Source organism: Enterobacter sp. CPE_E890, from assembly GCF_046521475.1.
GTDB classification, from domain to species: domain Bacteria; phylum Pseudomonadota; class Gammaproteobacteria; order Enterobacterales; family Enterobacteriaceae; genus Enterobacter; species Enterobacter adelaidei.
Map to the genome: position 1 here is coordinate 1 of NZ_JBKFZW010000003.1, position 54,573 is coordinate 54,573.

The 54,573-nt window shown below is 53.7% G+C and carries 59 protein-coding genes and 9 pseudogenes (1 of these 68 only partly in view); 16 read left to right on the top strand and 52 right to left on the bottom strand.

All coding sequences use genetic code 11. The features are described 5' to 3' along the window. From ACLHV9_RS25595 to ltrA, 28 genes and pseudogenes are all read right to left on the bottom strand, one after another. Positions 1 to 1,647: S8 family peptidase (locus ACLHV9_RS25595; protein ID WP_410397573.1), on the bottom strand; the 1,647-nt coding region annotated here is incomplete at its 3' end. Next, positions 1,625 to 2,665, bottom strand: a complete 1,041-nt coding sequence (locus tag ACLHV9_RS25600) for an AAA family ATPase (RefSeq protein WP_009310020.1) — start codon at positions 2,663 to 2,665, stop codon at positions 1,625 to 1,627. The genes ACLHV9_RS25600 and ACLHV9_RS25595, both read right to left, overlap by 23 nt. 169 nt (positions 2,666 to 2,834) lie before the next feature. Further along, a protein-coding gene (locus tag ACLHV9_RS25605) for an IS3 family transposase (RefSeq protein ID WP_369739023.1) occupies positions 2,835 to 4,210 on the bottom strand; the annotation gives its coding sequence in 2 pieces (ribosomal slippage) (positions 2,835 to 3,730 and positions 3,730 to 4,210; 1,377 coding nt in all). A 200-nt stretch (positions 4,211 to 4,410) separates the two neighbouring features. Beyond that, positions 4,411 to 4,785, bottom strand: a complete 375-nt coding sequence (locus ACLHV9_RS25610; protein ID WP_023280872.1) for a hypothetical protein — start codon at positions 4,783 to 4,785, stop codon at positions 4,411 to 4,413. A gap of 55 nt (positions 4,786 to 4,840) precedes the next feature. Beyond that, a complete protein-coding gene (locus ACLHV9_RS25615; RefSeq protein ID WP_001568059.1) occupies positions 4,841 to 5,167 on the bottom strand; it encodes a hypothetical protein in 327 nt (108 codons plus the stop codon). Next, positions 5,164 to 5,892, bottom strand: coding sequence for a plasmid SOS inhibition protein A (locus ACLHV9_RS25620; protein ID WP_001568058.1), 729 nt, complete (start codon positions 5,890 to 5,892; stop codon positions 5,164 to 5,166). The genes ACLHV9_RS25615 and ACLHV9_RS25620 overlap by 4 nt, the downstream gene beginning before the upstream one ends. Next, entirely contained in the window at positions 5,889 to 6,320 is a 432-nt protein-coding gene (gene psiB / locus ACLHV9_RS25625) for a conjugation system SOS inhibitor PsiB (RefSeq protein WP_020804497.1), read from the bottom strand. Before psiB ends, ACLHV9_RS25620 begins: the two co-directional genes overlap by 4 nt. A 44-nt stretch (positions 6,321 to 6,364) precedes the next feature. After that, on the bottom strand, positions 6,365 to 8,422 hold the full coding sequence (locus ACLHV9_RS25630) for a ParB/RepB/Spo0J family partition protein (protein WP_009310025.1): 2,058 nt from the start codon (positions 8,420 to 8,422) through the stop codon (positions 6,365 to 6,367). Positions 8,423 to 8,491: 69 nt separating this feature from the next. Continuing rightward, positions 8,492 to 8,740, bottom strand: a complete 249-nt coding sequence (locus ACLHV9_RS25635) for a DUF905 domain-containing protein (protein WP_009310026.1) — start codon at positions 8,738 to 8,740, stop codon at positions 8,492 to 8,494. A gap of 48 nt (positions 8,741 to 8,788) precedes the next feature. Continuing rightward, positions 8,789 to 9,331 carry a single-stranded DNA-binding protein gene (gene ssb, locus ACLHV9_RS25640; protein WP_020804498.1) on the bottom strand — a complete coding sequence of 181 codons (543 nt, stop codon included), beginning with the start codon at positions 9,329 to 9,331 and terminating at the stop codon, positions 8,789 to 8,791. A gap of 830 nt (positions 9,332 to 10,161) precedes the next feature. Beyond that, positions 10,162 to 10,725: a class I SAM-dependent methyltransferase gene (locus tag ACLHV9_RS25645; RefSeq protein WP_009310029.1), complete on the bottom strand. Its 564-nt coding sequence runs from the start codon at positions 10,723 to 10,725 to the stop codon at positions 10,162 to 10,164. A gap of 47 nt (positions 10,726 to 10,772) precedes the next feature. Then, a complete protein-coding gene (locus tag ACLHV9_RS25650; protein ID WP_009310030.1) occupies positions 10,773 to 12,128 on the bottom strand; it encodes a DUF3560 domain-containing protein in 1,356 nt (451 codons plus the stop codon). A gap of 51 nt (positions 12,129 to 12,179) precedes the next feature. Next, positions 12,180 to 12,410, bottom strand: a complete 231-nt coding sequence (locus ACLHV9_RS25655; protein ID WP_009310031.1) for a hypothetical protein — start codon at positions 12,408 to 12,410, stop codon at positions 12,180 to 12,182. A 91-nt stretch (positions 12,411 to 12,501) separates the two neighbouring features. Continuing rightward, positions 12,502 to 12,729, bottom strand: coding sequence for a hypothetical protein (locus ACLHV9_RS25660; RefSeq protein WP_001568050.1), 228 nt, complete (start codon positions 12,727 to 12,729; stop codon positions 12,502 to 12,504). Between the two features lie 679 nt (positions 12,730 to 13,408). After that, positions 13,409 to 13,729 (bottom strand): hypothetical protein, encoded by a 321-nt coding sequence (locus tag ACLHV9_RS25665; RefSeq protein WP_001568049.1) that lies wholly within the window; start codon positions 13,727 to 13,729, stop codon positions 13,409 to 13,411. A 34-nt stretch (positions 13,730 to 13,763) separates the two neighbouring features. Beyond that, positions 13,764 to 14,018, bottom strand: coding sequence for a DNA polymerase III subunit theta (locus tag ACLHV9_RS25670; protein WP_011977779.1), 255 nt, complete (start codon positions 14,016 to 14,018; stop codon positions 13,764 to 13,766). Positions 14,019 to 14,205: 187 nt separating this feature from the next. Continuing rightward, positions 14,206 to 14,397 (bottom strand): hypothetical protein, encoded by a 192-nt coding sequence (locus ACLHV9_RS25675; protein WP_023332910.1) that lies wholly within the window; start codon positions 14,395 to 14,397, stop codon positions 14,206 to 14,208. A gap of 42 nt (positions 14,398 to 14,439) precedes the next feature. Then, positions 14,440 to 14,946: an antirestriction protein ArdA gene (locus ACLHV9_RS25680; protein ID WP_023332911.1), complete on the bottom strand. Its 507-nt coding sequence runs from the start codon at positions 14,944 to 14,946 to the stop codon at positions 14,440 to 14,442. Between the two features lie 42 nt (positions 14,947 to 14,988). Further along, on the bottom strand, positions 14,989 to 15,417 hold the full coding sequence (locus ACLHV9_RS25685) for an antirestriction protein (RefSeq protein ID WP_001568045.1): 429 nt from the start codon (positions 15,415 to 15,417) through the stop codon (positions 14,989 to 14,991). Positions 15,418 to 16,097: 680 nt separating this feature from the next. Then, the gene (locus ACLHV9_RS25690) at positions 16,098 to 16,865 is read right to left on the bottom strand and encodes a hypothetical protein (protein WP_001568044.1); all 768 of its coding nucleotides are present in this window, start codon (positions 16,863 to 16,865) and stop codon (positions 16,098 to 16,100) included. A gap of 53 nt (positions 16,866 to 16,918) precedes the next feature. Then, positions 16,919 to 17,338 carry a DUF1380 domain-containing protein gene (locus tag ACLHV9_RS25695; RefSeq protein WP_001568043.1) on the bottom strand — a complete coding sequence of 140 codons (420 nt, stop codon included), beginning with the start codon at positions 17,336 to 17,338 and terminating at the stop codon, positions 16,919 to 16,921. A 9-nt stretch (positions 17,339 to 17,347) separates the two neighbouring features. Next, a complete protein-coding gene (locus tag ACLHV9_RS25700) occupies positions 17,348 to 17,569 on the bottom strand; it encodes a hypothetical protein (protein WP_001568042.1) in 222 nt (73 codons plus the stop codon). After that, positions 17,569 to 18,270, bottom strand: coding sequence for a DNA methylase (locus ACLHV9_RS25705; RefSeq protein WP_001568041.1), 702 nt, complete (start codon positions 18,268 to 18,270; stop codon positions 17,569 to 17,571). Before ACLHV9_RS25705 ends, ACLHV9_RS25700 begins: the two co-directional genes overlap by 1 nt. 71 nt (positions 18,271 to 18,341) lie before the next feature. Then, positions 18,342 to 18,511: pseudogene (locus ACLHV9_RS25710) on the bottom strand (hypothetical protein); the annotation flags it as partial. 195 nt (positions 18,512 to 18,706) lie between these two features. Further along, the gene (locus ACLHV9_RS25715) at positions 18,707 to 18,937 is read right to left on the bottom strand and encodes a hypothetical protein (RefSeq protein WP_040245863.1); all 231 of its coding nucleotides are present in this window, start codon (positions 18,935 to 18,937) and stop codon (positions 18,707 to 18,709) included. A gap of 60 nt (positions 18,938 to 18,997) precedes the next feature. Continuing rightward, entirely contained in the window at positions 18,998 to 19,669 is a 672-nt protein-coding gene (locus tag ACLHV9_RS25720; protein WP_020804632.1) for a plasmid partitioning/stability family protein, read from the bottom strand. Positions 19,670 to 19,671: 2 nt separating this feature from the next. Then, on the bottom strand, positions 19,672 to 20,643 hold the full coding sequence (gene parM, locus ACLHV9_RS25725) for a plasmid segregation protein ParM domain-containing protein (RefSeq protein ID WP_407221229.1): 972 nt from the start codon (positions 20,641 to 20,643) through the stop codon (positions 19,672 to 19,674). 248 nt (positions 20,644 to 20,891) lie between these two features. Next, complete coding sequence (ltrA, locus tag ACLHV9_RS25730; protein WP_023332914.1) at positions 20,892 to 22,379, bottom strand: group II intron reverse transcriptase/maturase; 1,488 nt, start codon at positions 22,377 to 22,379, stop codon at positions 20,892 to 20,894. Positions 22,380 to 22,785: 406 nt separating this feature from the next. Between ltrA and umuD the strand changes: the two genes are divergently transcribed. Both umuD and ACLHV9_RS25740 read left to right on the top strand, forming a co-directional pair. Next, a complete protein-coding gene (umuD, locus tag ACLHV9_RS25735; RefSeq protein WP_001568036.1) occupies positions 22,786 to 23,217 on the top strand; it encodes a translesion error-prone DNA polymerase V autoproteolytic subunit in 432 nt (143 codons plus the stop codon). Then, the gene (locus ACLHV9_RS25740; protein ID WP_023332915.1) at positions 23,217 to 24,488 is read left to right on the top strand and encodes a Y-family DNA polymerase; all 1,272 of its coding nucleotides are present in this window, start codon (positions 23,217 to 23,219) and stop codon (positions 24,486 to 24,488) included. Before umuD ends, ACLHV9_RS25740 begins: the two co-directional genes overlap by 1 nt. Positions 24,489 to 24,569: 81 nt before the next feature. On the opposite strand, the gene ACLHV9_RS25745 is transcribed toward ACLHV9_RS25740, so the two are convergent. Continuing rightward, positions 24,570 to 25,544, bottom strand: coding sequence for a ParB family protein (locus ACLHV9_RS25745; RefSeq protein WP_021312406.1), 975 nt, complete (start codon positions 25,542 to 25,544; stop codon positions 24,570 to 24,572). Then, positions 25,544 to 26,749 carry an AAA family ATPase gene (locus tag ACLHV9_RS25750; RefSeq protein ID WP_009484138.1) on the bottom strand — a complete coding sequence of 402 codons (1,206 nt, stop codon included), beginning with the start codon at positions 26,747 to 26,749 and terminating at the stop codon, positions 25,544 to 25,546. Before ACLHV9_RS25750 ends, ACLHV9_RS25745 begins: the two co-directional genes overlap by 1 nt. A 716-nt stretch (positions 26,750 to 27,465) precedes the next feature. Between ACLHV9_RS25750 and ACLHV9_RS25755 the strand changes: the two genes are divergently transcribed. After that, positions 27,466 to 27,753: a hypothetical protein gene (locus ACLHV9_RS25755; protein WP_410397575.1), complete on the top strand. Its 288-nt coding sequence runs from the start codon at positions 27,466 to 27,468 to the stop codon at positions 27,751 to 27,753. A 290-nt stretch (positions 27,754 to 28,043) separates the two neighbouring features. Here the strand turns inward: ACLHV9_RS25755 and repE are convergent. Then, a pseudogene (gene repE / locus ACLHV9_RS25760) lies at positions 28,044 to 28,797 on the bottom strand (replication initiation protein RepE). A gap of 630 nt (positions 28,798 to 29,427) precedes the next feature. On the opposite strand from repE, the gene ACLHV9_RS25765 reads away from it, so the two are divergent. Together ACLHV9_RS25765 and ACLHV9_RS25770 are read left to right on the top strand one after the other, a co-directional pair. Beyond that, positions 29,428 to 29,541 (top strand): hypothetical protein, encoded by a 114-nt coding sequence (locus ACLHV9_RS25765; RefSeq protein ID WP_014343462.1) that lies wholly within the window; start codon positions 29,428 to 29,430, stop codon positions 29,539 to 29,541. A 128-nt stretch (positions 29,542 to 29,669) separates the two neighbouring features. Next, the gene (locus ACLHV9_RS25770) at positions 29,670 to 29,927 is read left to right on the top strand and encodes a hypothetical protein (protein ID WP_000764642.1); all 258 of its coding nucleotides are present in this window, start codon (positions 29,670 to 29,672) and stop codon (positions 29,925 to 29,927) included. A 57-nt stretch (positions 29,928 to 29,984) separates the two neighbouring features. Here the strand turns inward: ACLHV9_RS25770 and ACLHV9_RS25775 are convergent, their stop codons facing one another. The 4 genes from ACLHV9_RS25775 to ccdA form a co-directional block, all read right to left on the bottom strand. Beyond that, positions 29,985 to 30,764: a site-specific integrase gene (locus ACLHV9_RS25775; RefSeq protein WP_001568028.1), complete on the bottom strand. Its 780-nt coding sequence runs from the start codon at positions 30,762 to 30,764 to the stop codon at positions 29,985 to 29,987. A gap of 183 nt (positions 30,765 to 30,947) precedes the next feature. Continuing rightward, complete coding sequence (locus ACLHV9_RS25780) at positions 30,948 to 31,952, bottom strand: hypothetical protein (protein ID WP_001568027.1); 1,005 nt, start codon at positions 31,950 to 31,952, stop codon at positions 30,948 to 30,950. 186 nt (positions 31,953 to 32,138) lie between these two features. After that, positions 32,139 to 32,444 (bottom strand): type II toxin-antitoxin system toxin CcdB, encoded by a 306-nt coding sequence (gene ccdB / locus ACLHV9_RS25785; RefSeq protein ID WP_013023785.1) that lies wholly within the window; start codon positions 32,442 to 32,444, stop codon positions 32,139 to 32,141. 1 nt (position 32,445) lies between these two features. Beyond that, on the bottom strand, positions 32,446 to 32,664 hold the full coding sequence (ccdA, locus tag ACLHV9_RS25790) for a type II toxin-antitoxin system antitoxin CcdA (protein WP_001568025.1): 219 nt from the start codon (positions 32,662 to 32,664) through the stop codon (positions 32,446 to 32,448). A 562-nt stretch (positions 32,665 to 33,226) separates the two neighbouring features. Here ccdA and ACLHV9_RS25795 point away from each other — a divergent pair. Continuing rightward, complete coding sequence (locus ACLHV9_RS25795; protein ID WP_021312480.1) at positions 33,227 to 34,213, top strand: hypothetical protein; 987 nt, start codon at positions 33,227 to 33,229, stop codon at positions 34,211 to 34,213. Positions 34,214 to 34,266: 53 nt separating this feature from the next. Here the strand turns inward: ACLHV9_RS25795 and ACLHV9_RS25800 are convergent, their stop codons facing one another. The 3 genes from ACLHV9_RS25800 to ACLHV9_RS25810 form a co-directional block, all read right to left on the bottom strand. Further along, positions 34,267 to 34,515, bottom strand: a complete 249-nt coding sequence (locus ACLHV9_RS25800; RefSeq protein ID WP_023332841.1) for a hypothetical protein — start codon at positions 34,513 to 34,515, stop codon at positions 34,267 to 34,269. A gap of 161 nt (positions 34,516 to 34,676) precedes the next feature. Further along, positions 34,677 to 35,453, bottom strand: a complete 777-nt coding sequence (locus tag ACLHV9_RS25805) for a hypothetical protein (RefSeq protein WP_407221228.1) — start codon at positions 35,451 to 35,453, stop codon at positions 34,677 to 34,679. Between the two features lie 12 nt (positions 35,454 to 35,465). After that, the gene (locus tag ACLHV9_RS25810; protein WP_021312477.1) at positions 35,466 to 35,966 is read right to left on the bottom strand and encodes a HEPN family nuclease; all 501 of its coding nucleotides are present in this window, start codon (positions 35,964 to 35,966) and stop codon (positions 35,466 to 35,468) included. Between the two features lie 275 nt (positions 35,967 to 36,241). Between ACLHV9_RS25810 and vapB the strand changes: the two genes are divergently transcribed. Together vapB and ACLHV9_RS25820 are read left to right on the top strand one after the other, a co-directional pair. Continuing rightward, positions 36,242 to 36,472 (top strand): type II toxin-antitoxin system VapB family antitoxin, encoded by a 231-nt coding sequence (vapB, locus tag ACLHV9_RS25815; protein WP_023293777.1) that lies wholly within the window; start codon positions 36,242 to 36,244, stop codon positions 36,470 to 36,472. Further along, entirely contained in the window at positions 36,469 to 36,885 is a 417-nt protein-coding gene (locus ACLHV9_RS25820) for a type II toxin-antitoxin system VapC family toxin (protein ID WP_000754567.1), read from the top strand. The genes vapB and ACLHV9_RS25820 overlap by 4 nt, the downstream gene beginning before the upstream one ends. Before the next feature lie 350 nt (positions 36,886 to 37,235). On the opposite strand, the gene ACLHV9_RS25825 is transcribed toward ACLHV9_RS25820, so the two are convergent. From ACLHV9_RS25825 to ACLHV9_RS25840, 4 genes and pseudogenes are all read right to left on the bottom strand, one after another. Next, positions 37,236 to 38,204 carry an IS5-like element IS903B family transposase gene (locus tag ACLHV9_RS25825; protein ID WP_200525919.1) on the bottom strand — a complete coding sequence of 323 codons (969 nt, stop codon included), beginning with the start codon at positions 38,202 to 38,204 and terminating at the stop codon, positions 37,236 to 37,238. Between the two features lie 33 nt (positions 38,205 to 38,237). Then, positions 38,238 to 38,375, bottom strand: a pseudogene (locus ACLHV9_RS25830) (sugar dehydrogenase); the annotation flags it as partial. 65 nt (positions 38,376 to 38,440) lie between these two features. After that, positions 38,441 to 39,142, bottom strand: a complete 702-nt coding sequence (locus ACLHV9_RS25835; protein ID WP_008502228.1) for a DsbA family oxidoreductase — start codon at positions 39,140 to 39,142, stop codon at positions 38,441 to 38,443. A gap of 65 nt (positions 39,143 to 39,207) precedes the next feature. After that, on the bottom strand, positions 39,208 to 40,314 hold the full coding sequence (locus tag ACLHV9_RS25840) for an alkene reductase (protein ID WP_006687059.1): 1,107 nt from the start codon (positions 40,312 to 40,314) through the stop codon (positions 39,208 to 39,210). A gap of 212 nt (positions 40,315 to 40,526) precedes the next feature. Here ACLHV9_RS25840 and ACLHV9_RS25845 point away from each other — a divergent pair, with 212 nt between their 5' ends. Further along, on the top strand, positions 40,527 to 40,856 hold the full coding sequence (locus ACLHV9_RS25845) for a thioredoxin family protein (RefSeq protein WP_008502229.1): 330 nt from the start codon (positions 40,527 to 40,529) through the stop codon (positions 40,854 to 40,856). Between the two features lie 29 nt (positions 40,857 to 40,885). Here the strand turns inward: ACLHV9_RS25845 and ACLHV9_RS25850 are convergent, their stop codons facing one another. The 4 genes from ACLHV9_RS25850 to ACLHV9_RS25865 form a co-directional block, all read right to left on the bottom strand. Further along, positions 40,886 to 41,224, bottom strand: a complete 339-nt coding sequence (locus ACLHV9_RS25850; RefSeq protein WP_000888080.1) for a carboxymuconolactone decarboxylase family protein — start codon at positions 41,222 to 41,224, stop codon at positions 40,886 to 40,888. A gap of 4 nt (positions 41,225 to 41,228) precedes the next feature. Next, a complete protein-coding gene (locus ACLHV9_RS25855) occupies positions 41,229 to 41,810 on the bottom strand; it encodes a TetR/AcrR family transcriptional regulator (RefSeq protein WP_023304048.1) in 582 nt (193 codons plus the stop codon). A 141-nt stretch (positions 41,811 to 41,951) separates the two neighbouring features. Beyond that, positions 41,952 to 42,509 carry an OsmC family protein gene (locus tag ACLHV9_RS25860; RefSeq protein ID WP_000108589.1) on the bottom strand — a complete coding sequence of 186 codons (558 nt, stop codon included), beginning with the start codon at positions 42,507 to 42,509 and terminating at the stop codon, positions 41,952 to 41,954. 184 nt (positions 42,510 to 42,693) lie between these two features. Next, on the bottom strand, positions 42,694 to 43,140 hold the full coding sequence (locus tag ACLHV9_RS25865) for a recombinase family protein (RefSeq protein ID WP_370464783.1): 447 nt from the start codon (positions 43,138 to 43,140) through the stop codon (positions 42,694 to 42,696). On the opposite strand from ACLHV9_RS25865, the pseudogene ACLHV9_RS25870 reads away from it, so the two are divergent. The 3 genes and pseudogenes from ACLHV9_RS25870 to ACLHV9_RS25880 all read left to right on the top strand — a co-directional run. Continuing rightward, positions 43,123 to 43,449, top strand: a pseudogene (locus ACLHV9_RS25870) (recombinase family protein); the annotation flags it as partial. The gene ACLHV9_RS25865 and the pseudogene ACLHV9_RS25870 overlap by 18 nt on opposite strands. Positions 43,450 to 43,639: 190 nt before the next feature. Beyond that, a complete protein-coding gene (locus ACLHV9_RS25875) occupies positions 43,640 to 43,795 on the top strand; it encodes a hypothetical protein (protein ID WP_000074143.1) in 156 nt (51 codons plus the stop codon). A gap of 48 nt (positions 43,796 to 43,843) precedes the next feature. Further along, positions 43,844 to 44,836 carry a hypothetical protein gene (locus tag ACLHV9_RS25880; protein ID WP_166791864.1) on the top strand — a complete coding sequence of 331 codons (993 nt, stop codon included), beginning with the start codon at positions 43,844 to 43,846 and terminating at the stop codon, positions 44,834 to 44,836. On the opposite strand, the gene ACLHV9_RS25885 is transcribed toward ACLHV9_RS25880, so the two are convergent. From ACLHV9_RS25885 to ACLHV9_RS25905, 5 genes and pseudogenes are all read right to left on the bottom strand, one after another. Beyond that, complete coding sequence (locus tag ACLHV9_RS25885) at positions 44,775 to 45,002, bottom strand: hypothetical protein (RefSeq protein WP_306292279.1); 228 nt, start codon at positions 45,000 to 45,002, stop codon at positions 44,775 to 44,777. The two genes, ACLHV9_RS25880 and ACLHV9_RS25885, sit on opposite strands and share 62 nt — an antisense overlap. Beyond that, positions 44,984 to 45,964 (bottom strand): annotated as a pseudogene (locus tag ACLHV9_RS25890) (IS5-like element ISKpn26 family transposase). Before ACLHV9_RS25890 ends, ACLHV9_RS25885 begins: the two are co-directional and overlap by 19 nt. A 40-nt stretch (positions 45,965 to 46,004) precedes the next feature. Next, positions 46,005 to 47,297: a DUF2254 domain-containing protein gene (locus tag ACLHV9_RS25895; RefSeq protein ID WP_023304011.1), complete on the bottom strand. Its 1,293-nt coding sequence runs from the start codon at positions 47,295 to 47,297 to the stop codon at positions 46,005 to 46,007. A gap of 63 nt (positions 47,298 to 47,360) precedes the next feature. Next, a pseudogene (locus ACLHV9_RS25900) lies at positions 47,361 to 48,053 on the bottom strand (BCCT family transporter); the annotation flags it as partial. 52 nt (positions 48,054 to 48,105) lie between these two features. Beyond that, the gene (locus ACLHV9_RS25905) at positions 48,106 to 48,810 is read right to left on the bottom strand and encodes an IS6-like element IS26 family transposase (RefSeq protein ID WP_001067855.1); all 705 of its coding nucleotides are present in this window, start codon (positions 48,808 to 48,810) and stop codon (positions 48,106 to 48,108) included. Positions 48,811 to 48,873: 63 nt separating this feature from the next. Between ACLHV9_RS25905 and ACLHV9_RS25910 the strand changes: the two are divergent. Continuing rightward, a pseudogene (locus ACLHV9_RS25910) lies at positions 48,874 to 49,352 on the top strand (recombinase family protein); the annotation flags it as partial. Between the two features lie 3 nt (positions 49,353 to 49,355). After that, a pseudogene (locus tag ACLHV9_RS25915) lies at positions 49,356 to 52,281 on the top strand (Tn3-like element TnAs1 family transposase). Here the strand turns inward: ACLHV9_RS25915 and ACLHV9_RS25920 are convergent. Then, on the bottom strand, positions 52,262 to 53,536 hold the full coding sequence (locus ACLHV9_RS25920; RefSeq protein ID WP_045892401.1) for an IS4-like element ISApu2 family transposase: 1,275 nt from the start codon (positions 53,534 to 53,536) through the stop codon (positions 52,262 to 52,264). The pseudogene ACLHV9_RS25915 and the gene ACLHV9_RS25920 sit on opposite strands and share 20 nt — an antisense overlap. 156 nt (positions 53,537 to 53,692) lie before the next feature. Here ACLHV9_RS25920 and ACLHV9_RS25925 point away from each other — a divergent pair, with 156 nt between their 5' ends. Together ACLHV9_RS25925 and ACLHV9_RS25930 are read left to right on the top strand one after the other, a co-directional pair. After that, positions 53,693 to 54,064 carry a hypothetical protein gene (locus ACLHV9_RS25925; RefSeq protein WP_206805996.1) on the top strand — a complete coding sequence of 124 codons (372 nt, stop codon included), beginning with the start codon at positions 53,693 to 53,695 and terminating at the stop codon, positions 54,062 to 54,064. A 317-nt stretch (positions 54,065 to 54,381) separates the two neighbouring features. Continuing rightward, positions 54,382 to 54,573, top strand: a pseudogene (locus ACLHV9_RS25930) (IS4 family transposase); its annotated part runs 642 nt beyond the window's last position; the annotation flags it as partial.

Below are 54,573 nucleotides of genomic sequence, written 5' to 3' on the forward strand. Positions count from 1 at the left end.
GGATGAAGCACTTGTTGTTAGTAATTCTAAACTCGCAAAGTTATCGACAAATTCTGTGTTAGCAGCTGCATTCCCCCCCTCAAAAACTACATCTGGCTTAAACGGCCAGACAGGTTCCCATCCCATTGAGGTAGTGGTGAAAGGACTTAATGCTCCTTGATCAGCAACCGGAATAAATTCAGGCTCATTTAACTCAACCTTGTCAGTAAATGCACCTACAGTTAATGCGTTCCATGACTGGCCCGGATCATGGATTTGATTAACTGAAAGACTGGCGGGATAGTTTCCCCAATGGTCGCGATCAACTATGTTCCCAGCGGAAAGAACAAACAACCGGGGAAAAGGGGTTTCTGCTAGCGCATCTACTGCCAGTGAATCGACCATTGATGACCAAGCTGAAGGGCGACCAAAGTCACGATAAGCAGTTGCTGTTACTGCTGAACTAAAAATACGTTTGCGCTGACCATTGAGAATTTCAGGACGTGTAACGGCTGAGCTGAACAGATATGCATGCTGTTTTGCGTCACCAACGTTGGCCCCATAATTTGGAGTAAGCTTAACTGACTCGAGTCGGTGTCCTACTTCTATTGCATCAGTAGAAGACAAAGCGTCAATCATATCGCCATAGATTGCAACTCCAGCCAACCCCGTACCATGGTTTGCGGTGTCATTGACTCCCCACGCGTCATTGACTGTATGCATGTCCTGCTGGTGCAAAACAGGTGCAAGCATAGCGTGCCCGCGATTAATGCCTGAATCCAACAAACAGATATAAGGTACATTGTCTTCGGGTGAAGGAACCTGGAGACGTCGCAGTGCATCATCCACCCAAAGCTGTTGTTCCAATGCTGGTAGTCCTTCGAAAAACTCAGCTGTATCTTTTGCACGCCGCAATTCTGCTACACAGTTTAAAACCAACCTAGCTTGAGAAAATTGGCTCTGAGAACCATACATCCAGGTTATGGTTCGCTCAGGAAAATCGACTTTGTGTTCGCTGACCTGGCATCCAGTCGCATGGCTTATTCGATGAAAATCAGTAACAACGGCATTTCTATTACCCCTCACTGGTAGCCATACTTCCCACCAAAATGCCTCATCCGGGTCAGATGGCAATAAACTCAAATCGTCTGTCCAAAGAGATTTAATTTCTGCAAGACGTATTGCTGATAATGTATTTATTAACGATTTATGGTCAGCGGAAACCCCGTCTGCGCGGCGTTTCTCAGTCAAATAATCCTGAATGTAATTTTCGAAATGCACTAGCTTTCCATCAGGCACAAATACATTTGCAGAGGTTATATCGCCCTCCTTATGTATACTTAAAACTTCTATGTGCTGATCTTTGTTCCGCCCCCTCTCATTACCCAAGCTTTCAAATGCTAATTCAACATCAGGTTGCCCAATAAACTCAATTTGCATTCCGAGACCGCTAATTAGCTCAAGGTTTTCTTGCCCTTCACGAATTTGGGCCGACATTTCCTTAACCTGCTGCAGTTGAGTTCTTAGGGCTACTCCATGTGCTTGTCGATCCCGCTCAGGTAGTAAGGTAGAGCCACCCCCACCAAGAGAATGTGCTGTATAGGGCTGTGCTGTAGAATTTTTTGGTAAAGAGAGATGAAGCCTTTTATCGTTGGTTTGTTCCGTCATGTTTTAACTTGTTTTTTTCGTTAAGTGATAACTTACTACTGATCAAACGACGCTCTTCTAAAGCCTGCTTTAATATGACAAGATCGACCTGCATGCGATCGCTCATGAGGGCATCTTTAATTGATTCATCGACAGCTCGACAAATTTCAGCATAGCTTAAACCAGCAACCTGTTTTTCTAATCCATTTTTACGGAAAGGCTTGGGCGCAAATGCTCCTAGTCGAGATTTTATTAAGTCGAGTGCCTGTTCTAACGTTGGCAAATGGTACTCAATAACATCATCAAAACGTCTGAACAACGCATAATCTAAAATTTCCGGATGATTAGTAGCAGCAATAATTATACTACTTGAGTTGTCTTGCTCGATCATCTGCAAAAAGCTATTGAGTACGCGGCGAATCTCACCTACATCATTTGTGAGGCTGCGTTGGGAGCCGATAGCATCAAACTCATCGAAAAAATAAACACCACGAATATCAGCAATAGCATCAAACACCTGCCGTAGCTTGGAAGCTGTCTCCCCCATAAACTTTGTAATCAGAGCATCAAAACGAACCTGAAACAAAGGAATACCAAGTTCACCAGCTAATGCTGATGCTGTTAAAGTTTTTCCCGTTCCAGGAGGACCGACTAACAAAACTTTTCGTCTTGGGGAAAGGCCATGCTCTTTGATTCGAGACATCATACGCTGTTCACGTATGAGCCGCTGCAGCTGAGAATGGGCAGAATGATCCAGAACAACATCGGCCAATCGGTATTCTGGCTGGCTAACAATCAATAAATTACCAAGATCTGTACGGTTTTTGGCCGCATTGGACAGGGGTACCAGCTTCCCACTTTTATCATTAGCCAGTTTTGCTTTTGCCTTGTCGAGAAGAGTTAAAAGCTCCTCAGCTAATCGTCCATGGCCCTGTTTCGCCTCATGCGCAGCAACCTGCATAGCCACTGAATAAAAGTGACCATCATCGCGACTAATGTGCGATTTGATAAGTGCCTTAAGTTGCTCTGCGCTAGCCACGTAAGTGATCCTGTTTTATGTGCCTGAAATTGACCTGCATATACATGAGAGTGTAGCAATTATGCATGGGCAGAGTAAACGAGTTCTATGTTTAACAGGTAGCTTAAGGTCGATTGGCATGAGTGAAAGCATGCAACAGCTTAAGGATCCCCCTACCAAGGTAGGTTCGTTAAGTCCTGACAGGGTGGGAACAGACCTTCAGGCGGTATTCAACCGGGCTCAGACCTTTTAATTTTATGCTAATTCGTTGATTATTATAATAGTGAATATAATCCGAAAGAGCTGTCTTTAGTTCCTCAATATTGTTGAATTTATTGAGATAAAAGCATTCAGACTTCAGTGTGCCAAAAAAGCATTCTGCACAGGCGTTGTCGAGGCAATTTCCCCTTCGTGACATACTTTGAACTACACCACTCGCTTTAAGCTGATACTGATACCAGCGGTGCCGGTACTGCCAGCCTTGGTCAGAATGGAGAATAGGCGTGCTCTTCTTGTCCAGTTTTGCAAACGCCTTGTCCAGCATCTCATCAATCATAGCCATTGCTGGACGCTCTGAGATACTGTAGGAAATCACTTCGTTATTAAAGAGATCGATAATCGGGGAGAGGTAGAGCTTTCGCCCATTGACGGCAAATTCGGTGACGTCAGTGACCCATTTTTCATTGGGTCGGGTTGCCTTGAAATTCCGCTTTAGAACATTATCAGCAGTTTCCCCCAGCGCACCTCGCCACGAGCTGTATCGCTTGACTTTAATAGCCGCTTTCAGGGAAAGCAGGTTCATCAGCCGCTGAACAACTTTATGGTTAATGCGGCCTGCCTCCTGCCGGAGTGCCAGCGTGACTCTGCGATAGCCATAACGACCACAGTTCTCGTTATATATCTCTATGATTCTGCTTTTAATCTCTTCATATTTATCCGAAGATTTAAGCGCTTTCAGGTGATAGTAAAAGGTGCTTCTTGGTATCTGAGCAATCTGCAAAAGCTGGTCGAACGGGTAGTGTTGCCTCAGTTCGTCGATAATCCTGACTCTGTCTCTTACCGAACTAAGGCTTTCAGCTTTTTTAGATAAAGTACCCGTAATTCAAGGGACCGAACTTTTCTTTCCAGCTCCTGAATATGTTTATCTTTCGAACGTTCCAATGCCACTTCAAGCGCAACAGGATCATCAATCATATGAAGTGCCCTTTTTTTGCCCACACGAAGAGAACGAAGCCCTTGCTCTCCATGTTCGCTGAACACCTTCATCCACTTCCCAACAGATGCCGCACCAGCAACGTTAAATTTCGCAGCTGCCTGCGTCTGGGAAATCTGCCCCGTCAGCACAGCCTTCACGGCTTCTACTCTGATTTCGGGATCGATTGAAACGCCCTTATCTCTGGGCTTCAGACCTTCTTCTCCATAAACATCATAGGCTGCAACCCATAATCTTACCTGGGTTCTGGGAACGTTAAAGCGAGCTGATGTTAAGCGATAGCCTTCATCAGTAGCTAAATAGTGCATAACCACTTCGAGGCGCTGTTCAAAGGTGTACTTACGTCTTGACATGGGACTCTCCAATTTGAGAGTCCAACTAAATGGGCGCAGTGCATGGGGTTAATGAAAATTAACTACGGGGCTTTCTGCTTTTTGCCACACAACACGGTAACAAACCACCTTCACGTCATGAGGCAAAAAGCCTCAAGCGCCACGTCGATTATACCGGGACGGTGCTATTTCTTACCAGGTATATCCACGCTTTATGCTGCTTAGCGCTTTAAATATCTAATGTATACCCATGCCGCAATCAAGACGCCCGTGCCCAGCGCAAGATTAGGTAAAATCACATCGTTTGCACTTGCATATATGGTATTAGGATCATGTTGCCCCCAGAATGCCAGCTTGTACCCGATGCCCCAGACAAAGAATATAATCCCGGCAATCAGAACGCCGAATTCTATAACGCCGAGCAGGATTCCATCTAACCAGTCAGGCGGATCACGCCATGTGATGACCGCAGCTATTAGTGTGCAGATGATTTGGCCTGCATAATAACCAGGGGAACCATACCATTCCGGAGCAACATGCTTCACGATCAACCAGAACAGCACGTTCATTAAGATAACGAGCAACCAGTACCTCATAGTTCTGCTTTCCTTGTATTTGGCCATCTGAGTTGTCAGACAGCATTGTACTTATTCATCGGGCGGACTTGCCATTGAAATACTCCGGACGCGCAGCCAGTTCACGCTCGATTAACTCGTCGGCAAACAAAGGGGCAACACGATGAATACGAGCCTGCATGTTGCGCCTTCTCACCGCAGCTTTCCGTTCATCGCTCCAGCGTTGGATCTGTTTCTGGCCGAGAAAATCCACGCATACAGCGTAACCTGAGCCAGCCACCCAGCGTGACATCACCTCTTCAGGTGCCGCCTGCCCTGCCTCCACGACAACGGAAATCAGTTCCCGTGGACCCGGGCAGGGCCTGTGCGGCAGTTTCCAGCGCAGAGAATAGCGCCACTTCATACACCACTCCGATCAGCCAGCTTATTTGGCACCTGCCAGCGTTCAGCAACACGAATATGTTCAGGTGTTTCCCGGACAATTAACGGAATTTCGTACATCACTGCATACAGCGGCTCACCGCTGATGCGAAGCCAGTCCAGTTCCTTCAGCGATGTGAATCGCGACTGCCAGCGCCAGAACGGTGCTGCAAGCTCTGCCGCGTCAAACTCGTCGCTCCACCGGGTGTACCAGGTGCAGACGGTTTCCGGTGACTGAAAATTCAGTTCTGTGACAGCCTGTCCCAGCAGGTTCTGACGCAGTAACCAGGACTGCTCGACCTGACGGGCTTCACGGCGCATTTTTCGGGTGAAGGCAAAGTCCTGACGTTTTAGCCTGCGTACTGTTCGGGTATGAAGGACTTCCGGAAAAAGTTCAGCCTGCACATCCATTGTCAGCGGCAGCGGACAGTATTCCCCGTGGCTGGAGATAAGCATATCCAGCGCCTCTTCCACCTGTTTCAGGCTGGAAAGGCGGTCTTTTGGATCACGGTGAAGGCCAGGAATACGGCGGGCAACGTCACTGTTAATCCGGCTACAGCCTGTCAGCAGGCGCAGGAATGTCCGGACGTGTGGCATCGATGGCAGACGTGCGCCGCGCTGGCGAGCCTCTTCCACCGTCATGATGGCCTGCAGCGCTGCCTGACGGGCTGGTTTCAGGGATACAAGAGCACTGGATGACGGGATCATTGTGCGCCCTCCTGTGACAGCGTGCTGATGATGCTGGCATACGAGTAGCCACCGGCGTCAAGACACTCGATGAGATCCAGAGTATGGGTGATGAGTTCAGGGTTGAATGCATCCATCACGCGAACGACAGAGAACGGCTGACCGTCACGGGTCACAAAGACCACTATCCAGCGAAGATTCAGCTCCCCCGGACTGCATACCGCCACATCAAAGTGACCATGAGAGGGGGTAAAACGGATCTGGACAGGAAAGAAGCCGCCAAATTCGCACCGGTATTCGGCATTCACGGACCAGCCGGACGGTGAGGTCAGATCGCGCATGACAGCGTGACTCAGCTCCCGGCGAAAGTCTTCACCGGCGGCGCGGTAGTCTTCCAGCTCATCAGAAGACATGGTTTTCAGGACATCCAGAGTCAGTAACGTTTTCATTTTCAGTCTCCTTATCGCCGCCCCGCAGGGCGGCGTCTCCGTTATCAGGCGGCGCAGGCCGGGTTGTTATGGTCGGTGACGTCGCCGGCATCAGCGTCGGTATCGTTCTGACTTGTTGCCAGACTGAGTTCAGACTTTGCGGCAGGCTGTTTCTGATTGTCAGCACTGGTCATCCATTCCGGAACCCAACGGATTTTTGAGAGGAAGTGCTCTGCATGTTCAGCGGCATCCTTTTTCTTCATCTTCGCGGCGTCCTGTGCTGCGCCAGCCAGTCCGGCCTGAGAGAGTGCCTGTACAATGTGTGGCAGCTTCATGTGCGAGAAAAGGTTATCAGCCGTCGGTTTCCACCAGTCACGAAGGTCAAACTGAATGGCGTTTTCCACCCCATCCAGCGAACTCTGGTGTTTACGACCAAATTCATCCTTGCCCTGTACACCATCTATGGAGCAGGCGGTGCAGAAAGCCATCAGTGCCATCAGGGTTGCGCCATCGAGCGTAAAGAAGGTGGTCATATCCTTTCGCCAGTTTTCCGGCAGCAGGGCTTCAAGACGTTCTTTTTCTGACTGGATGGCCTGAAACGCAACGCTGTTTTCACCGTCAGGTGCTTCACGGGTCAGCGCGTAATGCGACACACTCACGCTAATGCAGAACGGCTCTTTGACGGACGTTGTGGTATGGAAAACCGAGTTACACATTTTCCAGACCATCAGCGCGACGGCTTTCTGCGGCTGCTGCAACAGGGCCGCCTGAACCGCCAGTGTGCGTTCAGAAGAAAGGCGGGTCAGCAACGGGACACTGACGGCGTCCAGCGGATCGACTTTTTCAGGGGCCTGATCGGTGGATGCATCCTTCTCCTCCATTTTTTCATCGGCGCACAGCACCACACCGCGCTGTACTTTCACCTCCTGGCCAGTCCAGGAAACCACCACTCCGGCAGATTGCTTCATTTCATCCGTCCATGCCCGGTGTTTTGCCCGGTGCGCGATGGTCTGCTGTTCTTCCCAGACGGCTTCCAGAGCCCCGGCCACGACGTCATCATTCACGCCGGGGTTCTCGCCTTCATACTTAGCTTCCAGAGCTTCCAGCTCCGCAAGACGTTCTGATTCTGTCTCAGAATATTCAATCGGTGGAACAGACTGCAGACGCCAGATTTTAGTGTCCTTCCCGTAGTGAGAAATCGGGTCAAGACGACCATCACACCATGACCAGCCTTCCGCTTCGCGGAGGTGCTCCGCGATGTTCTGCAGTTTTTCCAGCAGGGCGGTATCGAGCGATGCACTTTTGACATAGCCGCCGTTTTCGCTGCTGAAGAGATCAACCCGGATTTCATCCGGACTGAATGCGGCCTCTCCCACAAAGCGGAATTTGTCGCCGTTTGTGGAAACCTCTTCTGAGGTAATGAGGTTACGGATCGAGGAAACTGATACTTCATTATTCCAGGACCGTTTGCGGGCGGATTCCAGCACTTCCACCTGGCGTTTCTGATCGCTTTCGAGCGCCAGTGCCTGGCAGTGTTCGGTGGTGATTTCATCCTTCGCCAGCGCCGCCAGAATTTCGGGAGCCAGTTCGGTCAGTTTCAACATGCGCTGAACATGACGCGTACCGAACCCCAGTAAATCGCCAATCTGCGCGGGGGTTTTCCCCTGCTCTGCCAGTGTGCGGAACCCGGCGATCTGTTCAGACGGATGCATTGCCATCTGCTGTTCGTTTTCTGCCATTGATGCCGCAACAGCCAGTTCATCAGGTACCTTTTTCACCATCACCTGATATCCGGCATCGATACGGTTTTCACTCTGCAGGAGCTGCAGCGCTTTCAGGCGACGACCACCGGCAGCCACACCACAGCGACCATCCGGGAGGTTATGCACGACCAGATTCTGCAACAGGCCAATGGCTTCAATGGAATCTGCCATTGAACAGACTTTCTCCGCCGGATAGGGAATGGTCCTGACGTTCAGGGGAGACTTCACCAGTGCCGTCACAGGGACATACTCGACCTGTGCGGCATCGAGAGCCACTTTAAGCGCCTCAGCTTCGGCAGACTTAAGCGTTTTTTTGCTGGTTTTCGGTGCAGTTTTTACCTTAGACTCTGTTGCAGACATAATTGATACCTCTTAGCTATTGATGAATGTCTGCCGGACAGCCCACCTGTCCGGCGTTCTTCTTACTGCTTACTTCGTTTTGCGTACTCCGTAGTCCCGGATGTAGCGGTTCATCATGTCCTCGCCGCCCGGTTCAAAATTCCAGACGCGCCAGATCATGCTGCCGTCATCCTGATGACGGACGACAAGGCGAAAATGGGTCCCCTGATCATCTTCAATCGCCACATTCTGATACTGCGCTGCGACAATCTGAGCCTGCTCGCGGGTAAACGTGCCATCCGGCAGGGATTCAAGCGGGGACAAAACGTTATGGTCCATGTGTTTCTCCTTTTCTGCCCCGCCTGAACGGGGCGTCTTCATCGTGGTTTAAAAGGGCGCGTCATCATCCATTGGTGGGAAATCATCCGGGAGTGGCTGAGGCGGTTGCTGAGACGGGGCGGCATCCTGACGGCCTTTCTTACCGCCCTTCGCTTTCGGGGATTTAGCTGCGGCCTGAGCAGATTGTGCCGGGGTGGCAGGATTCTGCGGCTGCGCGGCGCTCTCAGGCACTCCGGATTCACGGCGGCCGCCGAGCATCTGCAGGGTGCCGTTCTGCCCGACCAGCACCTCGGTGACGTAGCGCGTGACTCCGGCATCGTCCTGCCAGTTGCGGGTGCGCAGCTGGCCCTCGATGTAGACCTGTGCGCCTTTACGCAGGTATTCACCCGCCACTTCCGCGAGCTTGCCGAACATGACAACACGATGCCACTCGGTGTTTTCGCGCATCTCTCCCGTCTGCTTGTCACGCCATGTTTCAGACGTGGCCAGCGTCAGATTGACCACTGCGCCCCCGTTGGGCATGTAACGCACTTCCGGGTCCTGTCCCAGATGTCCAACCAGAATGACTTTGTTAACGCCACGTGCTGCCATGATGAATCTCCTTAATCCGTTGTTTTGCCTTTTAAAACCATCACCCGTTGAGTTGCCGGGGCCGCGGTTTTGACTTTGTGCGGGGACCTGCTGAACCTGCCCCCTGGATATAACCTTCACCCGTTTGAGAGCCGTTCGCCGCAAGGGCGTAAACGAGCACGGCCCGGTGCAGATGTCCGGGGGTGAGCGGGAAATTTTTTTCGGCCTAATGAAGCGGCAGCGGAATGGCCGGGAAAAATTTATTGCGAAAGGCCCTGCCGTCCCCTGGACAGCAAGACGGGTTGTGCTTGTCTCAGCCCCGGCGAATGGACTCAAACGGGTGATACGGGTACCAGGGGAAAGGAGCAGGCACCCGCCGCAACGACGAAGAGCGCGGGCGCGAAACGGCGTTGCCCCGCAGAGTGCCGGCAGTCCTTCGCCGGCACGGTGAAAGCGGCGCGACCGGGACGGTCGCAGCAAGCGCTGCCGTTGACCTTGACTTCAGACATCAGACACTAGCCGTCAGGCCCGAAACCGCTTGCGGGTTCGGCGGAGCTTACCGCGTCTTTTCGCGGTTAGCGGAGTGTGGCTCGACGACCGGACAGCGCAGCTGGCCGGGAGCCGAAGGTGTCCAGTGTGGGTATGTTTTTAAAGCCTTTAAGGGTTAAAAAGAGGCATCACAGCAGGGAGAAGAAGAGGAAGCAGACAGACAGCAGGCAGCAAACAGGGAAGACGCGGAAAGGAAATGCGGGCGGCGCGTCAGCGCGGCCCGGTTTTCCCGGCGCCGCAGGCGCGCGGTCTTTCGAGGCGCGGCCAGACGGGGACAGGTGCCCCGCCGGCTTAACGTGTCATCAGACGGTTATTCTGAGGATGGCGGTCGCTACCTGGGTATACGTGAATGTTCCCCGCGGCAACGGCTCCCAGACGTCCGCCAGGGACTCCAGCGCCTTTTGCTGACGCGGGCCGTCCAGACATATTCCAGTCAGAATCCCGCCAGGCTCAAGCAGAGTTAATGCCCGCCGGATATGCCGGATATCATCACCGCGATGAAACGGCGGATTCATGATGATTCGGGTATACCGGCGATCCGGATGATATTCGAGAAAATCCCCGCACCAGGTCCGGACCTCCGGGAAACGTGCCTGCAGGTGGCTGACTAACCCGGCGTGCAGCTCCACGGCGTCACACTTCGCCCGGGGGACTGTATCCCTGATCGCCTGCAGTATGGCGCCCGTTCCTGCGCTGGGTTCCAGAATGCGATCGGTTTCCCGGACATCAGCCAGCTCAACCAGCCGGCGACATTCCGGGGAGGGGGTGACAAAAAGCTGCGAGCTCCCCTGAATTTCAGCGACAGGGGCGCGCCCCTCCAGTTTGTCCCGCATCGCCTGAATACGGTGTTTAAGGTCATGATGCATGAATGTACTCCCTGACCTCCCCGGCAAGATGCCGGGGAGCCTTCCTGTTATTTTTTCGGAATTTCAACGGTTTTCATGTCTGTGATATACACATTCACGAGCGTACAACCGTGCGTCATGCACCGGCGCAAGCGATAGGCGCCGTGTGTTTCGGTTTCTGCAGCACCCCGCACGCCTTTATAATCAGCGGGTAATTTCGCCCACTCGGCCTTTGTCATTTCCCGGAACCCTTCCCCCGGATAGTTGACGATCGGTGGGCGCTTCGCCGCTTTCTTCGCGTTGCTGGCTTCCTCCGCTGTCGGGGCTTTGTAGTCCGTGATACGGTCGGGCGTGAGTTTCATCGTGCCGCTGTAGCCCAGAAAGCGATAACAGGGCGTTTCGACTGAACTCACCTCCCCCTGACTCCGGTTAACCCGGAGAATGGTTAACCATTCTCCCCGGCTCAGTACCTGCCCGCCTGGTTCAAATTCCTCTGTTCGGGTGACAACGCCACCGTTTTCATTAAGCATCGCGCGTTCGTAGGCCAGGCGGTTCTGGTAATGATTAACCCAGCGCTGTTGGTGGCTAATCGTGCGCTCATGACAGCGGATCGCAATATCCCGCGCCTGTTCAAAAGTAATGATCTCCTCAGACAGGGCAGAATGGAGAGACATCGAGCCCTCATACTGGCTTTTCTCTGCCGGGCGGGGGTATTTGTCGAGCGTGAAGCAGGCATGAATATGATCATAATTACTGACCAGTAACGCCATTTTCAGATCGAGCGTCTGCGCACGCCACATCGTCATATACTTTTCAGACCGGGCAATGTGCTTTTGGGACTTGCGTAATTCCGCCTCGATTTTTTTGATACGGCGGTAACGCACATCCGGACGCTCCTTGTATTTCGCGTGCCGCAGAGAGGCCTGCGCGCGCTGTTCCCAGTATTCGGCGCGCTCGAACAGCATCACCGCACGTTTCATGCCGTTCTCAATTTTCTGCGCATGCCGGCGCGCGCGGCGCTCGCTGTGGTGGCCTACCAGGATCGGCTGTCCCAGCGGGACAGCCGATGCCAGCGAATCAACATGCGCAAGCGCCTGCTCCGATTCAACCGCCCGCCGGTCACTGTAGTCACTGAACCGCCCGGCGCGCTGCTCCTGGCGATCAAACAGGGTGCTGTCCTCGTCCTCGATATCACCGGCGAGGGAAAGCAGGACATCCTCCCGCCCCGGCGTCCAGGCTGGCGCCACAAAGAGTTCCTGTTTGGGCGCCCAGCGAAAGCCTGCTTTGTTGATCAGGGAATACGTTTCTTCATCGAGCCGTAATGATGCGTAAAGTCGCAATTTATTATCATCGGGTGAATAGGTTGCCCGGTAAGTCTGGCTGACGGTATTTTCCGTCATGATCTGTGCGGTAGTCGGTGTCATTGTGTTTTCTCCTTCCTGCAGTTGCCGCCCCTCGCGGGGCGGCTCACCTCATCAGTTAAATGCGCGTTTCAGTTCCAGCGTGCGGAGTACCTGCCCGAGGGCGGTATTTTTCATCGCGGGGATGTGGACACCGCGCCCTTTGCGGTGACTTCTGGCGATATGACGCCCGAAAGCTCTGAGAGCGGGATCAATCTCAGGTGCGGTGATATCTGCGCGCAGAATGCGCGAATGACGACGGGGCTTTACAGCGCCTGCGGAAGGTGAAAAAATAGAAAAGATCATAAAGTTGACTCCTTATGGTAGTTAACGAAGCCGGAAAAACCGTTCGTGCGATTTTTACGGCGTGGGAGAAGCAGGGTTTACCCTGCTTTTTTCATATCTGCGGTTTGCTTCCCGCTTCTTCTTCCTCCTTCTTAAGCTGATCGGTAATGTCTTCCGGTTCGCCCAGAAACCAGCCTTTGACGGGTTCACAGCGTTCAATAAACGCTTTTATCGCCCGTTTTCCGGTCGTGGCCTGCACCCGGGTAAACATCGGCAGATTGCCGCTGGCATTGCTTCCCAGAAATGCGATCCGATACGTTCGCAATGAAGGATCCTGCATTTTTCTTTTTCCTGATTTTTAAAGAACATCACCCGTTGAGTTGCCGGGGCCGCGGTTTTGACTTTGTGCGGGGACCTGCTGAACCTGCCCCCTGGATATAACCTTCACCCGTTTGAGAGCCGTTCGCCGCAAGGGCGTAAACGAGCACGGCCCGGTGCAGATGTCCGGGGGTGAGCGGGAAATTTTTTTCGGCCTAATGAAGCGGCAGCGGAATGGCCGGGAAAAATTTATTGCGAAAGGCCCTGCCGTCCCCTGGACAGCAAGACGGGTTGTGCTTGTCTCAGCCCCGGCGAATGGACTCAAACGGGTGATACGGGTACCAGGGGAAAGGAGCAGGCACCCGCCGCAACGACGAAGAGCGCGGGCGCGAAACGGCGTTGCCCCGCAGAGTGCCGGCAGTCCTTCGCCGGCACGGTGAAAGCGGCGCGGCCGGGACGGTCGCAGCAAGCGCTGCCGTTGACCTTGACTTCAGACATCAGACACTAGCCGTCAGGCCCGAAACCGCGTAGCGGGTTCGGCGGAGCTTACCGCGTCTTTTCGCGGTTAGCGGAGTGTGGCTCGACGACTGAACCGCGCCAGCGGGTCAGGAGCCGAAGGTGGCCCCGGAGCAGATTGTGTGAAAGGAAAGTGAGGCAAAGCCAGAGGAAGAGCAGCAGCAAGATGAAGGGTACCGGTCAGGTCAGGACTGAGATTCGCCCTGCTCTTTTCTGTACTGTACAACGCAGTACCAGGCCGAAGCCAGGAAAGCAAAAACGGTGATCAACCCGCGTAATTCGTCACCCGGCTCTTTCCCCTTCAGCATCAGCGTTATGATGATGCCGGCAACGATAATCCACGCAATGCCACTCCAGAGGCGCAGCTTATCCGCCACGACATTAATCAGAACAAAAGCAACGGCCAGGATAGCCCCCCACAGAGCCGGAACAGGCTGAAACGGAATAAAAAACAGGTTAATACCGGTTAAAAGCGTCACGGCTGCAAACATCAGAGACATACGCATAAAATTTCCTCCCTGGACACACTGACGATAAGAATCACTTCTGCTGCTCATCTCCGGGTTTATTATATTCGGGCGCATTTGCGCGCGGCAGCTGCTGACTGTTCAGTCGATGTACGCGGAGCCGTTCATGGAAATATTCGCGCAGGTGTTCAGGCTGTTCCCGTTCAACAAGTTCCGGCACGACGGGCTTGTTCATGCGCTCCTGCCAGGCAACAGCAGCAGCCACCTTATCGACGGCAACTTTATCCTGCTCCTCCTTTGAAAAAGAGGCGATATTCCACTTTGACATATGCTTCACCGGTCTGCTTTACAGGAAGATATCCCTGATAATACGCGAATTCCGGGGCAACAGCGACTGACAACGGAGAGGAGAGTGCGCGGCGCCGGAGGCGCGGCGACGTCTCTCTCCGGCAGGCGCAGCCTGCCCGGGTTTTCGCGCGGCCGGAAGCGGCAGAGGTTCCCCCCTGCCCTGTGATTTATCGTGCCTTTCCCCCCTGAAGAATGAAATGGCCGCCAATATAGACGGCGCACTGACAGGTCATGTATTCGCAGATGTCATCCATCACCTGCGCAGTGGTCAGTTCCCGCTGACCGGCATCGCGGCGGCGGGCATTAATCAGGGCTTTGTACTGTAGCAGGATATCGCGGGTTTGTGGTGCAAGTTTCATGTGCTTTCTCCTTAACCGGCGGGCTTCCCCGCCGGATAGTCATCAGTTGCTGAATACAAAGCCTTCATGGAAGACATAGCCGCTGCTGAACAGATCCCGCGCGTAAGCCTCATAATCGAAATAGACGCGCAGGGATTCAGGCACCTCGTTTAACAGGCCGTGATCCTCCACAAAGCCATAAGCAAAATCCTCCTCGCTTTCAGCCTCGCCACAATACGCCTCATCAAAGGCGTCATAGTCGCACTCGCCGGTATAGCCCGCCCAGGCCACAAACGCGGCAGCGCGTCCTTCGTCCTGCGCCTGCCGGAATGCCTCGATAAACGCCCACTTAACAGAGGATTCAGAGGCAAACTGAGACGGGATCCCTTCCCAGTCCTGAAACATAAACTCGGGGTCATCCTCGGCGGCATGCAACGCCCGGCAGGCGTCATAAAATTCGTCTTCGTCGTCGAAGTCGGTTAAATCAAACCATTTGCCAAAAATACTGCCGCCGTTGTACTGGTGATATGTGCCCACGTAGACGGCCGGAACGGTTACTGATGAAGTCATTTTTGTCTCCCTGCGGGGCGGTGTAACCGCCCCGGTCGTTAATCAGTCCAGCGCGGCGTAAATAGCACTGCATTCGGGGTGAAAGGTGATGTGATTCCAGAGCTGGGCATCACGCAGCATATAAAGGCGAGTCAGCGCCGGGTTACTGCTGTCATGATGGGCCGCCAGACGGCGATTAATCGCCAGGCTGGTCAGAATAATGCCCGCCGCGTCGGCGCTGACAGTGCGATCAAACCAGTTTTCGCTACTGACCAGATGTACCCGGCCACAATCCGGCATCATGTAGCCGCCCCCCTCCGGCAGGCGAATAAAATGCCAGAAGCCGCCCTCATATTCGGGCATCCATTTTTTGGCCAGAGCGTACACCTGTAATTCCGCGAGCATGAAATCCGTGCCGAACAGGTACGGCATAAAAGACAGGCGGTCGGACTCCTCAACATTCAGGACCGGGCATGTATTCACATACTGCATGGATAAACCTCCGTAATCACATAGACTGCGGCACCGGGTTGTGCCGTGCCGACACGACAGCCCGGCGAAAAGCGGAAGATGCAGGGGCGACACCGGAGGCCGCAGCGCAGATATAGCGCGAAGCTGGTCTGGACGGTTTTCGAGCGAAACCTGAGCGAGAAAACGACGGGAAGAACGGCGAGCATCATAAAAAACCTGCGACCGGGCGAGGATGGCGGCGTCAGCGCACCCTTGCATCTGCAGCGGCCGGGCTAAAGTGAAGGCACGGCACTACCCGTCGCGATGCAGGAGGTTGAATACAGGGTTTCTCTCCCCCGTTTTTTGACCACCGGGAGAAAAGCGGAAGCAGATGTCGCAACGCGACAGACGCAGTAATAAGGCCACGGACCGGAGGGATGGGGCCGGGTGAAGCGGAGCCGGCGGCAACGGCAAGCCGGCGACTGCCTTATCCGGGGATGGCGGCGCCAGCGAACTCCAGCCTCTGCGGCTGCCGGGCTAAAGTGAAGGCACGGCACAGCCAGCACACGGCACGGCGATAACAGAGGGTTGTGTTCACCCAAAAGGCCCGGAAACCGGGCCGGGTGGACGCGGAGCCGGCACGGCGACATCCTTATCGCACCACACCTCCTGTGCCGGCAGGCTGACAAGGGAGGGTCCCCCTCCCCTGACGCTCCGGGCTGTCACTCCTGAGTTCTGCTGGCGCGGGCCTCTCTCACCATTTCCCTTAAAACCCGGCGATCAAACCAGCGCCGGACCGGAGTGTCCGTAAAACGCAGCTGATCAGCGATAACCCCTGCGCTCCTGATAGTTTCCTCCCGCTCGTTAACCAGGGTGAGCAGGACCGGGCAGAATCGCGCATCGCGAATAAGAATGGCATCGAGGACCTGATCCAGCCTGTCGGTTTCGTCTTCGTCCAGGCAGTTATCATGATCATACTCCACGGCCAGCAAGCGCCAGTCACCGATCCGCCTGTCCATCAGACGGGGAGTGACGGACGGCGTCAGCGCGGCGGCGATGCGCTTCGTATCCCGGTGGACGATTTCCGATATCTGCGTGAGGGAGGCTTTCAGGAAGGCCAGCAGATCGTCACATTCCGCCGCTGTCAGCCACTCCTGAGCGTAAGGCAGGCGGATAACCTGACAGTCAGCCAGCCGCTCCGGATGCGGATATGCCTGCACCGGAAAGAGATGCAGACGAGCCGGGGTTCCCGCCAGCCGCCGGGCGCTGGCGAGCAACAACGCTGCCCGGCCATACGTCAGCGGCTGACAAAGCTGTTCCGTAAGCGTGAGGATTTCCACGCCACTGAGAGAGCCGCAGGCGGCAAGCCAGCCGGGTACGGTTTCGGGGGCGACGGGCGCCATATCAACAGTGTCGGGCCAGCCAGCCTGGCGCAGCATCCGGTCGCCGTGACGCAGAATAAGCGTGTTAAGGGTTTCTTTTTTCATCATTATCGTCTCTGTCCGGGTTATATCACCCCGCCGCGTGGCGGGGCGATCTGCTGTCAGCTTTTCAGTAATGCCCGCACTTTTGCTGTATCCGCCAGGCGGCGCATTACGCTTTCCGGCACCGGGAGATTGCGATCCCGTGCGGTCCATTCCCTGTCCCACAATGCCTGTTCGGCGGTAATCAGCAGGGTTTCAAGCAGGTCAACCGGCACAGTCACCCTCTGCCCGTTCTCTTTCACCTGGTCTATCAGTGCCATCACCAGGCCGGCTGACACGCCCGACTCAAGCCGTTGTTCTTCCGGTATAGTGTCCATGCGTTCCAGTACTGCCCTTACGTCATGTTCTGAAAAGGAATATTCCATCCCGTCAGCCAGTGCTTCAATATCCGCCGGGGTCCAGATAATCAGGTTCAGCGGGGTTTCTGCGGGATATTGCTCATTCAGCATCCTGCAAAGATCTTCACGGGTTCCGTACATGTTCTCTCCTCAATCCAGAAAGCTTTCATCGAGCATCAGTGCAATATTGAACGCCTCATCCATCAGGACGCTGAGACGTCGCAGACTGATACCGGCAAGCCGTTCCGCCAGTCCGTCGTACCGGTAGTGGTACGTGTCTTCCAGCACTTTCAGGGTGGTTTTCAGGTCGCAAAGATTGTTCGCCAGCCCGGCCATATCGCGGCGCAGGGCTTCGTGTCCGTCGTAATTCATTACGCGGCCTCCGGAAGCCATTCATCGTTCGCCGCCGGGGTATTTACGGCCCGGTGCATGGCGGCCAGTCGTTCGGTTCCGGCCCGGTGGTACTGCGCCAGCATTTCGATGCCGATATAGCGGCGTCCGGCACGGTATGCAGCGACGCAGGTCGAACCGCTTCCGGCAAACGGGTCGAGAACAATCGCGCCCGGAGCGCTGAATGACTCAATCAGCGGCTGTAGCGCCTCCACTGGTTTCTGCGTCGGATGCAGGGTATTACCGGTATACGGGAAGGGCAGCACATCCGGCAGCGGTTTAAGGGGCGGCACGGGGCGGCCTTTGGCAAGGACATAAGCCCCTTCATGGCAGTAGTCCACAAATCCGCGTCGGGCCCTGGCGTTACGACGGTTGGAGGCATAGTTTTTGGTGAACACAAGCTGGCCCACGGCATAGAATCCTGCCGCCTTCCACGCGGCCATAAAGCGGTCCACACGGTTCCAGCCGTAGAAGCTCACCATCAGCGCGTCTTTTTTAAGGACGCGGTACATCTCCAGCGTGGCCGGTTGCAGCCATTCGTCCGTCACATCCCCGGCAATCTGTCTGCCCTGACGGTCCTTAAAACCGACGAGGTAAGGCGGATCGGTCACAATAAGGTCCACGGCACGGTCGGGGAATCCGCGCATCACATCAATACAGTTCCCGAGAATGAATCTGGACATGGCAGCACTCCTGTAGTCTGAGGGGGCAGGAGGCATCACCGCGATACCGTTCCCTGCCGCACGCTGCCTGTTCATCGCGTCCGGTCACGGGTCAGGCCGACCGTGGAATACCGCAGCCGTCCGTCTTTTGGACGGCAAGGATATGCCGCGAAAGCGGCTTGAAGGGCGTTCCTTAAAAAGGCGAGGGACTGGCGTACACTCTCAACGACGCCGGGCCGGAGCGGAAAAACCGCCCGTCCCGTACCAGACCGGACGCGAGACACTGGCAGCGGGCGGCAGGCTTGCGTTAACTCCAGGCGAACGGGGAATTACCGGCATACCTGTCCACAAATCCGGGGCTTAAGATTGTGGATAACCTGAAGGCAAACGACGGAGAAGCGCGGGAGAACAGACGCCACCACGCCTGTTCTTTTTTTGAACAACCGGAAAGTTTGTATCAGCTGTTCAGGGATTTATCCCCGGCCAGGGACAGGCCAATATAGACGCCAGCCCCCCAGATGACCTGCGACAAAATGAAAACCCACTGCGGAACGTCGAAAACCAGAAGCGGAAGCAGACATACCGTCACAATGCCAATCAGCCGGCTGCCAAATTTTCTTCGCACCGGTTCACTGCTGTCGACGGGAATGCGGGCGAGACGGAGAACATTTCTGAATCCTGGTGACATGAGAACCTCCCTGGGATGCCAGTCATTTGAAATCGGTGTAGTAGTGGATGTGATTCGTTGTTAGTCACCGAATGCACGCCGCATATTTTTCTTTATTTCCCGGGTATCCGACCCGGACACCGGCGCGGCAGATGCTGTCGGCGTATCCGGTACTGCAGCTGCAGCCCTGTTCACGTCAGCGGTGCCGGCCATCTGCTGAACCAGTGCCTGCAGCTCACTGACCGAGGTGGGCGGTACCGGCATACTGGCCAGCAGGCGCGGCAGCTCCGGTGCCGTCGTGTGGAGGGCAAGACCGGTGATAATCAGGTTTCTCAGCAGATCGCCACGCAGACGGGATGACGCCTCCGTCAGCACACTTTCCACCCGTTCTCCACTCCGGCCATTCTGAAGCGTCAGGGTGTAACGCCGGCGCTGGTATTCTGTCTCCGGTGACACGGGCAGAGCAGCCTCACCATTTTCGGGCTCATCCGGAAGGCCGGTGAGTGAGGACCAGGCTCCGGAGACCAGGGCCATCACGGCGCAAAGGCGGACAGCGCTCAGCTGCCCGGCAAAGAACACCGGGATCAGCGCCGGTAAACGGGCATCCACCTGGTATACCACCGCCCCGGCGGTGGCAGCGGTACGGATGAACTCACCGCGCAGGGGCTGTGAGATGGTGCTGATGGTTGCCATCGCCGCGATGTCGGTGCGATCGTCGCTGTGCAGATAGAAAGAATACTGGCCGTCCGGCACGTTTAGTCCTCTTTATTGTAAAGGGCAATCTCCCTGGCCAGCGCCATTTGCGGATCGCCTATAACCTCGATACGGTCAGGAGCCAGAGGCCAGGCCTGACGGATAGCCTCTTCAATGAGGGATGCCCCTCCCCCGACCAGGAATACCCGGTTAACGTTCCTGAAGGCCGTCAGCTCACTGGTAACACGCGCGCCCAGGGAGGTGATTGCCTCTGTAATTTTGTTCCGAACCTCGTCAATTTTACCGGCATCGTTGATCACACGCTGCAGATACTGACGATCATTGCGGTTGCGGATGATAGTGTCAGCGATGAGGGCGCTGGTTTCGCTGTCTGCCGCCCGCAGCGCGCCTGCAGCTGCGCGGGTGACCTGTGACACGCCGACAGACGGATTACCGTGCACCGCACTGATATCATCAAACTGGCCGACAATCACACCGGCATCGAGCGTGGTGCCACCGAGATCGATAATCAGGGTGGTCTCAGCGGGGCCGGGCTTCAGCTCCGCGAGACGGGAGAACGCCGCCGGTAGTGATTCCGGCATCACCTTCACGTCCGTTACGGTAAATGCCCTGCCCTTATTCAGAACCAGCTCACGCATCAGGTTTTCCCGTTTGCGTCGTATGTTCTCCTCGTTCCGCTGGCAGTCCCCGTCGTAATACTCACTCAGGGGCAGCGTCACGGTCAGGCTCACCGGCTGCGGCTCCAGTCCGCTGTTCAGCAGCGCATGATGCACGGCCAGCAGGTTGAGATCACCGTACTGATATTCCACGTTTGTTGTCGGGATGGCATCCCGGCTGACGCTGTCCCAGGTGTATTTCAGCGTACCCACCTGATAGTTGAACGTTGCCACACTGAATTCCGCCACTTTCCAGCCATGCCGGAAGGAGTTCGCAGAAACCCGGGTCTGAAGCTCATCGCCTTCAAACCATGCCAGCTTAACATTAGTTGAACCATCATCGCAGTAAATATTCATCAATATGCTCCGTTAGTTACACTCAATTTGATACCAACTATAAGAGCAAAATGAAAAAATCAAAACAATATTTCTCAATATGAGCAATATAAAAACATCAAAATGATTAATATAAGCATTTTGAACACCTTTATTTACTCAAAATGTTCTTAAGGCATGCGATCTGGATTATCGTCACGCTGTTAAATATGTCGCGGTAGGGATACCCGTTACCGGGTACCCCCCGCACAGATCCCGGCGTGCGCTATTCACGCACCGGGCTCCTGCCTTGGGTGTCTGGCGGTGAACCGCTCCACAGGCCATGGATGCAGAACCCGAACCTTCGGCAGCCATACGGCTGCCAGTCTGTTTGCTTTCGTCCATGTCGTATCATCCTGCTGGCTCCTGCGCCTCAGCGCCCGTCGCCAGAGGTCTGTTACGTATATCCTGAACTTCCGCATCATGGGATAGTTGCCCGGGACTGAGTGGTAGTTCAGGTATCCCTGAACCACTCTCCTGAGCCATTTTCCCTGTTCGGGGATTGAGTAATGCCAGCGCTTTCGTAGTCCGTCCTTGATCGCTTTCAGTGTCGCCGTCATCCTGTCCCGGCGTGTCTTTCGTATCAGCATGAACCTGCCACTACGGTCTTTCCCACTGATATGCGTGAACCCGAGGAAGTTGAACGTTTCTGGTTTACCTTTTCCCCTGCTGGCGCGGTTTTCGGCTGCGAAGCGGCCGAACTCCATCAGTCGGGTTTTCTTCGGATGTACCGTGAGTCCGAACTCCTTCAGTCTGCGCTGCATGGCTATACGAAAGCATTGAGCGTCGATTCGCTTGTCGAACCCGATGACTATGTCATCTGCGTATCTGACCATGACCACATTGCCTGTGGCATGGCGGCGTCGCCACTGATGCGCCCACAGATCGAAGACATAGTGGAGGTAGATGTTTGCCAGCAGCGGCGAGATAACCGCACCCTGTGGGGTGCCTTCCTCCGATGCCCGCCATTCTCCTTCCTCTGAGGTCCCGGCTGTGAGCCACTTTCGTATGAGCCTGATTACCCTCTGGTCGCCGATTCTGTGTTCTATGAACCTGATTAGCCATTCATGGCTTACCTTGTCGAAGAACTGACTAATATCGGCATCCAGTACCCAGTTTACATTGGTCCGAACCAGCCCTGTGGCCAGTGCGTCCAGCGCATTGTGCTGGCTTCGCCCGGGTCTGAACCCGTATGAAAACCCCATAAAGTCATTTTCGTAGACTGCATTCAGGATCTTAACCAGCGCATACTGGACGATTTTGTCCTCCAGTGAGGCGATGCCGAGCGGGCGCTGTTTTCCATCCGCTTTCGGGATGTAGTGCCGCCTGCCGGGCTGAGCCCTGTAACTACCCTGATGAAGCCTCCGGTGCAGATCTGCTATGTTGACCTTCAGGTTTTCGGCGTAGTCCTTCCACCTGACACCATCAACTCCGGCAGCCGCTTTCCTGCTCAGGGAGAGGAATGCGTTCTCCAGTGCCTCTGCTGTCAGGAGGTGGAACAATGCGGTAAACCGTTCTTTCTTCCGCTGCTTCGCAGCTTCCCGCACGCGTGACAGCCTCTGTGACATACTTTCCCGGCTCTGCGTCCGGCGCATGTGTGGCTGTTCCGCGTTTCCCTTGGCCCCGCTCCTTCGCTCCACTGACTCCGCTCCTTGCGGATTGTTCGCCAGATTCGCAGCTACTATGAGCGAGTCCGACTTCTCCTCTCCGTACATCACCGGCTTCGGCTCCTCGCCTTCCCGGTGCGGGCCATCTCCGGCACTGGCAGATGGTCAGAGGGGAGATCTCCCGGTTCCCGCGTAAAGATCGTATTGACATGCCAGGGTCTCAGACCCCGCCGGGTCCATATAGCACTCGCAGTAACGCACCCTATGATGTTGCCTTCCGTAAACAGTACAACGTCGGCACCCGGGAATTTAATATACATTTCGTGGCTCAATGGCTGGCCTGTCAACACCCCTGTCAACGCTTCGCCCCATACCTCACGGTATACAACGCATGACTCGGGGACCCTGTGGATTGCTGGTCCTTCAATGGTCGGGGACTTTCACCCCTTGATCTTTACCGGTCTCCCGGCGCACACTGTATGTATAACCAGTAAAAATTAGAGTGTCAGGAGGAAAGATGAAACTACAACTTTTCAGCACCGGGAAAGAACTCCCGCCACAGGCCCATCCATTGTTTGCCGATCTGGCCAGCTGCGGTTTTCCCAGCCCTGCTGCTGACTATGTCGAGTCCGATCTGGATCTCCATGATTACTGCATACGGCATCCGAGCGCGACGTACTACCTGCGTGCCAGCGGAGACAGCATGGCCGACGGCAGTCTGTACAATGGCGATCTGCTGGTTGTGGACAGTGCTGAAAAGCCGCGGCACGGCGATATCGTTGTCGCCAGCGTACAGGGGGAGTTTACGGTGAAACGGCTTCTGCTGACGCCGCGACTGACGCTGCAGCCCATGAATGCCTCCTGGTCGCCGATTTATCCTGATCCCGACGAGCTGGATATCTTTGGCGTTGTCACGCATATCATCCACCGCCCGAGGGAGATGTACTGATGTTTGCCCTGGCCGATGTGAACAGCTTCTATGCCAGCTGTGAACGTGTTTTCCGCCCGGATTTGAAAGGAAAGCCGATAGTCGTCCTGAGCAACAACGACGGGAACGTAATCGCTCGCAGTGCCGAGGCGAAGCCCTGGATCAAAATGGGAACTCCGTGGTTTCAGATAAAAAACGAAAGGTACCCGGAAAAAATATATGTGTTTTCAAGTAATTATGAACTTTACGCCTCGATGTCGGCGCGCGTGATGAACTGCCTGGAGGAACTGGCCCCCAGGGTGGAACAGTATTCCATTGATGAGATGTTCCTCGACCTGACCGGCGTGGAGCACTGTATGGGGCTTGAGGACTTCGGCCGGCAGCTGCGTCAGCACGTGTATGACTGTACCCGCCTGACCATTGGCGTGGGCGCCGGACCAACGAAAACCCTCGCAAAATCAGCCCAGTGGGCCTCAAAAGAGTGGAAACAGTTTCGTGGCGTACTCGCGCTGACCAGGGGAAATCCGCAAAGGACGCGGAAACTGCTTTCACTGCAGCCGGTTGAAGAAATCTGGGGGGTGGGTAACCGTATTGCACGCAAGCTAAATGTGCTGGGCATAAAAACCGCGCTCGATCTGGCTCTGACGAACCCGGCCTTCATCCGCAAAAATTTTTCTGTGGTCCTTGAGCGAACGGTACGGGAACTGAACGGGGAAAGCTGCCTTTCGCTTGAGGAAGCCCCTCCGACGAAACAGCAAATTGTCTGCAGCCGCAGTTTTGGCGTGAAGATCACGGAGTACGAGTCACTCCGTCAGGCTATCTGTCAGCACGCAGAGCGGGCCTCTGAAAAACTGCGTAAAGAGCACCAGTATTGCCGGCATATTTCCGTTTTCATCAAAACGTCTCCGTTCGCCATTAAAGAGCCTTACTACGGCAACGTGGCTACGGAGAAACTGCTTACACCCACTCAGGACACCAGGGACATCATTGCAGCCGCCACAATGGCTCTGGAGCGTATCTGGAGGGATGGGCACCGGTATGCCAAAGCCGGAGTTATGCTGAATGACTTCACCGGCTCCGGCGTTTCGCAGCTGCAGCTGTTCGACGAACGCCCGCCACGCCCTCACAGTGCTGAGCTGATGAGGGTTCTGGACGGGATCAACAACTCAGGGCTGGGTAAAGTATGGTTTGCGGGGCGGGGTATTGCCCCGGAATGGCAGATGAAACGGGAGATGCTTTCTCCTGCTTATACGACACGATGGTCAGATATTCCAGCAGCGAAACTGGCGTGAAACTTTGGCGATTTCACCTTGAAATTATCAGCCTAAACTCCCTAATTACAATAAGTTAGATGTGAAATCGCCATGGCGAAATTATTGACTCAAATTTCTGTCAAGGACCTCGTTGATAGCCTTGTCCAGTTCATCCTGAATCACTTTTGACATACGGCTAAACTCATAAGTCAGCGTGCGCCCTTTCACACGCTTACGCGCGAACTTGTCCTTTTCCTCAAAAGACCAGAGTGGAGAGACCACTGACTTTTCCTTGGGAGATGGATCTATCAATGCCTGAGATGCCTGAGAAATCAGCTTCAGTATACTGGCTTTCTGTTCGTCTTCTGGTCGCTCGCCATCACTCAAAATTGCATCGAGCTGAGCTGATACAGACTGAATGAGTTCTTCAGGCGTTAATCCCTTTTCACTGAGTTTTTCATTAACTTCCAAAAGAAGTTTATAGTCACTAAACGATAGCTCCGACTGAACCGGGAACAGAGAAATCAAGTCTTGCGGTACGGCCGCCGCCTGCAGCGCCCTGGTAACTTTAGCCTGAGATAACCCCTCCAGTTCAGCAATTTCCTTTTGATTAAATCCGGACTCTTTAAGAGCGATCAATCTCAGGCCAATCTCCCGAAGATTATGTTCTTTAGCTGTCTGGATATCTTTAGCCAGTTGGCGAGCTTCATCAGCTGATAAATGTTCTTCGGTAACCATTACATCAAGGCCTGTACGGACAAAAATTGCTGAGGCTCGCCGTCTTGAACCATCCAGTATCTCAATCCTTTCACTTTGCTTAATACCAATACAGGGAAAGAACTGCTGAAACTTAATCGTCTGGATAATGGATTTCAGGGACTCCCTGGTCAGTGCAAGTTGATCTCTTCCGTTGTTTTCCTGGTTTACGAAGGTCTTACTTTCAACTTCAGATGCAGGCACCCGAACAAACCTGAACGTTACCTTCCTGCCGGTTTTTAAGGTAAATACCTGGCTTCTACCGGTGTCCGTCATTTCCACCATTGACGCCTGGGTATTTAACTGTCTGCCGATGGTTTTTCTTTTCTCATTCGACATCACATACCTCCGTTAGTACGAATGAACTCGATGCGATCAAAGACTGCCTTCGCAAAGTCTTCCGCTGCTGATTTTGCGCTTTTTAGTGCCTCTGTACTTCCATCATAGGTTGCTGGATTTGCTGAAATAACTGTGTCAAAAGTCTCCCCACAGCGTTCGAAACCATCCAGTCTCGGCAGAACCATGTCTAGCATATCGGCACCGAAAACCTCTTTGGCCTGACTATGGCAAATTTTGTGATCAGATTTGTTCAGGATCTTGGACATGAAGCCGACATTACCGATGAGATTGCAGGTGTGCCCATCCATTTCGATGGAATCTATGAGGGCAGGGAGGCTGGCCACAAACTTCAGGGAAGAATGAAAATCAACCGTAGCCGGTGGAAGAGGGGTCAACATCAGGTCTGCCGCCCCAATGCAGTTTTTCAGGAACGCATCAAGGTGAGGACCACTATCAAGGAAAATAAAGTCGTAGTCATGCTGGAGCTTATCGATAATGTTCTCTTTAAGCACAGCATGAATATTTTTCCCTGGGAGATGTTCTTCACACAATCCCTTCCAGCCTTCAGCAAGGAATGCATCGTCAATGGAAGCGGGGATTACATCAACACCAGGGATAATAGACGGTACTATAAAATCGGAAAGTAATTCTTCACGAGACACGTTCTGGAGCATGGCCTGAGCCGCCGTATTTTCAACCAGGCCCACTGAATTCTCATGGCTCAGGAACATCGTCAGAGATGCCTGCGGATCGAAATCGATGGCCAGAATACGCAGGTCCTCGAACAGAAGCTGAGGATGAGCTCGAAAAGCATGTGATAATGAAGCGGTAGTAACTGTCTTGGAACCACCACCTTTAAGATTACAAACAAAAATCGTAAAGGCTTTATCGAAGCGATCCCTGTACTTCGGTACTTTACGATGGTTATACAGATCGATGACATTCTGAATCGTCATCGCGTATTTCATCGTATTACCAGAAGGTTTCTTTTTAAAAATGTAGCCACCGGCTTCCATTTCGGACACAGCATACTCAACACTGCCTTTACTGAGCTTAGGCAGCTTATACAGAGCGGCTTTGCTGTATTCCTGATAGAACTCGGTAAGCTTCAATTCCTCTTTTTGCTGGCGAATACTTTCGCTCAAAGATGTCAGAAGCTTACCTGCACGTGTAGCGACTTTCCGTAACTGCTCAATATTGTCCATTTATCACCTCATGACGTTTTTTGTCATTTTGAACAAAAAGAGTCATGTTGCAAGCAAAAAATCATATTGTTTTGATTTCGCTCTCAACAGGAGGGGGATGAAGCTCGACGGGCGTGCTACTAAATCACACTGCAGCAACACGCAGACGCACTTTTGACCATCAACAACAACTCATACAAAAGGGCTTTGAGAAAGGTATCCAACATGCAAGACAGGAGGGTCATTCAGAAGGATTCTGATTTTAGTTACGACCGGTGCAATGCTGAGCCTTATGTATCAGCGCTCGCCGCAGCCATGTAACCGAGCGTAGCGAGCGAACTGGCGAGGAAGCGAAGAGGAACCGTTCCGGCAGATAGCTCTTACGCTCAGCACAAGAAGAGTTTTCCATCCTCTGTGGGAAACAGGTCAACTTTAATGGACGCTCCGGACTATGGGAAACAGGTCAACTTCACGGGCGGCCGGGAGTGTGGGAAACAGGTCAACTTCGCGGGCGGCCGGGACTGTGGGAAACAGGTCAACTTTACGGACTGCCCGGACTGTGGGAAACAGGTCAACTTTACGGACGGCCCGGACTATGGCAAACAGGTCAACTCCGCGGACGGCCCGGACTGTGGGAAACAGGTTAACTTTGCAGACGGCCCGGACTATGGGAAACAGGTCAACTCCGCGGACGGCCCGGACTGTGGGAAACAGGTCAACTACGCGGACGGCGGACTATGGAAGCGGACTGTGGGAAACAGGTCAACTTTGCAGACGGCCCGGACTATGGGAAACAGGTCAACTTCGCGGACGGCCCGGACTATGGGAAACAGGTCAACTCCGCGGACGGCCCGGACTGTGGGAAACAGGTCAACTACGCGGACGGCCCGGACTATGGGAAACGGGTCAACTTTGCAGACGGCGCGGACTGTGGGAAACAGGTCAACTACGCGGACGGCCAGGGCCGCGGGAAACACCACATGTATAGGCACACACAGATAGCGTGTTCAGGGCAACAAATGTGACAATCTGCCCTCATTAATTATGTCGAACTTGCCCTCATGTCATTTGACTAACGGGAAGAGGGGGAAAATCTAGTGTGACAAACTGCACTCATTTAACTGTGACAAACTACCCTCAGGATATGGTGACAAATTGCCCTCAATTCTGGCTCCACTACCGGTTACAGCCAAAAAAACTATGAGTAAGCGCAGGATGCCAGGGGAGGGAACAGCAAAACTGTGACAAATCACCCTCAACCTTCCAGATCAAATGTGACGAACCACCCTCAAATCTGTGACAGATAACCCTCAGGCTATTCTGTTGTCATCGAGGTGATATCACGGAAGGAAAATACTATATGAGTCGTCTGGCGACCTTTCTTTTCTCGATGTAAGAGAGGCGCATAGGTGTCCGGCTATTGATCTCATCAACACTTGCCTGCAGGAAACGACGGCGAAAATCCGGCATACGCTGATAACTTTGGGGTAGCTGGTAGCGCTCCATGATCCAGTCGATTTTCAGGGACACGACACCAGAGCCATCAGGTTTACGGTACTGACACAGGGATTCGTATAAACGCATGGCATACGGATTGGTAATCTCTTTTGTTTCACTGAGCCGGAACTGCGTAAACCGGTTCTGTAGCCCGATGAAGAAGGGAATGAGATAGGGGTTGATATGTACGCTGTAAATCCCTCTGGATGGACTGTGCGCACGTTTGATAAACCAGGAAAGGATTCATACCCTTTTTCATCGCCGGCATCCTCTTCAGGGCGATAGAAAACCACTTCCTTGCCCGCAAAACCTTTTAAAGCCTGTCGTATATCCTTACTGGCTTCAGCGGAGGTCAGCCCGAATGTTTCAGCGTATTTAGCAACATGAATTTCGCAGATGCCGTCATGTTCCTGCAGGGAGCCGTCGGATTTTCTGATCTGGTCAACGAACAGATACAGCATACGCTTTTGATCCCTGGAGAGACTATATGCCGCCTCAGTCAGCTCATTTGACTGGACAATCCGCGGGCTATTTTTACGTTTTTTATGGTTTATAACCGCTATTTCCGCCATGACAGGTCCATGTGAAGTGTGACAGGTTTTCAGATTGTCACACTTTATAAAACAGAGTCAACAGGGAGGGATAACTTTGTGAAAAGCAACGCTTCCTGAGGGCAATTTGTCACAGAGTTAAGGGCAACTTGTCACAGAAAGGACGGCTATTTGAGGGTGATTTGTCACACTGAAAGGGCGGTTTGTCACAGATCCCTCTCTGGAACCCGCATGGATAAAGGCCTGTGGGCATTCTAAAAATAAAGATCTAACAACTATTAAAAAAGATCTTATAAAAATATCCCCGTGGATAAGTGGATAACCCTAGGGGAGGTGATTTTTCAGCCATTGAGCGTATGCAGAATTTATGAGTTCTGTTCCCTGGTGCTTCCTCGCTCACTCGGGGCTTCGCCCTGTCGCTCGGCTGCGGCGAGCACTGCTGGCTCGATCATATCCGTGGCCGGAAGATACTACTCCTCCCCCGAGTCGCTCTCCAGAGCCCGCTACAGCGAGACAACCCGCACGAAGATTTCTATCGTCCCTGCAGACATACTCGAATCGTTTTTATTAACCCTGGCTCCCGTCGTGACAGAACACTACTTCCTGTAAAAGGGGGACTAAGGCCCCTGAGTCACACACCTGAAATTAATAATGCGGAGTTTTACGATAATGTCATTGCTGGAAACTTTCCTGACCGCTTCTCCCGCTTCTCAGGGGGCAACAATCCTGTTCCTTGCCATGCTGATCTACTGGCAAAAGCGATAAATCCATGCGGGCTGGCCTTTGGCCAGCTTCGCTGTATAAGGGGAAAAATGCGGCATATCCAGACATTTCACTAGGCAATTTGAATTCAGATATCTATGCTTGGGATCCGGTCAACAGGATGTAACAAGATGAAACTTGAAACTATACAGATAGATAATACCGTAAGGAGTGGTCTTAATTCTTTCACTGACGGGGTGATTATTCGTGATACAAAGGTATTGATCACGCTCAATCTCCCGGATGGACAGAAAACCACTATTGAGGGGGAATGGCGGCATATGTCGGACGCCAACAGGTTGTCAGAACGTATTACGATGCTTCAGCATGCGATCTATGAGCAGTATGAGGAATACAGAGCAGATATTCCCGTCAGCTGGTCCAGATAACGTCTGACAGACCTCCCCGGCGAGCAGGACGTTCGCCAGCATCATTCTCCTAAGTACTTAAATATTCCCTTTCAGCATGGCTACCGCATCCGCTTCGGGCATCTGAAACTGAACTCGATGCCGCGCAGCAACATCAAGTGCGAACACCTTCGTATAGACTTCCGTCGAGCTAATCGATTTGTGGCCCATCAGGCTCTGCAAAACCTTCAGTGGTATGCCGGCATACAGCATATGCATCGCGTAGGAGTGACGGAACGTATGGGGGGTAACCGGTACTGAGAACGTCACCCCGTCGGCCGCTGCGGCCTCCACCGCTTCGCTAAGCCAGGTGCGCACGGTACGGTCTGTGATCTCCCAGATACGCGCCTTCTCCATTCTGCCGGTGCGCTTGTTTCGTCTTTCCAGCGGAATTTTCAGGGTCGCCACCATCATCTGCAGCTGGCTGACATAGTGGTGATCGGAAAGGGGAACCAGACGATGGATCTGACTGCCTGCGGGGGCACGACCTGCCGTCCTGGCCGCTTTCTCGGTACGCTGCTTGAGGGTGGCCAGCTGTACGAACGGATACGGCGGCGCCAGCGAAAAATCCCCCCGGGTCAGCGCCAGCGCCTCGTTGATACGCGCGCCGGTGTTCCAGAGGGTTGCCAGCAGCATCTTGCGGTGAAGATCCGGCACGTAATGGAGCAGGGCGCTGACTTCCGGCGCCAGCAGGTATTTCGGCAGTTCATCCTGCACGAGCGCCATCTGGCGCAGGGCGAGGGCGGCAGGGTAATCGATGGCCACCGGGAGCAATGTTCCGGGAGATGCCGGAGATCCAACTGGAACCAGGTTATTCATAATTTCTGTTAACTTTTTTCTTTGCCGAGAATTTTCTTCGTAATATTACCGGAGTCAGGATGACTAACCAGCCAGAAAACAGACGAAGTCGCAAACAAAACTACCCCGTCAATGACGGTAGACACGATATTTTCGGGCACAGGTTTCACTCCTCTTCAGTGGGTTGCTATGGAACGGGAACATTCATGACACCAACATCCAGTAGATAAAGCACAGAAAACCCATCCCCCATCCCCAGAACAGGATCTGGTCGCGGTATTTATCCCGCAGGTTAAAAAAGGGATGTGCCTGCAGGTCAACGAGCTCCTCACTTTGCGAGGCAAGCTCCCTTTCCAGCTCCAGGATTCTTTTCTGCGACTGAGCACACAGGGTAGCCAGCCGGATGACCCCGGCTGCCCGTTGCGCCACCTCCAGGTCTGAATCCCCGCTCTGCGGCAGAGACAGTTTTTCTGCCCGCAGCGGCAGGGCGTCACATTTCTCGTCCGGGAGCTGGCCCCCTTTCCTGTGCAACAGATGATAAAATGGACGATTCTGAAGTGAAGTAATTAACTGTTTTTGCGACCGTTTTTTGCCTTCGAGCTGCACGATTTTTTCCTGCAGCCCGCGATAACAGTCTTCCAGCCGGCGTACCGCGGATACCAGGGGCTCCACCCGGAGCGTTGAACACCTGCCCCGCGGCAACTGCAGTTCGTCTGCCCGCAGCGGCATTGAGCTGGTATCCCCCGGCGGGAACCGGAACCCCAGCCCGCGCCATAGTCTGCTCCGGCGGATCAGATTGTGAATGTTTTTCGCATCCACGGACGAGATGTCGATTCTTCCGACCAGCGTTTCCGGCGGCAGGGAGCGGGTCCAGAGCACCATCTGCTGCATGATCCAGCTGCCCACCCCGCGACCACGGGGTAAAAATTCTTTCAGCATAAATTCGACACTGAACAGTTCCACCGTGCCGGGCACGAACTTCGCGACAATGGTCTGCGGTGTTCCTTGTCCTTCACCGTACAGCGTCAGGCTGGAGGTGATCGACACATGTGCCCCTGGCGAGTCCTCTGACCCGTAACGACATTCCTCCACCCGTCTGACGACCACAACCACCGTTTCGTCGCCCGCACTCCCCGCCGGGACGGTCAGCATCCACATGCCGTTATCATCAACAGACGTTTTTATGAAGGTTTCCGTTTTCGCTTCCATACCGGCCTTTTTGTCCCGTTGCGTAAATGTTACTGGCTTAAGGGTTTTTGTGTGAACCGTTCGTTTAAGCTGACCCCACGAAAGCCTGCAGGGCATCCGCTCCGGAGGGCAGTTCATGCTGAGGGTTAAGCTCTGCGGCAATGCTTCGTTTTGACATCCTCGATGTCTTTCAGGGCGGGGAGGCTGTCAAATTCCCCAGAACATCAGGTTTATCGCATTTTTGATGTCATTTTCCCGGTGGCTGAGATCGGCCACTTCCTCCCCGGTGACGGAGGAAGTGACGCTGGCCATGTCCGTGGTCATCAGGCGGTAGCTTTCGTCCCCGATGTGCACCACCGGATAGAGTTCACGGGAAACCTTATCCGACAGCAGCCGGGCGCTGGCCAGCGGGATCACCATCCGTCGCCCGGGGGTATCGATGATGTCACTCTGCACATCCACGAACAGACGATAGCGGCTCTCTCTTTTATAGGCATAAACCTTAAACTGCATCTCACCAGTCCCTGTTTTCGTCGGCGAATGAACCGTTCATCTCAATAAATCGGGCAACCTCGGCCATCCCTTCCTGATTTTCAGCCTGCCAGCGTTCGGAACGCAGACGACGGGCCTCATTCTGCATGGCCCTGTTCACCAGGGCGGAGATATTGACGTCTGCGGATTTCAGTAACTGATAACTGTCGCTGTCTATGGTGACAGTGATGCGCTGCTTCATAATGCACTCCGGAAAACATACTAATGATATGCATATCAGTATAGCGCAAGGATGCAGCTGACACACGCCCGCCTGAAACATACTGTTATGTCGCCATTAATTTCACTTCGTGAAATTCACATACAAAATAATCACCTTAGAGATAACAAGCAGCCATACAGCCACGCCGTTAAATTACCTGACGGCTGTTCCGCCCGGATCCGACTTTTTACGCTCAGCGAAGTTTCCGGAAGTGTACCACGGTCAGGGAATAACCACAGCGCCCTTTTAGGGTGGTGAGCGGCCGGTCACGGGGCAGGGGAGGGACACAACATATAGCGTCGTTGTCAGCTGGTAACACCGCTACATGTTGTGTCATGGTGCCGCTGCGCGCCGGCGGGGCTGAATCAGATCCGGAACCGGCAGAAATCGGATCTGAATAAGAGAAGCAACGAAAAGGTAATAAATATCTTGCACTGGTATTACATCCAGGAGAAAGTAATACCACCAACAGAATGGAGTAAAAAATCCACTTGGTAGGAAAATTTTCATTTTAGATTAAAACGTCAAAGAGGGGTTCATTATGAACTTTCAGACTTCATCTGAACAAAACGAGTCTCAGGGGACCGTGTCGGTCTCACTTAAAGGCATTCCGACCGCTCAGGGCCAGGCGCTGAAAGAGGTGGCCAGAGCACGGGACATTAACCAGTCTGCGCTGCTGCGTGAAATGGTCAATGCCAGTATGGGCAGTATACTCCATGTCTTCTGCCTTAAGAGCCCGCTTGTCGCGTCCCTGGATCAGGACATCGCGCAGTATAACGGCTGTACTGTCCTGCCAACATGGAGCAGTGTCCCTCAGCCCCCTCAGTTTGAAGCGGCCTACCGCGACCTGCTTTCCATCCGTACAGAAGATGATCTGACCCGGATTTTGCTGCGTAATGCACAGTACCTCCGCATGCGAAGCAGCCAGGTTTTGCCACCGGGACAGCAGTTCTACGGCGGGACTGCGCTGTATTTTGCCCTGTTCTGTGATGTTGCCGGTCGTGATGAACAGACGATTGAAGCCTTCTGGGCCAGTATCGCGCGTTTCTGGGGAGCCTGGTATCGTCGGCAGGATTACTATCAGCAGATCAACCAGCTGCGCGGAGTCATGGGCAAGGCGCCGGCGAATGGTCTCAGTGAGGCGCATGCGGTGGGCGTTTACAGCCGGGTCGCTGTGTTTCAGGATGAAAGCGGCCAGAAAGGACACAGCCAGGTGCTGCTGACCCTTCGCACAGAAAATACGCAGGCGCTGCCGGCAGGCGAGTTTGATCAGTTTGAGTTGCCGTTCTGTAATGGTCACATTCTGGTGCCTGATCCGGGCTATGGCTCCCCCGTTGTTTTTCACAACAATGTACTCGGCCTGGGGTTCCGCTTCCGGGAAGGAACCTGCTCCATGCACTGCTACACTGTGGAGGACGCCCGGCTCGGGCCTACCCAGACACTGACGGAAGTGGCGGAAGCGCTCGTCAGTAATGTTGATGCTCCCCTGCGGGCCTATGCTGCAACCATCCCGGTCAATCAGAGGTAGTGGCTTTGACATCCTCCCTGCCTGAAGGATGGGGAGGATGTCAACTCATGGGGTCAGCTACGGCCCCGTTTCAGTTCACGAACACAGGGATCATAATCATCTGCATAACCGCCATAGTCACGGCTGGGCATGAAGTACCATTTTTTGCCGTCCCAGCCGACGATCCGGGTGGTTGGTTTGGTTTTATTCAAAACAACAATGCAGACGCCGGAGGGAGACCCCGGGGGAAGAAGCCGTTGCACCACACACTCACTGTTGCCCACATCAATCCAGTCTTTGACGTGAATTTCAGGATGGCTCATTGTTAATCTCCGGGTGATAAAATTGATAACCGTACAGTGTACACTGACCGGGTAATACTCCTGACACCAGTCTATTGCGATGGTGTTGCCCTGATTCTGCCAGCACCTATAGTATTGCGTCATGAATATTCGTGACGAATATACGGGCCTGTTTTTTCACGTTATTTAATTTGCTCGTGCGGCAGATACTCTATTTTAGCAATTGACGACCTGGACACTGATTTCCCCTCACGGTCTATACCGAAAGTTGAGTTTCCATCCGGCGGTAGATTCCGGACTGATGTATAAGCATATGCAAGTGCCGTTTCAAGCGTACCCTTTTCATAAATAATATCTGCCTGGAACCAGACAATACAGGGGTGAAGCACCTTGAGGTAATGCGGCGTAAGATCGTGGGCGTAGTTCTCAAAGTATGCGTTACAGACATCCTCTACCAGCTCCGGTAGCCTGAGATAATCATGTTGCCCATTTTCACTGGTGTGGAAATGTAATTCCCGAACCAGATGGCCGTAAGGCCCCCAGTGCGTTCTATCGTCAGTTCTGAGCTGAAACATCTCATCCGGGACACCTCCCGGAACATTCCATTCCTGAAGGTGTTTACGAACCATCTCATTCGGAGCCAGGTCGAGCAACATTTTCATGGCGAGTGATTCAGACTGATTTAGCGCCAGTAACCCCGCGGGAAAAGTATTCCCGGCGAAAGTCCGGGTACCATGAAACCACAGAGCTCGTGTGAATGGTCCCGGTTCGCCCAGTTCCGCACAGACGTACTCTCTCAGATACTGAGGTGCATCAACCAACTGGCGAGGATTAAGCTCGTAGATACTTTCAAGATCAAGCGAAAGCAGCACTTTTTTCAGCTTTTCAGGGGGACAGCCAAACCCGGCAGATAATGTATGCAACGCCTGAGTTCGTGAGGAGCAATCGAGGATTAACATTGTGTAAATCCCTCAAAAATCCAATAAGTTAACAGCTTTGGCTCGACGTCGGGCCATATTGTTGAGCAGCAGGGTCGCATAATATTTCAGAAAGGGTAAAAGTTCCGGGGCGCTGAAAGTGGCATAGGCATTCTCATCCTCAGGATCATCCCTGAAAGCAATCAGATCGACAAGACGCTCGTCGCTGACTGATACAACCTGGACGCTGAAATGAGCCACAGAATTTCTCATTTTAAGGATAAGAGCACGCAGAGTCATCTCCGGTCCGGGTAGCTGCGACTCCTGTAACCCCATGCTGGTTTTAAGCTGCTGCGTTAAACGGTCAGCGGGCAGGAAAGAGAGCGCCCTCTCTTTCGGCATCACGATGAGACCCAGAAGGCAATTCAGGGTCAATGTGTAGTTGTACTGCTCCCTGAAGGGCTTGCCCAGCTCCTTAATCATTTCGTTATACTGATCGATAAGTGCCAGTGTTCGTTGAACAAACTCGGTCTCAAAATCTGAATAATTTCCCATTTAACTCTCCCGTTCCGGTTCGAGAATTCACTATATCATCCGGTCAGCCTGACGGCTCAGGTACGGCATTTCCGAGTATGGGAGTTTTCGGATCTGCGGTGGAAAAATGAGAAAGCAGGATATGCACAGCATATCCATATGCCGCGCATCTGCATAGGGCAGACATACGCATATGCCAGTCATCTGCATATGTTACACCTATACAAACCCATCCGGCAGGCATATACTGCACATATGCACTCATACATCATGCATGATCAGCCGGAGGAACATCCATGCGCACAGTATCGATATTTAAAAACGGCAATAACCGCGCCATCCGTCTGCCCCGGGACCTGGATTTTGACGGCGTCAGCGAGCTGGAGATCGTCCGGGAAGGGGACAGCATCATTCTGCGTCCCGTCCGGCCGACCTGGGGCTCGTTCGCGCAGCTAGACAGGGCCGATCCGGACTTTATGGCGCAGCGTGAGGATGTGGTCAGCGACGAAGGACGCTTTGATCCATGAAGAAAACCTGGATGCTCGACACTAACATCTGCTCGTTCATCATGCGCGAGCAGCCGGCAGCGGTGCTGAAGCGCCTGGAGCAGGTGGTGCTGCGCGGTGATCGCATCGTGGTCTCGGCCGTGACGTATGCCGAGATGCGCTTCGGCGCCACCGGCCCGAAGGCCTCGCCGCGCCATATTCAGCTGGTCGACGCGTTCTGCGCGCGCCTCGATGCCATCCTGCCCTGGGACCGGGCTGCGGTGGACGCCACGACGGACATCCGGGTGGCGCTGCGCCTCGCCGGGACGCCGATCGGCCCGAACGACACCGCCATTGCCGGACACGCCATCGCGGCGGGCGCCATCCTGGTGACGAATAATACAAGAGAGTTTGAGCGGGTGCCGGGTCTGGTTCTGGAAGACTGGGTTAAGTAACGTAGTCAGGCCGCTATCCATCGGCCTGACAGTTTCTCTGCGATGTTATTTGTATTCCTTTTCACCGTTACTGAATGGCTCTACACGGATACGTGTTCTCTCATGTGTGAGTTTTGGCGGCCTGATGAATTTAGATATCCCCAGCTGGACGGCCAGAGTCCACATTTCGTCTGAATAAACGATACTGCGGTGATGCTTCTCAATGAGGAAAGCGTCATAATCATGATGACGGAACGTCTGTAACACCGACCTGACAAATGCCTGTGATGCCCAGCCTTCTTTCAGGCACTGGATGGCTTTGTTGAATAAATCAGATTTCGGGTAAGTCTCCCCCGTAGCGGGTTGTGTTTTCAGGCAATACGCACGCTTTCAGGCATACCTGCTTTCGTCATTTTGTTCAGCGCTCGTACCAGGGCCATAGCCTCCGCAACCTGACCATCGTAGTCACGCAGCGTCAGTGAACCCCCGAACAGCTGTTTTACCCGGTACGTCGCCGTTTCCGCTATCGAGCGACGGTTGTAATCTGTTGTCCATTTCCACCGCGCATTACTCCCGGTCATTCGCTGATTAGCCACTGCACGGTTACGGTCTGCATATTCACCGGGCCAGTAACCCGCACCTTTTCGGGGCGGGATAAGCGCGCTGATTTTCTTACGCCGCAGTTCATCGTGACAGAGCCGGGTATCGTAAGCGCCATCGGCGGCGGCTGACCTGATTTTCCGGTGGGTTTGCCGGATTAACCCGGGGAAGGCCTCTGAGTCCGTAACGTTGTTCAGCGACAGGTCAGCGCAGATGATTTCATGTGTTTTACTGTCAACGGCGAGATGCAGCTTACGCCAGATACGGCGGCGTTCCTGGCCATGCTTTTTGACTTTCCACTTTCCTTCACCGAAGACCTTCAGCCCGGTGGAATCAATTACCAGGTGTGCGATTTCACCCCGGGTGGGCGTTTTGAAACTGACGTTAACCGACTTTGCCCGCCTGCTGACACAGCTGTAATCCGGGCAGCGTAGCGGAACGTTCATCAGAGAAAAAATGGAATCAATAAAGCCCTGCGCAGCGCGCAGGGTCAGCCTGAATACGCGTTTAATGACCAGCACAGTCGTGATGGCAAGGTCAGAATAGCGCTGAGGTCTGCCTCGTGAAGAAGGTGTTGCTGACTCATACCAGGCCTGAATAGCTTCATCATCCAGCCAGAAAGTTATGGAGCCACGGTTGATGAGGGCTTTATTGTAGGTGGGCCAGTTGGTGATTTTGAACTTTTGCTTTGCCACGGAACGGTCTGCGTTGTCGGGAAGATGCGTGATCTGATCCTTCAACTCAGCAAAAGTTCGATTTATTCAACAAAGCCCCGCTTCGGCTTTGTCTTTTTTATTCCCGGTCAGCACCACACTGCCGCCCGCTTCCAGTACCATGCGTGCCACGGCGAGACCCATGCCGCTGGTGCCGCCGACGACAAGCAGTTTTTTACCTTTGAAAAATGTATTCATTTTCAGACTCCATTACTGGTGGGTAAGACGTTGCCGGCAGCGTGAAACTGCTGGCGGTTGACGGATTAAATGCTGCAGCCATCCGTTCCGCAGGTCTGACCCGCTGTGGCTGAAAATTCGGTTTGCTGTTCATCCCAGACCTGACGCAGGGCATTCAAAAAGTTGTCTGCCCCCTGAGCCCCGCTGATGGCGTATTTCTCGTTCATCACAAAAACCGGAACGCCGCTGAGGCCAATAGACTGTGCGTGGGCTTCATCGTCGGAAACGGTGGCGCGAAAATCGTCATTTTCCAGAGCGGCTTCGGCGTCAGCTTTCTCCATACCGGCTTCTACGGCCATTGCAACGAGCTGCTGACGGTCAAAGAGAGAGCGACCTTCGGTGATACTGCCGTGATAAAAACGTTCTTCCACCGCGTCCGCAATTCCGGCCTTACGCGCGGCAACCAGCAGGGTGTGTGCATCTTCTGTATCACCAAACATCATGCCGTCAAAGTTGTAGATCAGACCTTCAGATTTACCGGCGGTGCCCACCTGATTCATCATCAGCTCCGCTGAATGTTGACTGCCCAGTTTTTTAACGATGGCATCCTTAAAAGGCATAGCGGGAGTACCACCGGCCAGACGGTAGCTGTGATGACGGATCACCACCTGATCGCGAAATTCAAAGCGATTCAGACCCTGTTCAAATCTTTTCTTAGCAATCCAGCACCACGGGCAGACCAAATCTGACCAGATATCGATGGTGAGGGTGGGTTTCAGCGTTTGCATAATGATTCCTCAAAGACCTTGGGCGGTCGGGTCTCACTTATCAGAGAACCGCGACCGTATGGGATTTATTGCGCCTGCCAGACCGGGTAATCGGTATAGCCTTTTTCCGGGGAACCACTGACGCCGTAGTAGGTGGCGCGGTCACTTTCTGCCAGTGGCCAGCCGTTTTGCATTCTTTCAACCAGATCCGGGTTAGCGATGTAGGGCACACCAAATGCCACCAGATCCAGCTCATCATCTTCCAGAGCCTGCTCTGCGATATCACGGGTGAAACCGCCGGCAGCGATGATGGTGCCTTTAAACGTGTTGCGAAAACGGCGGCGGAATCCTTCCGGAAGTGGCGCTTTGGTGTACACCGGCTGATAGTAAAGGTGTACGTAAGCCAGCTCCCGCTGACCGAGCGCGTCGGTGATGGCTGACCAGGTTTGCTCTTCACCTTCATACGGCGCGAGGTCATAAATGCGGCCGAACGGTGACAGGCGCACGGCAACGTGGCTGTTACCCACGGCTTCCGCCACGGCGTCAATGGTCTCCAGCAGGAAACGCTGACGATTTTCCACCGAGCCGCCGTATTCGTCAGTGCGGGTGTTCAGTTCGCTACTGAGGAACTGGTCAAAGATGAATCCGTTTGCAGCCATGATTTCCACACCGTCAAAGCCGGCTTCCATCGCCAGGCGTGCGGAGTGCACGAAGTCTGCAGTGATGCGTTTCACTTCATGCGTTTCCAGCGCGCGTGGCTGGCTTGGTACAACCGGGCCCGGTTCTCCGGATTCGGTCAGCGCAAAAACGGTGGTATTGACCGCCTGAACGGTGCCCGCTGAAACCGGCGCTATGTGGCCTGGCTGAAGAGAGACGTGAGACATACGGCCGACGTGCCAGAGCTGCGCGAAAATACGGCCACCTTTGGCGTGAACCGCTTGTGTCACCTTACGCCAGCCCTGGACGTGTTCGTCGTTGTAGATACCAGGGGTATAGAGGTAACCCCGGCCTTCTTCTGAAACCGGCATCCCTTCGGTGATGAGCAGGCCAGCAGAAGCACGCTGTGCATAGTACAAAGCCACGACCTCATCCGGCACGTCATTCATGGTGCGGGTGCGGGTCATCGGTGCCATGACTACACGGTTTTTTAACGCCAGGCCAGACAGATTGTAGGGGGTGAAAAGCTTACTCATCGTATACCTCACAGAAACAAAAAGGAGTATCCCGGCAGGGATTTGCACAACCCGGAAGTATCATCGACCGGACGTCGCGCACTGGAGTTGCATAAACATCTGATGGATGGCAATATACCAACCATCTAGTAGGTAGGTCAACGGGTGTGCCGTATTTTTTTGTCATAACGCAGCCATTTCTGAATTGTCACTCATTTTGCGAGGTCATCACCATGCGTACATTAACAGCTTATAACGAAGATAATTTCCGCCAGATAGAGCAGTACAAAGGAATATCGGTGGTACGTTTCTCTGCACCCTGGTGTCCGCCCTGTCAGGCCAGCGAAGAAATGTTCAGTCAGTTTGCAGACCGGCTCGATGGAGATATTCAGGTGGGGAAAGTCAATGTAGATCAGGCGCCGGTGCTGACAACCAAATACGAGATCTGGGGGCTGCCGTCTGTGCTGATATTTCATGAAGGGCAATTAGTTAAACGCATACCGGGTGTGAAACCTGCATCGGTATATGCTCAGGCGATTGCGGACATAAAAAAAGGGCAGTAATGCCCTTTTAACGTGGAATTTATTAATGCTTAACCGCGTGCCTGACCGACGGCATCCAGAGTGCGGGCTGAATAAATGACCGCAGCGCCAGCGTTGAGGTTAATCGCCACGCCCAGCGCTTCAGCAATTTCAGCGTCGGTTGCACCGGCTTTCACAGCGGCGTCGGCGTGAAAAGCAATGCAGCCGTCGCAGCGAGTTGTGACTGCGCACGCCAGGGCAATGAGTTCACGCACTTTTGCGCCTAAAAGGTCAGTTTTGTTACCTGCGTTGCCCAGGGCAACCACGCCTTTCATGGTCTCGGGGGTCAGTTTGCCCAACTCGCCTAAACGTTGCATTAACTCTGAGCGATAGTTGTTCCAGTCCAGCATAGTGTCATTCTCCTGAATGTGGGGTATTAAGAAGCAGTTTTATATACTTAAGGCTGTTGGTGAAGACTTCGGGTCTGGCCGTTGCATGCGCCACTACGCTTGAGCCTTCACAGACATTAATGATCATCAAAGCAATATCTGATGGTTCGGCATGGGATGAAAACTCACCTGACTCCATGCCCGCCCTGACGACTTTTGTGAGCCACTCGATTTGCATATCGAAATAAAGTGATGTCTGTACAGTAATTGCCTGAGGCAGATTGGCGGTCTCTGCTGACAACGCACAACACAGTGGCAGTAGTGAAGCTTTATGGCTTTGCGCGAAGATATCGATGTAGGCCGCAATTCTTTTCTCCGCGCTTTTCTCAGTAGCCTCTATCTGCTCAAATACGCGTTGCGTATCAGAGAACGCCTGTATTACCACCTGCTCACCCAGAATATCTTTGGTCGGGAAATGGTGATGAATACTGGCCTTGGTGATACCCACTATTTTTGATAAATCAGCATAGCTGAATGCTGAATACCCTTTTTCGCGCATCAGGTGTTCTGCTTCGCTGAGCAGCCGTTCCCGTGTCATGGTTGTCATAATTACTCCATATAATCTACTAGTTGATAGATTATATTGTTGCTATTTTTCCGTAGCAAGTTGTATCACTGACTCAGTATCGTGCAGAGCTGAACGTCACTGCCATCCTGCATTCTGAATGGCAGCATTACATCTCTGACATCACGCCAGGCGTGTAATCATTTCAACCGGATTAGCCAGAGTATCGTGGATTGGCGAATTCTTTTGCATTTCGCTGACCAGCGCTTCTAACTCCTCGCGACTGGCGGTCTTGCTCGTAAGGTGAACATCGACGCGAATAGATTTCGCACCTTTACGCACGTTGCTGTCCAGCCCAAGGAAGCCGTTGAGGTTGATATCGAAATTAAGATCCAGCTCGATACCGTCCAGGTCGATCCCTTTTTCAGCAGCCATCATGGTGAGGGTGGCGGTATAACAGCCAGCCAGCGCCTGCATGATGTATTCAGTCGGGCTCATGCCGGTATCGGTGCCGAGTAAACCTGCGGGTTCATCACCGATATTAGAAAATTTCCCCACGCGGCTGGTATCGATAACGCCGTTCTGGATTGTGGCGCCGGTCTCTGTGCGAACGGTTAATCCGCCGCTGGAACGGGCTTTCATCTGGAAAGTCAGGTTACCCAGGCCAGGCTGGCTGCGAACTGCTTCACGGGTATTGTGGATCGCAGCTGCGTCTGCAGAAGGTTTAACGGTAGTAGACATAATGGCTCCTGTAATTTCTTGATAAAAGTTATAGCTGGTGTAATCAGTGCCAACCATCTAGTTGGTAGGTTAATATCGCGAACCTCTTTTGTCTACTCTTTTATAAAAAATAGGGGGAAAAGAACCCAGAAGGCTGTTTTATTTCATAATAACCATTTGATTTTTTTATAATCTTCCCAGCCGCTCACTCTTGCAGCAATCCAGCCTTTACCCGAAGGATAGTCTGGCGGGTGGTATTAAATTCCCGGGCAATAGCACTGATACTGATGCCAGCATTTAGGCGCTCTGTCACTGTTTGCTTTTGTTCCTCGCTCAGGATGGGAGGGCGACCGAAGCGTTTTCCAGCCGCTTTTGCCCTCGCAATACCTGAATGCGTTCGCTCAAGCAGCAAATCCCGCTCAAACTCCGCTACAGCAGAAATTACCTGCATAGTCATTTTTCCGGCCGGACTGGTCAAGTCAACGCCTCCGAGTGCGAGACAATGAACGCGAATATCTAAAGCCGCCAGTTGCTCTACTGTTTTTCGGATATCCATCGCATTACGACCCAGACGGTCAAGTTTGGTGACAATCAGTACATCCCCATTTTCCATGCGATCTAGCAACCGGATAAATCCGGTATTCGCGTACACTGCCTCGCGCTGGGTGGCGTGGACCTCACCAGCGCGGCCGGAAAGATGACCATGCAGGTCATTTCGGCTGTGGCTGAGTTTGAAAAGGACCTGCTGATTGAACGCACGCATTCCGGCCTGGCAAGGGCTAGGGCAGCAGGCAAACGGTTTGGCCGGCCGCCGGCGCTTAACCAGGAACAGCGGCAGGCAGCGCTTGAACAACTGAAAGCAGGTGCCAGTATCAGCGCCATTGCCCGCGAGTTTGGGACCTCACGACAAACCATCATGCGCCTGCGTGGCGATGCAGTCAGCCCGGAGTTACCAGATTGACATCCACCCCCGACACAATCCGCTGAAGGAATGGCAATTCTGTTCACCACATTTGCTAAGAGATCAGGACTTACTTTGTAATCTGGAAGTACATCGAAGTTGCAACAATAGTACACTATTGCGTGACGTAGATTCGTGACGTATAGTTACTGCAACTTATTTGTTTATAACTACCGTCAGGTACAAAATTATGTCTCCAGCACAAGCTAAACAAAAGCAGCATGAACGCTACGAAGCCGTAGCGGTGCAGGTTTTGCGTGGTCGTGCCGGTTACAAACCTGCCGTGAAAAGCCGCTTCAGTAAGTCAGCCAGTAGCAAATTCTCTCATACTATCGCTTTTGCCTGATCCTGAACTTTGAGGCACAATAAACCATCATTCGCTGATGGTTTTTTTATGCCTGTTCAAGACGTTATTCCCCCCTATGAGCAGATGTACCTGCTAAATCAGCAGCTGATCTGCAACGCTGACCAGTTCAAACATGCCGTTATCACAGTTGGCGGTCAGGCTGTGCAATACTGGATATCCTATTATCATGCACAATATGGCGACAGATTGCCTGATGAGCGTCTCACCACTTCTGTTGACTGCGACTACAGCGCCCGGAAAGATGATATTGCGGCTATAGCAAAAACGCTCAACGTTAAGACGTGGGAGAACAAAGACGGCCAGCCCCCATCCCTTGGACAGTTTATGCTTATCGATCAGGACACACACGATATCAAACGGGATGATGGACGCTTATTTGCCGTACCGGATGCGCCTGACGAGCCAAATGTGGTGGATATTATCGACCGACCCGGAGGCTTTGACCGTTCTGATTTTCTGGGGGAAAAGCTTTACCTGTATACCGCCCCGTTTTATGTAGAAGCAACCGGCCCCGGTATGCCTGAAATGAATGAAAAGGTAAGGGTGTTGAACCCTGTCGCCTGTATGCGCTCGCGCTTTAGCAATCTGATTGCCTTGCGCCGTGATGCTGAAATTGAAATTGCGCGTATTAACGCGCTCAAGATCCCGTGTTATTTCTTTCTCATCGAACAGTTTGATGAACAGCCGTTCAAAGTTGCACGAGGAATCTTTATGGATTTGTGGTGGCTCGCGAATGACGAAAGCTGTCTGCGCCATCAGGCCTTCTGGCATAGCTGGCAGGGGCCGCTTCTTGAAGGGCAACAAAGTAACAACATCACTCTGATTGATGTGTTGGAAGGCGTACATGCATACCTGGAAGGGCATCTTGATGACTTTGAAATACCGGAAGCCTTTGTCACCAAAGAATTACCGCTAAAGCTCGCACAGCTGCGTGAACGCTGGGAGCGTTACGTGGTACTCAATGCTGAATGGGCAGCAAGAGGGCGCAGGGGATTTGAACGTAATCGCCGTGATGATTAGGGAAGGTGCGAATAAGCAGGTCATGTCTTCCCAAGCTGACTCGTTGATTAAAATTTCGCGGATCTGGGCCGATTTTTTTCCCGCAAACACATCGAATCAGCCTATTTAGGCTATTTTTTCCACCATTTCTGGCGTTATTTCCGGTTTTTACTGAGATCTCTCCCACTGACGTATCATTTGGTCCACCCGAAACAGGTTGGCCAGGGTGAATAACATCGCCAGTTGGTTATCGTTTTTCAGCAGCCCCTTGTATCTGGCTTTCACGAAGCCGAACTGCCACTTGATGATGCGAAACGGGTGCTCCACCCTGGCACGGATGCTGGCTTTCATGTATTCGATGTTGATGGCCGTTTTGTTCTTGCGCGGATGCTGCTTCAAGGTTTTTACCTTGCCGGGACGCTCGGCGATCAGCCAGTCCACATCCACCTCGGCCAGCTACTCGCGCTGTAGCGCTCCTTGGTAGCCGGCATCGGCTGAGACAAATTGCTCCTCTCCATGAAGCAGATTACCCAGCTGATTGAGGTCATGCTCGTTGGCCGCGGTGGTGACCAGGCTGTGGGTCAGGCCACTCTTGGCATCGACACCAATGTGGGCCTTCATGCCAAAGTGCCACTGATTGCCTTTCTTGGTCTGATGCATCTCCGGATCGCGTTGCTGCTCTTTGTTCTTGGTAGAGTTGGGTGCCTCAATGATGGTGGCATCCACCAAAGTGCCTTGGGTCATCATGACGCCTGCTTCGGCCAGCCAGCGATTGATGGTCTTGAACAATTGACGGGCCAGTTGATGCTGCTCGAGCAGGTGGCGGAAATTCATGATGGTGGTGCGATCCGGCAGGGCGCTATCCAGGGATAATCGGGCAAACAGGCGCATGGAGGCGATTTCGTACAGGGCATCTTCCATGGCACCGTCGCTCAGGTTGTACCAATGCTGCATGCAGTGAATACGCAGCATGGTCTCCAGCGGATAGGGCCGTCGGCCATTGCCCGCCTTGGGATAAAACGGCTCGATGACAGCGGTCATATTCTGCCATGGCAGAATCTGCTCCATGCGGGAGAGGAAAATCTCTTTTCGGGTCTGACGGCGCTTAGTGCTGAATTCACTATCGGCGAAGGTGAGTTGATGGCTCATGATGTCCCTCTGGGATGCGCTCCGGATGAATATGATGATCTCATATCAGGAACTTGTTCGCACCTTCCTTAGGATTTTCGCCACTGAATAAATTATAATAAATTGATTTTATAAGATATTCGTCATGGGCTATATGACCAGTACGAGTTGCATGCTCTAATGTTTCAGATGCCAGTATATGTGCGGCTTCAGCAAACATCCCAGGCCAACCCTTACTCAGCATAGACAGTCCTTTAAGGACTCTTATCTGAATCTCCCTCATACTCGCACCATCACGTGCAACAGGTAAGAAAAAGTCTTCCAGTAGGTCTTTGATCTGAAGTGGCGCAACATGTACTGAAGGATATATCACTTCAGTTTCATCTATTTTATTCTGCGCGTAAGCGGAGAGTATTCGAACACCTCTGCCAATGACATCAATCGCAGTACCGGGATCGTTTACTGCGGGCGAAAGGGCCCTGCAGGCTATTTCGGCCATGACGCTGAGACAGAATCGGGGATCCTGAGCAAATGAACGCACATCCGAGACAATGATCGTTTCAAGTAAATCGGTACAGATTGATGACTCCTGACCAGAACTCAGGTACAAAACTGGCATCGATGGATGTATGAAACTGCCTGGCTGCGCCACAAGATATACATGACGAGGATCATTGCTCAGCAGACTGCCGAGCTTGACCATGTCAATATATTCAACATAGCCAATTTTCTCCGGATATACGGCAACAGTTCCTTTTGGTTGTTCATTGTTCTCAAGCCATGGATATCCGCCAAGACATGGACTTTTTGCTCTCGCAATAAATGTCTCGATCGCCGCCTGTTCTACTTTTGCTGTTGTCTCACCTACCCTGCCCAGAGAGGTCAAATGCTGTATCCAGCGAAGCAATGTGATGATTATTAAGGCAATGACAACCAGTGTTACAATGAATAAAATGACTCTACCCCTTTCTCCGTAGGCTCCCATATTGAGGGCAATAATCCCTACCAGGCTGAAGAGAAAAGAACCGATAAAAGTGGCCAGTACATTTTGTGTGGTTACGTCTTCTACAACTAAACGCGTGGCTCTGGGCGTCACATTAGTAGTGGCTGAACCGTAAGCGGTGACCATGATACTCAGTGAAAATGTGGTCACCGCCAGCATACTCGATGCCAGTATGTTCAGAATATTATCAACTGCTTCCGCACCAACCTTCACTGATACTGACTCTGGGATCATTGATCTAAAAAGAATAGATAAAAGGGCCGTTATTATTGCTACCATTGCAAATAACGTTGCCCTGAACCATAGTTTTTTAAGTGTCTGCCTGAGAATCCATTGCCAGCGTAAAATCATTCAGCATATCCTTGTATTAAGTTCGGGAAAATAAATGCCGCCCGGCAGGACGGCATTTTTGTATTAACGAACGAGGTGCAGGAAGTGCAGGTGTTTTTCGTACTGGTCCAGTATGTCATTAATCAGCTGTTCCTGATTCCAGCCCATCACATCATAGTTTTGACCGCCTTCTTTCAGATAGACCTCAGCGCGATAATATCGATGTTGCTCAACCTGCTGCTCGTCATTGTCCATTGCAGCCATGGCGAAAGCCGGTGAGTTATAGCCACGAAGTCTCACTTCATAAATAAAGTTCAGCTCATTGCCCAAATCGACTTCAAGCCGAATTCGTTCGTCATCAGTATCACTTATATGGCTTATCGTTCCCTGTTTATTCAGTTCTTCCTGAACCAGCGTCATGGCGGGCTGGATAACGTCGCCCATAAAGCGTTTCACAAGAGAGCGCTTTGGCAGATAAGCGATATTGCGCAAGCGTCTCTGCCATGGAATCGGGTTACGCGCTGCAGTCGGAGCAATAGTCGCCATGCTCAGGCTTTCACGCTTGGTCAAATCCCGACGCAGGGCTTTTAATAATCCGTATATGGATATCAGTAAAATCACTGAGAAAGGTAATGCGCTCGCTATTGTCACGGTTTGCAGCGCGCTCAGTCCCCCCGCAATCAGCAGTGCGATTGCCACAATCCCTATGAGCGAGGCCCAGAAAATTCGCTGCCATACAGGCGTGTGAGCGACGCCACCCGATGCCAGCGTATCAACGGCACTGTTGCAAAGTTAGCGATGAGGCAGCCTTTTGTCTTATTCAAAGGCCTTACATTTCAAAAACTCTGCTTACCAGGCGCATTTCGCCCAGGGGATCACCATAATAAAATGCTGAGGCCTGGCCTTTGCGTAGTGCACGCATCACCTCAATACCTTTGATGGTGGCGTAAGCCGTCTTCATGGATTTAAATCCCAGCGTGGCGCCGATTATCCGTTTCAGTTTGCCATGATCGCATTCAATCACGTTGTTCCGGTACTTAATCTGTCGGTGTTCAACGTCAGACGGGCACCGGCCTTCGCGTTTGAGCAGAGCAAGCGCGCGACCATAGGCGGGCGCTTTATCCGTGTTGATGAATCGCGGGATCTGCCACTTCTTCACGTTGTTGAGGATTTTACCCAGAAACCGGTATGCAGCTTTGCTGTTACGACGGGAGGAGAGATAAAAATCGACAGTGCGGCCCCGGCTGTCGACGGCCCGGTACAGATACGCCCAGCGGCCATTGACCTTCACGTAGGTTTCATCCATGTGCCACGGGCAAAGATCGGAAGGGTTACGCCAGTACCAGCGCAGCCGTTTTTCCATTTCAGGCGCATAACGCTGAACCCAGCGGTAAATCGTGGAGTGATCGACATTCACTCCGCGTTCAGCCAGCATCTCCTGCAGCTCACGGTAACTGATGCCGTATTTGCAGTACCAGCGTACGGCCCACAGAATGATGTCACGCTGAAAATGCCGGCCTTTGAATGGGTTCATGTGCAGCTCCATCAGCAAGGGGATGATAAGTTTATCACCACCGACTATTTGCAACAGTGCCGCAAGGTGTTCACCGACAAGGCATCGGGCAAGGACACCCAGCGCCCCCAGCTCGAAGCGCTGCTGAGCTTCGTCCGCGAAGGCGATACAGTGGTGGTGCACAGCATGGATCGGCTGGCCCGCAACCTCGATGACCTGCGTCGCTTGGTACAGAAGCTGACTCAGCGCGGCGTGCGCATCGAGTTCCTGAAGGAGGGCCTGGTGTTCACTGGCGAGGACTCGCCGATGGCCAACCTGATGCTGTCGGTGATGGGGGCCTTCGCTGAGTTCGAGCGCGCCCTGATCCGCGAGCGGCAGCGTGAGGGCATCGCCTTGGCCAAGCAGCGCGTGGCGCGTACCGGGGCCGCAAGAAAGCCCTGTCCGATGAGCAGGCTGCTACCCTGCGGCAGCGAGCGACGGCCGGCGAGCCCAAGGCGCAGCTTGCCCGCGAGTTCAACATCAGCCGGGAAACCCTCTACCAGTACCTCCGCACGGACGACTGACACATGCCGCGTCGCTTGATCCTCTCGGCCACGGAGCGGGACACCCTGCTTGCGCTGCCGGAAAGCCAGGATGACCTGATCCGCTACTACACCTTCAACGACTCCGACCTGTCGCTGATCCGCCAGCGACGCGGCGACGCCAACCGCCTCGGCTTCGCCGTGCAGCTCTGCCTGCTGCGCTACCCCGGTTACGCGCTGGGAACCGACAGCGAGCTGCCCGAGCCGGTCATCCTGTGGGTGGCGAAGCAAGTCCAGGCCGAGCCGGCGAGCTGGGCAAAGTACGGCGAGCGCGACGTGACCCGTCGCGAGCATGCCCAGGAACTGCGCACCTACCTGCAACTGGCCCCGTTCGGCCTGTCCGACTTCCGCGCCCTGGTGCGCGAGCTAACCGAGCTGGCCCAGCAGACCGACAAAGGCTTGCTGCTGGCCGGTCAGGCCCTGGAGAGCCTACGGCAGAAACGACGCATCCTGCCGGCGCTGAGCGTGATTGACCGGGCCTGCTCGGAAGCCATTGCGCGAGCCAATCGGCGGGTCTACCGCGCCCTGGTCGAACCACTCACGGACTCGCATCGGGCCAAGCTGGACGAGCTGTTGAAGCTCAAGGCCGGCAGCAGCATCACCTGGTTGACCTGGCTGCGCCAGGCACCGCTGAAACCCAACTCTCGGCACATGCTGGAACACATCGAGCGGCTGAAGACATTTCAGTTGGTGGACTTGCCCGAAGGCCTGGGCCGGCACATCCACCAGAACCGCCTGCTCAAGCTGGCCCGCGAGGGTGGGCAGATGACGCCCAAAGACCTCGGTAAGTTCGAGCCGCAGCGCCGCTACGCGACCCTGGCCGCCGTGGTGCTGGAGAGCACCGCGACCGTGATCGATGAGCTGGTCGATCTGCATGACCGCATCCTGGTCAAGCTGTTCAGCGGCGCGAAGCACAAGCATCAGCAGCAGTTCCAGAAGCAGGGCAAGGCGATCAACGACAAGGTGCGCCTGTACTCCAGGATCGGCCAGGCGCTGCTGGAAGCGAAGGAAAGCGGCAGCGACCCCTATGCCGCCATCGAGGCGGTGATTCCCTGGGACGAGTTCACCGAGAGCGTCAGCGAGGCCGAGCTGCTGGCCCGGCCGGAAGGCTTCGACCACCTGCACCTGGTCGGCGAGAACTTCGCCACCCTGCGCCGTTACACGCCGGCCTTGCTGGAGGTGCTGGAACTGCGCGCCGCGCCGGCCGCGCAAGGCGTGCTGGCAGCCGTGCAGACCCTGCGTGAGATGAACGCCGACAACCTGCGCAAGGTGCCGGCCGATGCACCCACGGCCTTCATCAAGCCGCGCTGGAAGCCGCTGGTGATCACCCCGGAAGGCCTCGACCGGAAATTCTACGAAATCTGCGCCCTGTCCGAGCTGAAGAACGCCCTGCGCTCCGGCGACATCTGGGTCAAGGGCTCGCGGCAGTTCCGCGACTTCGACGACTACCTGCTGCCGGCCGAGAAGTTCGCCGCACTCAAGCGCGAGCAGGCCCTGCCCCTGGCGATCAACCCGAACAGCGACCAGTACCTGGAAGAGCGTTTGCAGCTGCTGGACGAGCAGTTGGCCACCGTCACCCGCCTGGCCAAGGACAACGAGCTGCCCGATGCCATCCTCACCGAGTCAGGGCTGAAAATCACCCCGCTGGATGCGGCGGTGCCGGATCGGGCGCAGGCGCTGATCGACCAAACCAGCCAGTTACTGCCGCGCATCAAGATCACCGAACTGCTGATGGACGTGGACGACTGGACGGGCTTCAGCCGCCACTTCACCCACTTGAAGGACGGGGCCGAGGCCAAAGACAGGACGTTGCTGCTGTCCGCAATCCTCGGTGATGCGATCAACCTCGGGCTGACCAAGATGGCCGAGTCGAGCCCCGGCCTGACCTACGCCAAGCTGTCCTGGCTGCAAGCCTGGCACATCCGCGACGAAACCTATTCGGCGGCCTTGGCCGAGCTGGTCAACCACCAGTATCGCCACGCCTTTGCCGCCCACTGGGGCGACGGCACGACCTCATCCTCCGATGGCCAGCGCTTCCGCGCGGGTGGCCGGGGCGAGCACCGGGCACGTCAACCCGAAGTACGGTAGCGAGCCGGGACGGCTGTTCTATACCCATATCTCCGACCAGTACGCGCCGTTCAGCACCCGCGTGGTGAATGTCGGCGTCCGCGATTCCACCTATGTGCTCGACGGCCTGCTGTACCACGAGTCCGACCTGCGGATCGAGGAGCACTACACCGACACGGCCGGCTTCACCGATCACGTCTTTGCCCTGATGCACCTGCTAGGCTTCCGCTTCGCGCCGCGCATCCGCGACCTCGGCGAAACCAAGCTGTACGTGCCGCAGGGCGTGCAAGCCTACCCGACGTTGCGCCCGCTGATCGGCGGCACCCTGAACATCAAGCACGTGCGTGCCCACTGGGACGACATCCTGCGCCTGGCCAGCTCGATCAAGCAGGGCACCGTCACCGCCTCGCTGATGCTGCGCAAGCTCGGCAGCTACCCGCGCCAGAACGGACTGGCCGTGGCCCTGCGCGAGCTGGGCCGGATCGAGCGCACGCTGTTCATCCTGGACTGGCTGCAAAGTGTTGAACTGCGCCGCCGCGTGCATGCCGGCCTGAACAAAGGTGAGGCGCGCAACTCGCTGGCCAGGGCGGTGTTCTTCAACCGCCTTGGGGAAATCAGGGATCGGAGCTTCGAGCAGCAGCGCTACCGGGCCAGCGGCCTCAACCTGGTGACGGCGGCTATCGTGCTGTGGAACACGGTGTACCTGGAACGCGCCACCCAGGGGTTGGTCGAGGCCGGCAAGCCGGTGGACGGCGAGCTGCTGCAATTCCTGTCGCCGCTGGGCTGGGAGCACATCAACCTAACCGGCGATCATGTACAGAACCTTAAGCGGCAAGCGAATTAATAATACCGTCTAACGTGTTGTTTTGCTTGGATTTTCTCTGCCTACTCTTTTTGCCGTTTTTGGATAAATACACCATTGCCCACTCCAACTTCTCTGTTATTTCCTGCCACGCACCATGGATGATGCTCGCCAATATCGGCATTAACCAAAGCGCGCTGTTTTTGGCAATCTTCAGCATCGATAACTCCGCGCTGCCAATCAGCGTCAGCGCCAGCCGACGTTTGACCAGCAAGGCCAGCAAACTAGCCCAGATCAAGCCTTCCGCTATCGCTTTTTGTCGTGTCGCGAACGCCTTCAACCGGTTATGTGATTTCAGCTCTTTGAACAACAGTTCGATCTGCCAACGGCAACGATACAATGCCATCACCTTCTCGGCTGGCCATCGCTCACGCGGAAGATTGGTCATCCATATACAGAACCGTTTTTCCTCTGCAAACCAACGTCTTATGAGTCGATATTTATACTTTCCCGAACTCACATCCAGATCCAGAACCTCGGCTCTGCAGCTTCTCCGATCGATATCCTTGAGCTTTTTTCCGAGTAACTTGGGCATTTCCCTGCCGTCCTGTCGGTAAGCTGCCTGTACTTTGGGATTGAGATTTTGACTCCCTCTGACCAGATAGCTTCCTTTGGCTTTGGTCACATCAGCAAAGTACTCGCGGCTGATGTAACCGGCATCCGCCAATAACAGTTTGTTATTTAACGAATTTTCGGCCGGAAGATGCTTGCGCTCCGATTCGGTATCCGCCGTGATACTCATCGATATCGGCGACTGGTCCAGCAAGGACATGGTCATATGACACTCTACCGCAGCGGGGCTGTGCTTATTGAATCGGCCCGGGAAATGTTCTGCCAATTGCGGATGTAACGCGAATGACGACCCGTCCTGCAGCAGTACCTGCTCAAAGCCTGCCAGTCCGTGGGCGTCCGGTAGACACTCCTTGAGGCGTAAGGCGATGGCTCGTTCAACCAGTGCGCGCATGAACAAGGGAAAACCCTGCTTGCGTAACTGGTTGTGAAAGGGTTTATACGCTATTTGGTCAGTATCATGGAGCTGCAACGCATTGAAATGGCGATGCAAACCAGCAATACCATCCACCTTGTCGCAACCAAGCCCTGAGAGCAGAGCCGGGAGTAGTCTCGCAGGCTGGATATCCCGGAGTCGCTGACAAAAACCGGTAAATTTACCGATCCGGTTGAGTTCAGAAGAGCTAAGAAGTTGCTTGAGGTACTGGGTTGCATTTATAATAGTCATGGCTTCGGGCGTGTCGGTTTTTTTTTGCGATTAAATCAGATCACAAACGAAGCCTTTTTTCTATCTATTTCAATTGGTTGTAGCTAAAGATCCTGTACATGACAGGTCACTGCAGCGGCCAAACTGTTGCCACATCTCAGTTCAGGAGGAAACGCAATGACTCAGGAAAGGATCCAGACCCGCTACCCACTCGGCGGCCCCTTCGCCACCCAGGCTGAGCTGGAGCAGGCCATCACCCAGGCCATAACGACCCACAGACAAGATTTCTTCCCTCTGCTGGAACGGCTGGTGGACGTGGGGGACACCCGGGTCAACCTCAGTCAGGAGAACCCGCTGCGGGTGCTCAGCATCGAACTCGCTGACGGCCGTGAAGGAGTGGCCCATATCAACTACGAGTCCAACTTCGCCGAGAGCTGCCTGATGATCAACGAATACGACCAGCACCAGACCAGCCTGGCCTTTCGCCTCGACGGGGATGCACTTATCTTCGACGTCGAACTGCCGATCGCGTGGAATTTCAATAACTGAAGATTCAGCGGTGTAATGCCGCCTGGTTGCTACACCCGGTCAGCCAGCTCCCCTCACCCTAACCCTCTCCCAAAGGGAGAGGGGATCAGCCCGTGCCAACCTCCAGCCGTGGTAGTCACTCCATACTCTGCTGTTATTTCAGGCGCCTGTAATCTTCCCCATATGGCTGTCATCTGAATAGCAATATCCAGCATATAGCCACCATAACCCTCACTCATGTACAGGATCTTTAGCGGCAACCAATTGAAATAGATATAAAAAAGGCTTCGTTTGTGATCTGATTTTATCGCCAAACAAAATCAACACGCGCGAAGCCTATGACTATTATCAACGCTAATTACTATCTGGAGCAACTCTTGGCTCCCGCCGCACTCGAGCGCATTGCTCGGCTCTGCAAGTTTTGTCTGCGTCAGCGTGCCATTACCCCAGCCATGCTCGTACCTGCACTGCTGCGGGCCATGGGAGGCGACCAGGTCAATGACATTGCCGGTTTACACCGCCATTTCAAT

Excerpts from the sequence above, each read along its gene's own strand:
- ACLHV9_RS25660 (WP_001568050.1), bottom strand. The coding sequence starts at position 12,729 with ATGCAGGATCCTTCATTGCGAACGTATCGGATCGCATTTCTGGGAAGC.
- ACLHV9_RS25840 (WP_006687059.1), bottom strand. The coding sequence starts at position 40,314 with ATGAGTAAGCTTTTCACCCCCTACAATCTGTCTGGCCTGGCGTTAAAA.
- ACLHV9_RS25630 (WP_009310025.1), bottom strand. The coding sequence starts at position 8,422 with ATGTCTGCAACAGAGTCTAAGGTAAAAACTGCACCGAAAACCAGCAAA.
- ccdB (WP_013023785.1), bottom strand. The coding sequence starts at position 32,444 with ATGCAGTTTAAGGTTTATGCCTATAAAAGAGAGAGCCGCTATCGTCTG.
- ACLHV9_RS25775 (WP_001568028.1), bottom strand. The coding sequence starts at position 30,764 with ATGAATAACCTGGTTCCAGTTGGATCTCCGGCATCTCCCGGAACATTG.
- ACLHV9_RS25655 (WP_009310031.1), bottom strand. The coding sequence starts at position 12,410 with ATGATCTTTTCTATTTTTTCACCTTCCGCAGGCGCTGTAAAGCCCCGT.
- ACLHV9_RS25845 (WP_008502229.1), top strand. The coding sequence starts at position 40,527 with ATGCGTACATTAACAGCTTATAACGAAGATAATTTCCGCCAGATAGAG.
- ACLHV9_RS25750 (WP_009484138.1), bottom strand. The coding sequence starts at position 26,749 with ATGGACAATATTGAGCAGTTACGGAAAGTCGCTACACGTGCAGGTAAG.
- ACLHV9_RS25835 (WP_008502228.1), bottom strand. The coding sequence starts at position 39,142 with ATGCAAACGCTGAAACCCACCCTCACCATCGATATCTGGTCAGATTTG.
- ACLHV9_RS25665 (WP_001568049.1), bottom strand. The coding sequence starts at position 13,729 with ATGCGTATGTCTCTGATGTTTGCAGCCGTGACGCTTTTAACCGGTATT.
- ACLHV9_RS25880 (WP_166791864.1), top strand. The coding sequence starts at position 43,844 with ATGCCTGTTCAAGACGTTATTCCCCCCTATGAGCAGATGTACCTGCTA.
- ACLHV9_RS25645 (WP_009310029.1), bottom strand. The coding sequence starts at position 10,725 with ATGCATCATGACCTTAAACACCGTATTCAGGCGATGCGGGACAAACTG.
- umuD (WP_001568036.1), top strand. The coding sequence starts at position 22,786 with ATGAAACTACAACTTTTCAGCACCGGGAAAGAACTCCCGCCACAGGCC.
- ACLHV9_RS25795 (WP_021312480.1), top strand. The coding sequence starts at position 33,227 with ATGAACTTTCAGACTTCATCTGAACAAAACGAGTCTCAGGGGACCGTG.
- ssb (WP_020804498.1), bottom strand. The coding sequence starts at position 9,331 with ATGGCAGCACGTGGCGTTAACAAAGTCATTCTGGTTGGACATCTGGGA.
- ACLHV9_RS25810 (WP_021312477.1), bottom strand. The coding sequence starts at position 35,966 with ATGGGAAATTATTCAGATTTTGAGACCGAGTTTGTTCAACGAACACTG.
- ACLHV9_RS25690 (WP_001568044.1), bottom strand. The coding sequence starts at position 16,865 with ATGATGAAAAAAGAAACCCTTAACACGCTTATTCTGCGTCACGGCGAC.
- ACLHV9_RS25610 (WP_023280872.1), bottom strand. The coding sequence starts at position 4,785 with ATGAGGTACTGGTTGCTCGTTATCTTAATGAACGTGCTGTTCTGGTTG.
- vapB (WP_023293777.1), top strand. The coding sequence starts at position 36,242 with ATGCGCACAGTATCGATATTTAAAAACGGCAATAACCGCGCCATCCGT.
- ACLHV9_RS25650 (WP_009310030.1), bottom strand. The coding sequence starts at position 12,128 with ATGACACCGACTACCGCACAGATCATGACGGAAAATACCGTCAGCCAG.
- ACLHV9_RS25905 (WP_001067855.1), bottom strand. The coding sequence starts at position 48,810 with ATGAACCCATTCAAAGGCCGGCATTTTCAGCGTGACATCATTCTGTGG.
- ACLHV9_RS25680 (WP_023332911.1), bottom strand. The coding sequence starts at position 14,946 with ATGACTTCATCAGTAACCGTTCCGGCCGTCTACGTGGGCACATATCAC.
- ACLHV9_RS25615 (WP_001568059.1), bottom strand. The coding sequence starts at position 5,167 with ATGAAGTGGCGCTATTCTCTGCGCTGGAAACTGCCGCACAGGCCCTGC.
- ACLHV9_RS25755 (WP_410397575.1), top strand. The coding sequence starts at position 27,466 with ATGGAAGCGGACTGTGGGAAACAGGTCAACTTTGCAGACGGCCCGGAC.
- ACLHV9_RS25860 (WP_000108589.1), bottom strand. The coding sequence starts at position 42,509 with ATGTCTACTACCGTTAAACCTTCTGCAGACGCAGCTGCGATCCACAAT.
- ccdA (WP_001568025.1), bottom strand. The coding sequence starts at position 32,664 with ATGAAGCAGCGCATCACTGTCACCATAGACAGCGACAGTTATCAGTTA.
- ACLHV9_RS25850 (WP_000888080.1), bottom strand. The coding sequence starts at position 41,224 with ATGCTGGACTGGAACAACTATCGCTCAGAGTTAATGCAACGTTTAGGC.
- psiB (WP_020804497.1), bottom strand. The coding sequence starts at position 6,320 with ATGAAAACGTTACTGACTCTGGATGTCCTGAAAACCATGTCTTCTGAT.
- ACLHV9_RS25780 (WP_001568027.1), bottom strand. The coding sequence starts at position 31,952 with ATGGAAGCGAAAACGGAAACCTTCATAAAAACGTCTGTTGATGATAAC.
- ACLHV9_RS25765 (WP_014343462.1), top strand. The coding sequence starts at position 29,428 with ATGCGGAGTTTTACGATAATGTCATTGCTGGAAACTTTCCTGACCGCT.
- ACLHV9_RS25740 (WP_023332915.1), top strand. The coding sequence starts at position 23,217 with ATGTTTGCCCTGGCCGATGTGAACAGCTTCTATGCCAGCTGTGAACGT.
- ACLHV9_RS25685 (WP_001568045.1), bottom strand. The coding sequence starts at position 15,417 with ATGCAGTATGTGAATACATGCCCGGTCCTGAATGTTGAGGAGTCCGAC.
- ACLHV9_RS25805 (WP_407221228.1), bottom strand. The coding sequence starts at position 35,453 with ATGTTAATCCTCGATTGCTCCTCACGAACTCAGGCGTTGCATACATTA.
- ACLHV9_RS25800 (WP_023332841.1), bottom strand. The coding sequence starts at position 34,515 with ATGAGCCATCCTGAAATTCACGTCAAAGACTGGATTGATGTGGGCAAC.
- ACLHV9_RS25715 (WP_040245863.1), bottom strand. The coding sequence starts at position 18,937 with ATGTCACCAGGATTCAGAAATGTTCTCCGTCTCGCCCGCATTCCCGTC.
- ACLHV9_RS25925 (WP_206805996.1), top strand. The coding sequence starts at position 53,693 with ATGACTCAGGAAAGGATCCAGACCCGCTACCCACTCGGCGGCCCCTTC.
- ACLHV9_RS25920 (WP_045892401.1), bottom strand. The coding sequence starts at position 53,536 with ATGACTATTATAAATGCAACCCAGTACCTCAAGCAACTTCTTAGCTCT.
- ACLHV9_RS25875 (WP_000074143.1), top strand. The coding sequence starts at position 43,640 with ATGTCTCCAGCACAAGCTAAACAAAAGCAGCATGAACGCTACGAAGCC.
- ACLHV9_RS25695 (WP_001568043.1), bottom strand. The coding sequence starts at position 17,338 with ATGTACGGAACCCGTGAAGATCTTTGCAGGATGCTGAATGAGCAATAT.
- ACLHV9_RS25675 (WP_023332910.1), bottom strand. The coding sequence starts at position 14,397 with ATGAAACTTGCACCACAAACCCGCGATATCCTGCTACAGTACAAAGCC.
- ACLHV9_RS25770 (WP_000764642.1), top strand. The coding sequence starts at position 29,670 with ATGAAACTTGAAACTATACAGATAGATAATACCGTAAGGAGTGGTCTT.
- parM (WP_407221229.1), bottom strand. The coding sequence starts at position 20,643 with ATGAATATTTACTGCGATGATGGTTCAACTAATGTTAAGCTGGCATGG.
- ACLHV9_RS25670 (WP_011977779.1), bottom strand. The coding sequence starts at position 14,018 with ATGTCAAAGTGGAATATCGCCTCTTTTTCAAAGGAGGAGCAGGATAAA.
- ACLHV9_RS25620 (WP_001568058.1), bottom strand. The coding sequence starts at position 5,892 with ATGATCCCGTCATCCAGTGCTCTTGTATCCCTGAAACCAGCCCGTCAG.
- ACLHV9_RS25855 (WP_023304048.1), bottom strand. The coding sequence starts at position 41,810 with ATGACAACCATGACACGGGAACGGCTGCTCAGCGAAGCAGAACACCTG.
- ACLHV9_RS25745 (WP_021312406.1), bottom strand. The coding sequence starts at position 25,544 with ATGTCGAATGAGAAAAGAAAAACCATCGGCAGACAGTTAAATACCCAG.
- ACLHV9_RS25705 (WP_001568041.1), bottom strand. The coding sequence starts at position 18,270 with ATGTCCAGATTCATTCTCGGGAACTGTATTGATGTGATGCGCGGATTC.
- ACLHV9_RS25700 (WP_001568042.1), bottom strand. The coding sequence starts at position 17,569 with ATGAATTACGACGGACACGAAGCCCTGCGCCGCGATATGGCCGGGCTG.
- ACLHV9_RS25635 (WP_009310026.1), bottom strand. The coding sequence starts at position 8,740 with ATGGACCATAACGTTTTGTCCCCGCTTGAATCCCTGCCGGATGGCACG.
- ACLHV9_RS25895 (WP_023304011.1), bottom strand. The coding sequence starts at position 47,297 with ATGATTTTACGCTGGCAATGGATTCTCAGGCAGACACTTAAAAAACTA.
- ACLHV9_RS25820 (WP_000754567.1), top strand. The coding sequence starts at position 36,469 with ATGAAGAAAACCTGGATGCTCGACACTAACATCTGCTCGTTCATCATG.